53 protein-coding genes and 2 tRNA genes (1 of these 55 only partly in view) are annotated in these 56,649 nt (G+C 66.5%); 37 read left to right on the top strand and 18 right to left on the bottom strand.

The genetic code is table 11. The features are described from left to right. A protein-coding gene (locus tag ABFP37_RS19465; protein WP_078029934.1) for a prolyl oligopeptidase family protein crosses the window boundary here: on the bottom strand, positions 1-1,910 show its 5' portion. It extends 436 nt beyond the left edge of the window; only the first 1,910 of its 2,346 coding nucleotides appear in the window; it begins with the start codon at positions 1,908-1,910; its stop codon lies beyond the left edge, outside the window. Between ABFP37_RS19465 and ABFP37_RS19460 the strand changes: the two genes are divergently transcribed. Then, positions 1,813-3,954 carry an FAD/NAD(P)-binding protein gene (locus ABFP37_RS19460; protein WP_347034629.1) on the top strand — a complete coding sequence of 714 codons (2,142 nt, stop codon included), beginning with the start codon at positions 1,813-1,815 and terminating at the stop codon, positions 3,952-3,954. The two genes, ABFP37_RS19465 and ABFP37_RS19460, sit on opposite strands and share 98 nt — an antisense overlap. Before the next feature lie 80 nt (positions 3,955-4,034). Here the strand turns inward: ABFP37_RS19460 and ABFP37_RS19455 are convergent, their stop codons facing one another. From ABFP37_RS19455 to ABFP37_RS19445, 3 genes are all read right to left on the bottom strand, one after another. Continuing rightward, positions 4,035-4,841, bottom strand: a complete 807-nt coding sequence (locus ABFP37_RS19455) for a VOC family protein (protein ID WP_347034628.1) — start codon at positions 4,839-4,841, stop codon at positions 4,035-4,037. Positions 4,842-4,945: 104 nt separating this feature from the next. Continuing rightward, positions 4,946-5,077, bottom strand: a complete 132-nt coding sequence (locus ABFP37_RS19450) for a hypothetical protein (RefSeq protein ID WP_260680864.1) — start codon at positions 5,075-5,077, stop codon at positions 4,946-4,948. Between the two features lie 258 nt (positions 5,078-5,335). Beyond that, positions 5,336-5,423 (bottom strand) — tRNA-Ser (locus tag ABFP37_RS19445). 113 nt (positions 5,424-5,536) lie between these two features. Between ABFP37_RS19445 and ABFP37_RS19440 the strand changes: the two genes are divergently transcribed. The 10 genes from ABFP37_RS19440 (at position 5,537) to ABFP37_RS19395 (ending at position 15,453) form a co-directional block, all read left to right on the top strand. Beyond that, complete coding sequence (locus ABFP37_RS19440; RefSeq protein WP_347034626.1) at positions 5,537-6,520, top strand: NAD(P)H-quinone oxidoreductase; 984 nt, start codon at positions 5,537-5,539, stop codon at positions 6,518-6,520. Positions 6,521-6,673: 153 nt separating this feature from the next. Beyond that, the gene (locus tag ABFP37_RS19435) at positions 6,674-7,288 is read left to right on the top strand and encodes a PadR family transcriptional regulator (protein ID WP_078029938.1); all 615 of its coding nucleotides are present in this window, start codon (positions 6,674-6,676) and stop codon (positions 7,286-7,288) included. Next, positions 7,285-8,022, top strand: a complete 738-nt coding sequence (locus ABFP37_RS19430; protein ID WP_347034625.1) for an ABC transporter ATP-binding protein — start codon at positions 7,285-7,287, stop codon at positions 8,020-8,022. Before ABFP37_RS19435 ends, ABFP37_RS19430 begins: the two co-directional genes overlap by 4 nt. Before the next feature lie 641 nt (positions 8,023-8,663). Next, positions 8,664-10,178 (top strand): hypothetical protein, encoded by a 1,515-nt coding sequence (locus ABFP37_RS19425; protein WP_347034624.1) that lies wholly within the window; start codon positions 8,664-8,666, stop codon positions 10,176-10,178. A gap of 182 nt (positions 10,179-10,360) precedes the next feature. Then, positions 10,361-12,661 carry a carbon starvation CstA family protein gene (locus tag ABFP37_RS19420; RefSeq protein ID WP_078029940.1) on the top strand — a complete coding sequence of 767 codons (2,301 nt, stop codon included), beginning with the start codon at positions 10,361-10,363 and terminating at the stop codon, positions 12,659-12,661. Beyond that, positions 12,661-12,867, top strand: coding sequence for a YbdD/YjiX family protein (locus tag ABFP37_RS19415; RefSeq protein ID WP_078029941.1), 207 nt, complete (start codon positions 12,661-12,663; stop codon positions 12,865-12,867). The genes ABFP37_RS19420 and ABFP37_RS19415 overlap by 1 nt, the downstream gene beginning before the upstream one ends. Before the next feature lie 2 nt (positions 12,868-12,869). Then, entirely contained in the window at positions 12,870-13,334 is a 465-nt protein-coding gene (locus tag ABFP37_RS19410) for a GNAT family N-acetyltransferase (RefSeq protein ID WP_139362941.1), read from the top strand. A 38-nt stretch (positions 13,335-13,372) separates the two neighbouring features. Next, positions 13,373-14,050 carry a bacterial proteasome activator family protein gene (locus ABFP37_RS19405; RefSeq protein ID WP_347034621.1) on the top strand — a complete coding sequence of 226 codons (678 nt, stop codon included), beginning with the start codon at positions 13,373-13,375 and terminating at the stop codon, positions 14,048-14,050. Between the two features lie 28 nt (positions 14,051-14,078). Further along, positions 14,079-14,504 carry a hypothetical protein gene (locus ABFP37_RS19400; RefSeq protein WP_347034619.1) on the top strand — a complete coding sequence of 142 codons (426 nt, stop codon included), beginning with the start codon at positions 14,079-14,081 and terminating at the stop codon, positions 14,502-14,504. A 103-nt stretch (positions 14,505-14,607) separates the two neighbouring features. Then, positions 14,608-15,453 (top strand): aldo/keto reductase, encoded by an 846-nt coding sequence (locus ABFP37_RS19395; RefSeq protein ID WP_078029945.1) that lies wholly within the window; start codon positions 14,608-14,610, stop codon positions 15,451-15,453. 128 nt (positions 15,454-15,581) lie between these two features. Here the strand turns inward: ABFP37_RS19395 and ABFP37_RS19390 are convergent, their stop codons facing one another. The 3 genes from ABFP37_RS19390 to ABFP37_RS19380 all read right to left on the bottom strand — a co-directional run bounded on the left by ABFP37_RS19390 (position 15,582) and on the right by ABFP37_RS19380 (position 17,121). Next, a complete protein-coding gene (locus ABFP37_RS19390) occupies positions 15,582-15,761 on the bottom strand; it encodes a hypothetical protein (RefSeq protein ID WP_078029946.1) in 180 nt (59 codons plus the stop codon). A gap of 39 nt (positions 15,762-15,800) precedes the next feature. Then, a complete protein-coding gene (locus tag ABFP37_RS19385; protein ID WP_139362942.1) occupies positions 15,801-16,778 on the bottom strand; it encodes a hypothetical protein in 978 nt (325 codons plus the stop codon). Positions 16,779-16,860: 82 nt separating this feature from the next. Further along, positions 16,861-17,121, bottom strand: coding sequence for a hypothetical protein (locus ABFP37_RS19380; RefSeq protein ID WP_347034617.1), 261 nt, complete (start codon positions 17,119-17,121; stop codon positions 16,861-16,863). Between the two features lie 582 nt (positions 17,122-17,703). On the opposite strand from ABFP37_RS19380, the gene ABFP37_RS19375 reads away from it, so the two are divergent. The 3 genes from ABFP37_RS19375 (at position 17,704) to ABFP37_RS19365 (ending at position 19,077) form a co-directional block, all read left to right on the top strand. After that, positions 17,704-17,967: a GlsB/YeaQ/YmgE family stress response membrane protein gene (locus ABFP37_RS19375; protein ID WP_078029951.1), complete on the top strand. Its 264-nt coding sequence runs from the start codon at positions 17,704-17,706 to the stop codon at positions 17,965-17,967. 169 nt (positions 17,968-18,136) lie between these two features. Beyond that, the gene (locus tag ABFP37_RS19370; protein WP_139362943.1) at positions 18,137-18,382 is read left to right on the top strand and encodes a hypothetical protein; all 246 of its coding nucleotides are present in this window, start codon (positions 18,137-18,139) and stop codon (positions 18,380-18,382) included. Positions 18,383-18,693: 311 nt separating this feature from the next. Then, positions 18,694-19,077 (top strand): hypothetical protein, encoded by a 384-nt coding sequence (locus ABFP37_RS19365; protein WP_347034615.1) that lies wholly within the window; start codon positions 18,694-18,696, stop codon positions 19,075-19,077. A gap of 17 nt (positions 19,078-19,094) precedes the next feature. On the opposite strand, the gene ABFP37_RS19360 is transcribed toward ABFP37_RS19365, so the two are convergent. Beyond that, complete coding sequence (locus ABFP37_RS19360) at positions 19,095-19,739, bottom strand: PAS and ANTAR domain-containing protein (protein ID WP_078029954.1); 645 nt, start codon at positions 19,737-19,739, stop codon at positions 19,095-19,097. Positions 19,740-19,920: 181 nt separating this feature from the next. Between ABFP37_RS19360 and ABFP37_RS19355 the strand changes: the two genes are divergently transcribed. Further along, positions 19,921-20,475, top strand: a complete 555-nt coding sequence (locus tag ABFP37_RS19355; RefSeq protein WP_078029955.1) for a cysteine hydrolase family protein — start codon at positions 19,921-19,923, stop codon at positions 20,473-20,475. Between the two features lie 41 nt (positions 20,476-20,516). Here the strand turns inward: ABFP37_RS19355 and ftsW are convergent, their stop codons facing one another. Next, positions 20,517-21,740 carry a putative lipid II flippase FtsW gene (gene ftsW, locus ABFP37_RS19350; RefSeq protein ID WP_078029956.1) on the bottom strand — a complete coding sequence of 408 codons (1,224 nt, stop codon included), beginning with the start codon at positions 21,738-21,740 and terminating at the stop codon, positions 20,517-20,519. Between the two features lie 247 nt (positions 21,741-21,987). Between ftsW and ABFP37_RS19345 the strand changes: the two genes are divergently transcribed. The 4 genes from ABFP37_RS19345 (at position 21,988) to ABFP37_RS19330 (ending at position 24,581) form a co-directional block, all read left to right on the top strand. Next, positions 21,988-22,179 (top strand): hypothetical protein, encoded by a 192-nt coding sequence (locus ABFP37_RS19345; protein ID WP_347034613.1) that lies wholly within the window; start codon positions 21,988-21,990, stop codon positions 22,177-22,179. Beyond that, complete coding sequence (locus ABFP37_RS19340) at positions 22,137-22,355, top strand: hypothetical protein (protein WP_139362944.1); 219 nt, start codon at positions 22,137-22,139, stop codon at positions 22,353-22,355. The genes ABFP37_RS19345 and ABFP37_RS19340 overlap by 43 nt, the downstream gene beginning before the upstream one ends. A 137-nt stretch (positions 22,356-22,492) precedes the next feature. Continuing rightward, positions 22,493-23,251 carry a VOC family protein gene (locus ABFP37_RS19335; protein WP_347034611.1) on the top strand — a complete coding sequence of 253 codons (759 nt, stop codon included), beginning with the start codon at positions 22,493-22,495 and terminating at the stop codon, positions 23,249-23,251. A gap of 310 nt (positions 23,252-23,561) precedes the next feature. After that, the gene (locus tag ABFP37_RS19330) at positions 23,562-24,581 is read left to right on the top strand and encodes an EAL domain-containing protein (RefSeq protein WP_260680858.1); all 1,020 of its coding nucleotides are present in this window, start codon (positions 23,562-23,564) and stop codon (positions 24,579-24,581) included. A 498-nt stretch (positions 24,582-25,079) separates the two neighbouring features. Here ABFP37_RS19330 and ABFP37_RS19325 read toward each other — a convergent pair. Then, a tRNA-Thr gene (locus ABFP37_RS19325) sits at positions 25,080-25,152 on the bottom strand. A gap of 223 nt (positions 25,153-25,375) precedes the next feature. On the opposite strand from ABFP37_RS19325, the gene ABFP37_RS19320 reads away from it, so the two are divergent. After that, entirely contained in the window at positions 25,376-26,176 is an 801-nt protein-coding gene (locus tag ABFP37_RS19320) for an HAD family hydrolase (RefSeq protein WP_347034609.1), read from the top strand. Between the two features lie 12 nt (positions 26,177-26,188). On the opposite strand, the gene ABFP37_RS19315 is transcribed toward ABFP37_RS19320, so the two are convergent. Genes ABFP37_RS19315 through tmk form a run of 3 tightly spaced genes read right to left on the bottom strand, consistent with a single transcriptional unit; the run spans position 26,189 to position 29,618 of the window. Continuing rightward, positions 26,189-27,766, bottom strand: a complete 1,578-nt coding sequence (locus ABFP37_RS19315; protein WP_078029961.1) for an alpha/beta hydrolase — start codon at positions 27,764-27,766, stop codon at positions 26,189-26,191. A gap of 56 nt (positions 27,767-27,822) precedes the next feature. After that, entirely contained in the window at positions 27,823-28,965 is a 1,143-nt protein-coding gene (locus ABFP37_RS19310; protein ID WP_347034607.1) for a DNA polymerase III subunit delta', read from the bottom strand. Continuing rightward, positions 28,962-29,618 (bottom strand): dTMP kinase, encoded by a 657-nt coding sequence (tmk, locus tag ABFP37_RS19305; RefSeq protein ID WP_078029963.1) that lies wholly within the window; start codon positions 29,616-29,618, stop codon positions 28,962-28,964. Before tmk ends, ABFP37_RS19310 begins: the two co-directional genes overlap by 4 nt. Positions 29,619-29,704: 86 nt before the next feature. Here tmk and ABFP37_RS19300 point away from each other — a divergent pair, with 86 nt between their 5' ends. Both ABFP37_RS19300 and ABFP37_RS19295 read left to right on the top strand, forming a co-directional pair. Next, complete coding sequence (locus tag ABFP37_RS19300) at positions 29,705-30,889, top strand: aminotransferase class I/II-fold pyridoxal phosphate-dependent enzyme (RefSeq protein WP_078030003.1); 1,185 nt, start codon at positions 29,705-29,707, stop codon at positions 30,887-30,889. 9 nt (positions 30,890-30,898) lie between these two features. Then, positions 30,899-31,255 (top strand): DUF2516 family protein, encoded by a 357-nt coding sequence (locus ABFP37_RS19295; RefSeq protein WP_078029964.1) that lies wholly within the window; start codon positions 30,899-30,901, stop codon positions 31,253-31,255. 34 nt (positions 31,256-31,289) lie between these two features. Here ABFP37_RS19295 and ABFP37_RS19290 read toward each other — a convergent pair whose 3' ends face one another. Continuing rightward, positions 31,290-32,111: a class I SAM-dependent methyltransferase gene (locus ABFP37_RS19290; RefSeq protein WP_185982340.1), complete on the bottom strand. Its 822-nt coding sequence runs from the start codon at positions 32,109-32,111 to the stop codon at positions 31,290-31,292. A 122-nt stretch (positions 32,112-32,233) separates the two neighbouring features. Between ABFP37_RS19290 and ABFP37_RS19285 the strand changes: the two genes are divergently transcribed. Then, the gene (locus ABFP37_RS19285) at positions 32,234-32,980 is read left to right on the top strand and encodes a phosphoglyceromutase (protein ID WP_078029965.1); all 747 of its coding nucleotides are present in this window, start codon (positions 32,234-32,236) and stop codon (positions 32,978-32,980) included. Positions 32,981-33,105: 125 nt separating this feature from the next. Here the strand turns inward: ABFP37_RS19285 and phoU are convergent, their stop codons facing one another. Then, positions 33,106-33,768: a phosphate signaling complex protein PhoU gene (phoU, locus tag ABFP37_RS19280; RefSeq protein WP_078029966.1), complete on the bottom strand. Its 663-nt coding sequence runs from the start codon at positions 33,766-33,768 to the stop codon at positions 33,106-33,108. Positions 33,769-33,971: 203 nt separating this feature from the next. On the opposite strand from phoU, the gene ABFP37_RS19275 reads away from it, so the two are divergent. Next, complete coding sequence (locus ABFP37_RS19275) at positions 33,972-35,261, top strand: ATP-binding protein (RefSeq protein WP_347034635.1); 1,290 nt, start codon at positions 33,972-33,974, stop codon at positions 35,259-35,261. Continuing rightward, positions 35,258-35,938: a response regulator transcription factor gene (locus ABFP37_RS19270; RefSeq protein ID WP_078029968.1), complete on the top strand. Its 681-nt coding sequence runs from the start codon at positions 35,258-35,260 to the stop codon at positions 35,936-35,938. Before ABFP37_RS19275 ends, ABFP37_RS19270 begins: the two co-directional genes overlap by 4 nt. Before the next feature lie 75 nt (positions 35,939-36,013). On the opposite strand, the gene ABFP37_RS19265 is transcribed toward ABFP37_RS19270, so the two are convergent. Beyond that, entirely contained in the window at positions 36,014-36,586 is a 573-nt protein-coding gene (locus ABFP37_RS19265) for a hypothetical protein (RefSeq protein ID WP_347034604.1), read from the bottom strand. 313 nt (positions 36,587-36,899) lie between these two features. Between ABFP37_RS19265 and ABFP37_RS19260 the strand changes: the two genes are divergently transcribed. The 6 genes from ABFP37_RS19260 (at position 36,900) to rlmB (ending at position 41,826) form a co-directional block, all read left to right on the top strand. Further along, positions 36,900-37,382, top strand: coding sequence for a CarD family transcriptional regulator (locus ABFP37_RS19260; protein WP_026266570.1), 483 nt, complete (start codon positions 36,900-36,902; stop codon positions 37,380-37,382). A gap of 172 nt (positions 37,383-37,554) precedes the next feature. Then, positions 37,555-38,337, top strand: a complete 783-nt coding sequence (ispD, locus tag ABFP37_RS19255; RefSeq protein WP_347034603.1) for a 2-C-methyl-D-erythritol 4-phosphate cytidylyltransferase — start codon at positions 37,555-37,557, stop codon at positions 38,335-38,337. A gap of 4 nt (positions 38,338-38,341) precedes the next feature. Beyond that, positions 38,342-38,875, top strand: coding sequence for a 2-C-methyl-D-erythritol 2,4-cyclodiphosphate synthase (ispF, locus tag ABFP37_RS19250; protein WP_347034601.1), 534 nt, complete (start codon positions 38,342-38,344; stop codon positions 38,873-38,875). Positions 38,876-38,929: 54 nt separating this feature from the next. After that, entirely contained in the window at positions 38,930-39,256 is a 327-nt protein-coding gene (locus ABFP37_RS19245; protein ID WP_347034600.1) for a hypothetical protein, read from the top strand. 30 nt (positions 39,257-39,286) lie between these two features. Next, a complete protein-coding gene (gene cysS / locus ABFP37_RS19240) occupies positions 39,287-40,741 on the top strand; it encodes a cysteine--tRNA ligase (protein WP_347034598.1) in 1,455 nt (484 codons plus the stop codon). A 92-nt stretch (positions 40,742-40,833) separates the two neighbouring features. After that, positions 40,834-41,826 (top strand): 23S rRNA (guanosine(2251)-2'-O)-methyltransferase RlmB, encoded by a 993-nt coding sequence (rlmB, locus tag ABFP37_RS19235; RefSeq protein ID WP_347034597.1) that lies wholly within the window; start codon positions 40,834-40,836, stop codon positions 41,824-41,826. A 157-nt stretch (positions 41,827-41,983) separates the two neighbouring features. On the opposite strand, the gene ABFP37_RS19230 is transcribed toward rlmB, so the two are convergent. Further along, a complete protein-coding gene (locus ABFP37_RS19230; RefSeq protein WP_078029974.1) occupies positions 41,984-42,793 on the bottom strand; it encodes a carbon-nitrogen hydrolase family protein in 810 nt (269 codons plus the stop codon). A 122-nt stretch (positions 42,794-42,915) separates the two neighbouring features. Between ABFP37_RS19230 and glgX the strand changes: the two genes are divergently transcribed. Genes glgX through ABFP37_RS19215 form a run of 3 tightly spaced genes read left to right on the top strand, consistent with a single transcriptional unit; the run spans position 42,916 to position 45,844 of the window. Then, positions 42,916-45,030, top strand: a complete 2,115-nt coding sequence (gene glgX / locus ABFP37_RS19225; protein WP_347034595.1) for a glycogen debranching protein GlgX — start codon at positions 42,916-42,918, stop codon at positions 45,028-45,030. Between the two features lie 32 nt (positions 45,031-45,062). Continuing rightward, entirely contained in the window at positions 45,063-45,482 is a 420-nt protein-coding gene (locus tag ABFP37_RS19220) for a ribonuclease domain-containing protein (RefSeq protein WP_347034593.1), read from the top strand. A 5-nt stretch (positions 45,483-45,487) separates the two neighbouring features. Further along, on the top strand, positions 45,488-45,844 hold the full coding sequence (locus tag ABFP37_RS19215) for a barstar family protein (RefSeq protein ID WP_078029977.1): 357 nt from the start codon (positions 45,488-45,490) through the stop codon (positions 45,842-45,844). 31 nt (positions 45,845-45,875) lie between these two features. Here ABFP37_RS19215 and glgP read toward each other — a convergent pair whose 3' ends face one another. Next, positions 45,876-48,494: an alpha-glucan family phosphorylase gene (glgP, locus tag ABFP37_RS19210; protein ID WP_347034592.1), complete on the bottom strand. Its 2,619-nt coding sequence runs from the start codon at positions 48,492-48,494 to the stop codon at positions 45,876-45,878. Between the two features lie 188 nt (positions 48,495-48,682). On the opposite strand from glgP, the gene ABFP37_RS19205 reads away from it, so the two are divergent. From ABFP37_RS19205 to ABFP37_RS19195, 3 genes are read left to right on the top strand one after another with little or no spacing between them, the layout of a single operon-like run. Next, the gene (locus ABFP37_RS19205; protein ID WP_078029978.1) at positions 48,683-50,698 is read left to right on the top strand and encodes an alpha-1,4-glucan--maltose-1-phosphate maltosyltransferase; all 2,016 of its coding nucleotides are present in this window, start codon (positions 48,683-48,685) and stop codon (positions 50,696-50,698) included. Between the two features lie 6 nt (positions 50,699-50,704). After that, positions 50,705-52,501: a maltose alpha-D-glucosyltransferase gene (treS, locus tag ABFP37_RS19200; protein WP_078029979.1), complete on the top strand. Its 1,797-nt coding sequence runs from the start codon at positions 50,705-50,707 to the stop codon at positions 52,499-52,501. A 1-nt stretch (position 52,502) separates the two neighbouring features. Beyond that, positions 52,503-56,228, top strand: a complete 3,726-nt coding sequence (locus ABFP37_RS19195; RefSeq protein WP_078029980.1) for a 1,4-alpha-glucan branching enzyme — start codon at positions 52,503-52,505, stop codon at positions 56,226-56,228. Positions 56,229-56,649: the final 421 nt, after the last annotated feature.

Here is a 56,649-nt window from a genome sequence, read left to right as displayed (position 1 = left end):
TTGGAGCCGCCCACGCAGCCCAGGCGCTCCCGGGAGGTGACGCCCCGGGAAATCAGGTGCCTGGCGACGGCGGCGAAGTCCTCGAAGGCCCGGTGCCGCTTTTCCTGCAGCGCGGCCCGGTGCCACGACGGGCCGTATTCTCCGCCGCCGCGGATGTTCGCCACCACGTAGACGCCGCCGCGGCTGTGGGCCGGGTGTCCGTCCGCATCGACAGTGCCCGCGGCCCCGCCGGTGCGCCGCTCGAGCCACGCCCGTCCGATGGCGCCGCTGTAGGCCGGAGTCCGCGAGACCTCGAAGCCGCCGTAGCCGGAGAGCTGGGTGGGGTTCTGCCCGTCGAGCACCAGGCCGCGTGCGGCGACCTGGAAGTACGGCACTTTCGTGCCGTCCTCGGATACCGCGAAGTGCTGCTGCACCTCGTAGTCGTCCTCGTTGAAGAACGACGGCGATGTCTTGACGACCGCATGGCTGCTCGCCACGCCCGCGGCGGGACTTCCCCCGGCCGGACTTCCGCCCGCGGGATCTTCGGAGGCGCCGCCGGCAGGCTGGCGCGTCAGCGTGCCCCGGGTCAGCGAGCTGGGCGTCGTGAAGCCGGTGGCTACGAGCCAGAAGTCGTCGCCGGCCCCGGCCGGTCCGGCGGAGTGCCGCCCGCCGTCGGCATCCCCGCCGGCCTCATCTTCGTCGTCCACGGCAAAGGCATTGACGTCGTGCAGCGGCGGGCAGGCGTCGAGCACGGTGGAGGCCCACGCGCCGGAAACCGAACCGTCCCCGGAAACCGAACCGTCCCCGGAACCGGGCCGTGAAGGGTCCAGCACCCGGATTTCCGATGAGACGTCCCGCAGCAGGTTCAGCAGCAGGAAGTTCCGGGTCCAGCTCCAGGACTGCAGGGACGTGTGCTCGTCCGGGGTGAAGAGGACGGTCAGCCGGCGCTCGCCGGCGAGGAAACCCTCAAAGTCCGCGGCCAGGAGCGAACCGGCCGGATAGCTGGTGCCGTCCGCGGTCCACTCGGCCTGCGGGCGGAAGAGCAGCCAGTCCCGGTGCGCGCTCAGGTTGACGTCGGTGGGCACATCCACCGGCACCCAGGACCCGTCCCGCATCACCGATGTGCTCCGGTTGAAGAAGTCGATCCAATCCACCGCGAACGTCCGCTCAAACCCGGGAGTGGAGTCGTGCGCCACGATCGCCATCATGTGGTCCTCGGGGATCTCGAAGATCCGCGGCGCGTCAGCCAGCCGCTGTCCCCGGCGCAGCTTCACGCCGGTACGGGCGTAGGAGGACGCCGTCCGGGGCAGGTCTTCGGCGGTGCTGGCGACCAGCAGCGTGTCCGCATCCAGCCACGAGGCGTTGCCCTTCGCCGTCGGCAGGTCAAAGCCGCCCGCGGCGGCCTCCACGAAACTCAGGGACTCGACGTCGAATTCGCGGTGGCGGTTGGCGTCGCCGCCGTCGGGGGAGAGCGCCACGAGGGCCCGCCGGTAGGGCTGGCCGGGCTCGGGCCGGAGGAAGTTCGCTCCGTGGAAGACCCATTCCTCGCCCTCCGCGGCGGCGAGCGCGTCCACATCGAGCAGCACCTCCCATTCTGGGGCGTCGCTGCAGTAGCTTTCCCAGGTGGTCCGGCGCCAGAGCCCCTTCGGGTTCTGCGCGTCCTTCCAGAAGTTGTAGTACCAGTCGCCGCGCTTGTTCACCATGGCAATCTTGTCCGTTGAATCGAGCACCTCGAGGATCTCGCCTTCGAGGCGGGCATAGTCCGCGTCCTCCAGCAGATCCTCGGTGCGGGCATTCTGCTCACGGACCCAGGCCAGCTGCTGCTCACCGTAGATGTCCTCAAGCCAGATGTTTTCGTCGGTGGGCTCCGGTGCGGTCCCCGGGGGAACAGGGCCGGACGCGGGAGCGGAATCAGCTGCGGTGGTGGTCATCGCCCCATCCAAACAACATCCCGGCTCAGCTAGCAAGTCACATGCCGATACTCTGGATGCCGTGGTCACTACGCAAAGCATCCGAACGGCACTGATAGGCGCCGGTCCCAGAGGTGCCAGCGTGCTGGAGCGGCTGCTCGCCAACTGGGCGGCCGCCGCGCCGTCCGGGTCCGGCCAGGACACGTCGTCGGGCCCGGACGCCGCGGCGCCCGGCCTGCACATCGATGTGATCGATCCTTACCCGGCCGGCCCGGGGCACGTCTGGCAGCCCGGCCAGTCGCGGCTGTACCTGATGAACACACAGTCCTTTTACCCCACCCTCATCCCCGAGGACCCAGACCTCGCCGCCCCGGTTGCCGGCACGACGTTCGACCGCTGGCGGGCCGCCCAGCAGCAGGATCCCCTCCCTTCGCTGTCGGACGACGAGCTCGCGGAGCTCGCGGTGCTGGGGTCCCGCGATTTCCCCAGCCGCGCGCTGTACGGGCGCTACCTGCGCTCCACGTTCGAGGAGCTGCTGGCCGCACTGCCCGACCGCGTTACCGTCACCGTCCACGAAACGTCGGCCACCGCCGTGCGCCCGACGCCGGACGGAACGTTCGACGTCGTCCTGGCCGGCGGCGGGGCCCTCGCCGTGGATTCGGTGGTGCTGGCACTCGGCCATCTGGCGTCCCGCCTCAGCCCCGAGCAGCGCCAGCTGCAGGCGGCGGCCGCCCAGCTGGGCCTCCGCTACCTTCCGCCTGCCGTCCCGGCCGACGTCGACTGGTCCGTCATCCCCGCGCAGGAACCGGTGCTGGTCCGCGGGATGGGGCTGAACTTCTTCGACGTCATGGGCCAGCTTACGGAGGGCCGCGGCGGGAAGTTCGTGGACGCCGGCGACACCCTGGAGTACCTGCCCTCGGGCCAGGAACCCCTGATAATTGCGGCGTCCCGGCGGGGAACCCCGTACCGTTCCAAGGCCACCCTCGACGGCTACTATCCGGCGTCGGTCACGCTGAGGTACTGCACGGAGAGTGCACTGAAGCGGTTTGCGAAGGCCGGAATCGTCCCGGCCTTCGACCACGACATCTGGCCCCTCCTGCACCGGGACGCGCTCTGGGCCTACTACTCCACGCTGGTGCGCTCGCAGCCCGGTGCGGCGCCGGATCCGGCGAAATTCCTGGCGGAGCTGGACGAGGCCCTGCATCCGCACGCCCACAGCACGGGCAGGTGGGAAGAGACGTTCAACGCCGTCATCGCGGAGCACGTCCGTCCCGCCAGCAGGCTGGACCTGCGCAGCCTCGCGGCGCCGCTGGCGGGCCGGTCCTTCGGCTCCCGGGCGGAGCTGGACGCCGCCGTCGTCGACTATCTGCTCGACGACGCCCGCCGTTCAGCGCTGGGCGAGGACGACCCCGTCAAGATGGCCATCGGCGCGCTGCACCACGGACGTGCCGTGCTGAAATCGGTGGTGGCCGACGGCGGCATCACCGACGAGTCGTGGGTCGCCGGGCTGCGCGGCTGGTTTGAGTCGTTCGTGGAGGGCCTCGCCAGCGGACCGCCTGCCCTCCGGGCGGAGCAGCTGGCGGCCCTTGCCCGCGCCGGCGTGGTCAGCTTCGTCGGGCCGGACCCCAAGTTCGGTCTCGACCGCAGCAAAGGCGCCTTCACGGCCGCGTCGCCGTGGGTCCACGACGACGCAGCCCAGGCCCGGACCATGGTGGAGGCGCTCGCGCCGGCCAACCGGGTGGCCGTCAACGAGTCGCCGCTCCTGGAACAGCTGCTGGCGGACGGCCTGGTGCGCCCGCGGACCATGATGACCGTGGAAGGCACGCCGGTGCAGGCCTCGGGACTGGACGTCAGCCCGCATCCCTACCGCCCCGTGGCCGCCAACGGAGTAGTTGCCGATCGGCTTTTCGTGCTGGGCCTGCAGCTCTCGGCGTCACAGTGGGGGACCGCCATCGCCGCCGAGGCGCTCCAGCAGGCCGGGCCCGTTTATGCGAGCGGCCAGCGGACCCTGCGCGACGCCGACGAGATCGCCCGCGCCATCCTCGGCGGCAGACACCGGGGCTAGCCCCTGCGGGCATCTCCGGTAGTCGTTCCACGCGACGGCGTACCGGAGCCAGCCGGCGACGTTGTGCTACCTGGCGGGCTTCACGCGCCCGTGGCCTGGGCCTCAGCGCCCTGGCCGGTGTCCTGGACGATCTTGAACCTGGCGCCGGTGGGATCGGCCAGGGTGGCCAGCCGTCCGAACGGCGTATCGTCAGGTCCGTCCACGAGGGTTGCACCCATGCCAACGGCCTTTTCGATGGACGAGTTGGCGTCTTCCACGGCGAAGTAGACCTGCCAGTTGGACGGGACTTCGGCGGGGAGGTAGCCCGACGCGTCCATGATGCCGGCCTTCGCTTCCCGCCCGGCGCCCAAGGTGGTGTAGCGGAATTCCGGCGTGTCGCTCATGACGTCGGTGTTCCACCCGAAGACGTCCTCATAGAACTTCACCGCGGCGGCGTAGTCCTTGGTGTGAAGCTCGTGCCAGGCAGGTGCGCCTGGCTCGGCGACGAGCTCGTAGCCGCGCATTTCGCGGGGCTGCCAGACGCCGATAGCGGCACCGGAAGCATCCCCGAAGAAAGCCATGTGTCCCTGTTCGGGAACATCCATGGGTTCCATGTAGACCTGGCCGCCGTTGGCCGCGACAGCGGCAGCCGTGGCGGCGGCGTCGTCGGTGCGCAGGTAGGTGGACCACATGTCCGGCATGGCCTCCTGTTCTTCCTGCTTCTGCATGATTCCGGCGACCAGTTTGCCGTTCTTGTTGGCGGTGATGTAACCGCCGTATTTTTCCTGGTCCCCGGTCTGGAAGTCCCAGCCGAACAGTTCGCCATAGAACTGCCGGGCGGTCTCCGTGTTGGAGGTCATCAGGTCAATCCAGCAGGGTGCGCCGGGCGTGATGTCAGGGGTGGGCATAGTCAGCTCCTGTTGTGGGCCGCGGAGCAAGTCCGCAGGTCAAAGGGATATGGAGACAGGTTCGACACTATGCCCGGGGTCTGACGGTTTCAATGGCCAGGACGTCAGCGCTGGTCCGAATACGACGTTGCGGGTTCCTGGTCGTCGTCCGCTTCGACCCACTCAATGAAGTCCTTCAGGGACATGCACCAGTAGTAGTCCGAGTACCTAAGGCTCTGCTTGTCAGACTTGGTCATGACGGCGAACCTCCCCCAATCCCTGCGACGCGGATGCCCTTTCCGCTTGTGGCGGCAGGAGCAATGCTGATTCCAGTGAACGCCCTCGGCGGCCGTCCGCGCATGCGTGGTGCGTACTCGATTTCTGCGGAGCAGGTACTCGGTCTACCTGCTTTTGGAGTCATCGCCAGCAGCTCTACTTGCTTACGCAGAAGGGCCGGCCGGACCAACCTTTCGATTGGCCCAACCGGCCCTACTTTGTGCTCTGACTGCACTGCGCGGAAGGTAAGAGATTCGAACTCTTGGTACGGGGTTACCGCACACTGGTTTTCAAGACCAGCTCCTTCGGCCGCTCGGACAACCTTCCCTAACTAGTAGTGTTTCATAGGCAGTTGGCTGCAACAAAAACCGGAGTGTGGCGGTTGCTGCCGGTGCACACTATTTTTGGGCAGTAATCAGCTAGGAAATCGGGAGTTCTCCATGAAAGCCGTCTACATCTCGGAGCCGGGCGGGCCCGAAAAGCTGGAAGTCCGGGACGTGCCCGCCCCGGTGCCGGGCGAGGGCGAGGTCCTGATCGACGTCGTGGCCGCGGGCCTGAACCGTGCCGACGTGCAGCAGCGGAAGGGCTACTACCCGCCGCCTCCCGGCGCCTCGGAAATTCCGGGCCTGGAAGTCTCCGGCCGCATCGCCGGATTCGGTCCGGGCGTCACGAAGCCGTTTTCCATCGGAGACAAGGTGGTGGCCTTGCTCGCGGGCGGCGGCTACGCGCAGCAGGTAGCGGTCCGCTCGGAGCAGGTAGTGAGGATTCCCGACGGCGTTGACCTGGTGACCGCGGCGGCCCTCCCGGAGGTTGCGGCCACCGTGTACTCGAACCTCATCATGACCGCACAGCTGCAGCCCGGCGAGACCGTCCTGATCCACGGCGCCACCGGCGGAATCGGCACCATGGCCATCCAGTTCGCGAAGGCCATCGGTGCAACTGTCGCCGCCACGGCCGGTACCGAGGAGAAGGTCAGCACGGCCAAGGCCTTCCTCGGGGCGGACATCGCCATCAACTACGCCGAGGAGAATTTCGCCGACAGCCTCCGGGCCCAGAACGGCGGCAAGGGCGCCGACGTGATCCTGGATGTCGTTGGCGCCAAGTACCTGCAACAGAACGTCGATGCCCTTGCGGACTACGGCCGCCTCATCGTCATCGGACTGCAGGGTGGCGCCAAGGGCGAACTGGACCTGGGGCAGCTCCTCCGCAAGCGTGCGGCCGTCGTTGCCACAGCACTCAGGCCCAGGCCGGTGGAAGAGAAGGGCGTGATCATGACCGCCGTCCGCGATGCCGTCTGGCCCCTGATCGCGGCAGGACGGATCCACCCGCTCGTGGCAAAGACGTTTCCGCTGGGCCAGGTCCGGGCAGCCCATGAGTACTTCGACTCCGGTGAACACGTGGGCAAGATCCTGCTGGTCATGTAGCAGGCGATTGCCGCCGGTTCTGGCGGGCGGGTCCTTCACCATACATACCCGGTATTGCCATGTCCGGACAATGCCGCTAGGCTCGAACCATACGCGGTATGCACCGGTCTTGGGGGTCGGTGCATACCGCGGCCTTCCTAGCCAAGGAGCAACATGTCCATCCGCCACAGCCTCCTCGCCCTGCTGCAGGACCAGCCGCGCTACGGCTACCAGCTCAGGGCCGAATTCGAGGACCGCACCGGGTCCACCTGGCCGCTGAACATCGGGCAGGTCTACACCACACTGGACCGCCTCGAGCGCGACGGCCTCGTCAGCAACGACGGCGGCGACGGCGAAGGCCACGTGGTCTACAGCATTACGGCCGCCGGCAAGGCCGAGGTCCAGGGCTGGTTCGCCACGCCGGCGGAGCGGACCAATCCGCCGCGGAACGAGCTCGCCATCAAACTGGCGCTCGCCGTCACGCTGCCCGGCGTGGATGTGGCCGCCATCATTCAGGCGCAGCGCGTGGCTTCCATGCGGGCGCTGCAGGACTACACGAAGTCCCGGCGGGATACAGCTGCCAGCCAGCGCCCGGGCGACACCGCCTGGCTGCTGGTGCTGGATTCGCTGATTTTCCAGACCGAAGCGGAAGTCCGCTGGCTGGACCTGTGCGAAGCCCGTATGGTCCAGCTTTCGCAGACGGCCGGCACGCACACTGCCGTACGCAAAACGTCCAACGGGGTCACTGTGGAAGAGGCAGCCCCGCTCAACGCGGAGACGCGGCGTTGAGCGTCCACGCGCCGCGGCAGGTCCTGGAACTCGCCAGGGTGAGCAGGACCTTCGGCCGGGGTGCGACGGCGGTCGCAGCCCTGCGCGACGTTGACCTCACCGTCAGCGCGGGCGAGTTCGTTGCTGTGATGGGTCCGTCCGGGTCCGGCAAGTCATCCCTGCTGTCGCTGGCCGGCGGACTGGACCGCCCGACGTCGGGCGGTGTCTTTGTGGAATCCACGCCGCTGGCGGGGCTCGGACTCAACGAACTCGCGCGGCTGCGCCGGCGCGCAGTGGGTTACGTCTTCCAGGACTTCAACCTGATCCCCACGTTGTCGGCGGCGGAAAACGTGGCCCTGCCGCTGGAACTGGACGGCGTGCAGGCCAAGAAAGCCCACCGCCAGGCCGTGGACGCCCTGCGGCAGGTGGGCATCCCCGAACTGGCCGACCGGTTCATGGACGAGATGTCCGGCGGGCAGCAGCAGCGCGTGGCCATCGCGCGGGCCATCGTGGGGGACCGGAGGCTGATCCTCGCCGACGAACCCACCGGGGCCCTGGATTCGACCAGCGGCCACGGCGTGATGGAGGTGCTGCGGGAACGGGCAGACGCCGGGGCTGCCGTCATGCTCGTCACTCACGAGGCCCGGCACGCGGCTTGGGCGGACCGGGTGGTGTTCATCCGCGACGGCCGGATCGTGGACGAGGCGGCGGCCATGCACGATCCCGCGATACTGCTGGCACGGACCGGCTTCTGACGTGGCGATCGACCTCAAACCGGCGCCCGGCGGGCGCCGGCACAGCTTCCGCGTCGCCCTGCGGATGGCACGCAGGGACATCAGCCGGCACAGGGGCCGTTCGCTCCTGATCGTCCTGCTGATCATGGTGCCCGTCGCCGGCATGGCCGGGGCCGCAACTCTTGTGCAGAGCATGCAGGAGACACCCGCCGAGCGTGTCCAGCACCAGCTGGGGAGCACGCAGGCGAGGCTCCGGACCATGGGCGCCTACAACGCGGACATGGTCCAGAACCCCGTCGTGGAAACAGTGGCGGGGTCGCGGAACTACGCCCGCGACCCGGACTTCGTGCCACGGGACCCCAAGGACGCCATCCCGACCGGATACAGCGTCCTCACGGAGTCGCAGCTGACGCTCAGGGTCTCGGTGGGCGCTGCCGAAGTCCCGCTCCTGGGTTCTGTGCGGTTTCCCGGGTTCCATCCGGACGCGCCGCTGATCGCCGCGGCCATGGGCATGGGACTCCTCGCCTGCCTTCTTGCTGCTGCCGTGCCTGCCGGCCAGGTCGCCAGGCAGGCTGTGCTGGGCGCGCTGAAGTCCCGGCAGGGCGTCGTCGGCAGCCCAGCGCTGGCCGGCCAGAATCGGCGTCCTCCTGCTGATCATTGCCGTGGCTGCGCTGGCGGCGGGCACGGGCCTGGGCATGGTTGGAGACGCCCCCGATGTCCTGGCGTCCCGGACGCCGCTCGTGGCCGGGCTGCTGATAGGGGGCGCCGTCCTGACTGCGGCCGCCCTGGTGCTCCTCACGGGCGGCGTGGTGGCGGTGCTGACAGCCCGCAGCGGGTGGCTTCCGTTGCCCGCACGGATGGCCGCCAGGGACGCGGCACGCAACCGCAGCCGCACCGTCCCCGCCGTGGCCGCCATCCTTGCCGCCGCCACCTTGGCCAGCGCCGTGATGGTCCTGGCCGCCAGCCAGTTTGAGAGCGCACGGCAGACGCACCCCTGGTCGGCGCGGGAAAACCAGGCGGCCCTGCCCCTCGCTGAGACGGGACCGCTGCTGGCGGACGGGTCGGTGGCACCTGTCAGGGTCATTGATCCCGCGGCGGTCACCGGCGCGCTTGAGGGTGCGCTCGGGACGGTGGAGTGGACGCGGGTGTTGGCGTCACCGGTGGCTCAGAACTGCAATATGAGGGCCGGGGCCACGGGTTCCTCCCGTCCGGATGACGGCAACTGCCTCGAGTACAAGCTGGCCGTGCCGGCAGGCAATGAATGCCCCGCCACGCAGCAGGGACTGGTCCTGAACGCCGGCGACTCGCGCTGCCAGGGATCGATGCTTCCTCTGGGAATCAGCGGCCAGATCCCTCAGCTCATCGTCGGCGGCGCGGCAGAGCTCGAAGCCCTGCTGGGGAGAAAGCCGGGCAGGGATGCCCTGGAAGCGCTTGCGGGCGGCGGGATGGTGGTGAGCAACCCGGTCTTCGTGAAGGACGGGCAAACAGTACTGCAGGCCTATGACCTCCGGCGGCCTGTGACCGGACCGAACAATCGGGCTGACTTCGAGGTGGTCAGCGACCACAGCCTGCCGGCGGTGGTGGAAAGCCCGGAGGTGCCGGTGCCCTACTATGGCGTCATCTCAGCCGACGCCGCCTCCCGTCTGGGCATCCATGTGGAACCGGCGGCCCTGCTGATCCAGCTCTTCGGGTACCCGTCCGCAGCTGAGCTGGACAAAGCCTCGGCCGCGCTCGCCGGAATCTATGGGACCCAGCCCGCCGCCCTCCATGTTGAGGCGGGCGCGGACCGCGACAGTTCGTCCGTGCTGTGGCTGCTCGTCGGCCTGAGTGCCCTGATCACGCTGAGCGCCGCTGGGATCACCGCCGGGCTGGCCCTGGCGGATGCCCGGAGCGACCACATGACCCTCGCCGGAGTCGGGGCGCCGCCGCGGCTCCGGAAGTCCATGGCGGGAGCACAGTCGCTGATGACGGCTGGGCTGGGGACGTTGATGGGACTTATAGCGGGAGTGGTGCCTGCCGTCCTGGTCACGGCGGCAACCCGTACCCTCGCCGCCCCGGTGGTCCCATGGCTGCAGCTGCTGGCCCTGCTCGTGGCCGTGCCGCTGAGCGGAGGGGCCCTGGCGTGGCTCGTTACCCGCGCCCGCCTGCCCATGTCCCGGCGCGGCGTGGGCGCTTAGCGCCTCCTGTTTCGGCTCCCGCCGTGGCGGGCGCGCTGCACGGTTGGCCCGTTCAGCGCGCCTGCCCTACCGCTCGGCGCGCCGGCCGGCGGCACCTCGCAAATGTGCCCGGCGGTTCCTGGCGCCCTTGGTAGGGTGCGCAAGAGAGAGCCACATCACATTTTTGATCTCAAGGAGGAGACATGAGCAGCATGCCGGATGGCAGTGCTCGGACGGCGGACGAGGATCTGGAGCTAACACCGGATCCCTTGCTGCCGCCTACCGCCGTGGACGAGGCCGTCCTCGAGGCGGAAGACCGCAACTGGACGCCCGCGAAGATCGCGATCTGGGCAGCGATAGCGCTGCTGGGCGGCGTGGCCTGGTTCATGCTGGCGATCATCCGGGGGGAGACGGTCAATGCGATCTGGTTCGTGTTTGCGTCCGTCTGTACGTACCTGATCGGCTACCGCTTCTACTCGAAAGTGATCGAACGGTACATCACCAAGCCGAACGACCGCCGCGCCACCCCGGCCGAATACAAGGCCGACGGCAAGGACTATGTCCGCACGGACCGCAACGTCCTGTTCGGCCACCACTTCGCCGCCATCGCAGGCGCCGGGCCGCTGGTGGGACCCGTCATCGCAGCCCAGATGGGCTACCTGCCCGGCACCATCTGGATCATTCTCGGCGTCGTGCTGGCCGGTGCCGTCCAGGACTACCTGGTCCTGTTCTTCTCCATGCGCCGGGGCGGCCGCTCCCTGGGCCAGATGGCCCGTGAGGAACTCGGCGTAATCGGCGGCACCGCCGCCCTCATCGCCACCCTGCTCATCATGGTGATCATCGTCGCCATCCTGGCGCTCGTCGTCGTCAACGCGCTCGGCGAAAGCCCGTGGGGCGTCTTCTCCGTGGGCATGACCATCCCGATCGCCCTCTTCATGGGCGTGTATCTGCGCTTCATCCGGCCCGGCAAGATCATGGAAGTTTCCCTTATCGGCTTCGTCCTGCTCATGGCCGCCATCATCGGCGGCGGCGCCGTGGCCGGCACCGAGTGGGGCGCCGCGTTCTTCCACCTGGACAAGGTCACCATCGCCTGGGGCCTGATCGTCTACGGCTTCATCGCCGCCATCCTTCCGGTGTGGCTGCTCCTCGCTCCGCGCGACTATCTCTCCACGTTCATGAAGATCGGTGTCATCGTCATGCTGGCGCTGGCCATCATCGTGGTCCGCCCCGAAATCACCGTTCCGGCCTTCAGCGAGTTCGCCGGCCGGGACAACGGTCCGGTGTTCTCGGGAGCCCTGTTCCCGTTCCTCTTCGTCACCATTGCCTGCGGCGCCCTGTCCGGGTTCCACGCCCTGATCGCCTCCGGCACCACACCGAAACTGATCGAAAAGGAACGCCAGACGCGCCTCATCGGCTACGGCGGCATGCTGATGGAGTCATTCGTGGCCATCATGGCCCTTGTCGCCGCCATTTCGATTGACCGCGGACTGTACTTCGCCATGAATTCGCCGGCGGCTTTGACCGGCGGCACCGTGGAAACCGCGGCAGCCTGGGTCAACGGCCTGGGGCTCTCGGGCGTGAACATCACGCCGGACTTCCTGGCCCAGACGGCGGCCAACGTAGGCGAAGAAAGCATTGTCTCCCGCACCGGCGGTGCGCCCACGCTGGCCGTCGGACTTGCCCACATCATGCAGCAGTTCGTCGGCGGCACGGCCATGATGGCGTTCTGGTACCACTTCGCCATCATGTTCGAGGCCCTGTTCATCCTGACGGCAGTCGACGCCGGCACGCGGGTTGCCCGCTTTATGCTGCAGGATTCGATCGGGAACTTTGTGCCCAAGTTCAAGGAGGCGTCCTGGCGCGCGGGTGCCTGGCTCTGCACCGCCATCATGGTGGCCGCCTGGGGCGCGGTCTTGATCATGGGCGTCACCGACCCGCTGGGCGGCATCAACACCCTGTTCCCGCTCTTCGGAATCGCCAACCAGCTGCTTGCCGCCATTGCCCTTTCGGTCTGCATGGCCATTGCGGCCAAGCGCGGCTCCTTTAAATATCTTTGGGTCGTGGCGGCTCCGCTGGCCTTCGCTGCTGTCGTGACCATCACGGCCAGCTTCCACAAGATCTTCTCCCCGGTCCCGGCCGTGGGTTATTTCGCCAACAACGCGGCCTTCGCCAAGGCGCTTGCGGACGGCAAGACCTCCTTCGGATCCGCCAAGACCCAGGCCGCCATGGAGGCCGTGGTCCGGAACACCATGATCCAGGGATGGCTGTCGGTGATCTTCGTCGTGCTGAGCATCATTGTCATCATTACGGCGACGGTCGCCACCGTGCAGGCCTTCCGCAACGGGGCTGCCGGGGCTGCCCGGGGTGACCACGAGGATCCGGCCGTGCCGTCGGCGACCTTCGCGCCGGCAGGGTTTGTTCCCACGGCGGCGGAACGCGAAATCATGGCCGAGTGGAACCGTCTGCCTGCCGAACAGCGGCTGGAAAGGCCAGCGCACCACTGATGCGTGAGACGGCCGTGAAGGGGATAGCCGAAGGGTTCCGGGGGTTCGCCCGGTACCTCGGCGGCGTGATGGGGGCGGATGCCTACCGGAAATACCTGGCGCACCACGCCGCCTCGGGCCACCAGGGGCCGCCCATGACCGAACGGGAATTCTGGCGGGACCGGACCGACCGCCAGGACGCCAACCCTGAGGGCAGGTGCTGCTGACCATGCCCGTGTTGCCGTCCGGAGTCACGGTCCGCCGGATCGGACCCGGGGACGCCGCGTCCTTGAACGCCCTGGCACGGACAGACAACGTCTTCGACCAGGATCCCGCCACGGAGCCGTCGGGCGCCTTGACGCCCGACGGCGCCCGGGACTTCCTGTCAGACCCGTCGGTGCTTTTTTGGCTGGCTGAGGCGGACGGGCAGGTGGTGGGGTTCCTGCACTGCTACGTGCAGCGCCGCCGGAGTTCCGGCCCGTGGGCGGAACTGCTGCTGATGGAGATGGGGACCCATGCGGACTGGCGCCGCCGGGGGATCGGGCGGGGCATGGTGGCGGCGATGGAAGCGTGGATGAAGGAGAACGGGGTTGCGGAAGTATGGGTTCCGGCCAACACCTACGCCGCTGGCTTTTACCGCAAATGCGGTTTCGTTGCCGATGAAGGCGAAATCCTGGTCAAGGAGCTTCATTGACTGGACTCCGCATTCCGGGCCCGTGAGAGTATGAACGCATGAGCGATCCGAAAGACACTCAGCCGCGGCCGGCCGAAGACGCAGGTACTGCCCCGCACAGCGGGATCCAGGCAGGCGACGACGTCCCCGTGGAAGGCACCACCATCGACGGCGATGCCGTTCAGGGGGACGGGCACGCACCTTCTGAACCGGCCAAGCCCAAGGGCGCCAACCTGCAGGACCTGGTGGACGAGCCCGCCAAAGTGATGCGGATCGGCACCATGATCCGGCAGCTGCTGGAAGAGGTGAAGGCGGCGCCCCTCGACGACGCCGCGCGGGGCCGGCTGGCGGAGATCCACGAGCGCTCCATCAAGGAACTCGAGGACGGGCTGGCGCCCGAGCTCGTAGCAGAGCTGGAACGGATAAGCCTGCCCTTCCCGGATAACGCGACGCCGTCCGACGCCGAACTCCGGATAGCCCAGGCGCAGCTGGTCGGCTGGCTCGAGGGCCTGTTCCACGGCATCCAAACGGCCATTGCAGCCCAGCACGCAGCCCGGGAGCAGGCCATGACCCAGATGCAGCTGCGGCAGCTTCCGCCGGGGACTGTCATTGCCCCGGGTGTCGTGATCGGCGAGAACGGCGAGCCGCAGCGTGCGAAGGCCGCGCAGCCCGGAGCCGGCACCGCTCAACCGGGGCGGAAGGAAGATTCCGATCACGGCCCCGGCCAGTACCTGTAGGTCTTCTTTGGGCTTTTTCACGGCCGCCATGCAAGGGCGGAAAGACGACGCCGAACTCGGCAGGGGCCTGTGGCGCCGCGCCCACGACCGCTTTCACCGCGGACTGGACCGCTACCACCAGGTGTTGGAGGGCGTCGAGGACGAACAGCTCTACGCGGAGCTCGTCGAGGTGGCCAACCAGCTGGCGGACCTGTCCGGCCGCGTGCGCCGGGTCTGCGTCGAGGCGCAACGGCGTTCGCCAAGCGACGGGCTTGATATTCCGCATGCGCTCTCCGGCGTGCACCGCGCTTTGTCGAAGGCAGGGAATTCGCTGGCCGCCACTGCGGAGGCGGCAGCGATGCTCCGCCTCGCCGTCGGTCCCGTTCCGGTGGGTGCCGCGTCCGTGCGGCGCCGTGCCGAAACGGTCTTCGAGCAGGTGGCCGACGCCGAGCGGCTCTTGGCCGCATCCTCCTGACTCGGGGAAACCCGCGTTATTCCCGGCCTCGCCGGATTAAGCGCCTAGCTTAGCCTCGCTGCATGGGCTACGCCCGTGTGTCCATTGTTGGCAGGATGGACAGATGACTTCTTCACCAACACTGACATTCAATGACGGCAAGACCATCCCCCAGCTTGGCTACGGAGTGTGGCAGGTTGAAGACGACATCGCCGAAAAGGTGGTCTTCCAGGCCTTCCAGGCGGGCTTCCGCCACATCGACACGGCAAAAATCTACGGCAACGAGGCCGGTGTCGGCCGGGCCATTGCGAGCTCCGGGCTCTCGCCCGAGGAAATTTTCATCACCACCAAACTCTGGAACGCGGACCAGGGCTACGAGTCGACCCTCGCGGCGTTCGAGGAATCCATGGAGCGCCTCGGCCTGGAAACCCTTGACCTGTACCTGATCCACTGGCTGCAGCCGAAGCAGGACAAGTACGTGGACACGTGGAAGGCGCTCATCGAGCTGCAGAAGCGCGGCAGGGTCAAGTCCATCGGGGTCTCAAACTTCACCATCGAAGGTCTGCAGCGCATCATCGACGAGACCGGAGTGGTACCGGCCATCAACCAGGTGGAGCTGCACCCGTTCTTCAACCAGTCCGAGCTCCGGGAGTTCCATGCGTCAAAGGGCATCCTGACCCAGGCCTGGTCGCCGTTGGGCCAGGGCGGCGAGCTCCTCGAGGACGCCACCATCGCCGCCATCGCAGGCAAGCACGGTGCCACAGCGGCGCAGGTGGTCATCGCCTGGCATCTGGCGATCGGGAACGTGGTCATCCCGAAGTCCGTCACGGAGGCCCGGATTCGCGAGAACTTTGAGGCACTGAATGTCACGCTGGATACCGACGACATCGCGGCGATCAACGGCCTGGAGCGCACCGCGGCAGGCGCCGGGCGGATCGGCCCGGACCCCGCGGTCTCTGACTTCGCCTAAGGCGTCAGGACGCAGCCGCCAACTGGCGGCCCGGCAGGCTGCCATCCGCTGAGCCTGGACTGGCCCCGTCCGCTATTGTTAAGCCCCAGATCAATAGCGGACGGGGCCAGCGTCCGTTGAGCCGGCCTTTAGGCTGCCAGCCGGTCCTGCCGCGTTTCCACGGCGTCGACTACAGCCCAGCCGTCCTCGCCCGAAATGCTGCGGCTGGCAAACCGCTCAGCGTCCGCGGCGGTATCGAAGACCTCGGTCCTGGCCCGCCCGCAGTCGGCATCGAAATACGTTACGTGGAATTCCTGATTCATTTCCATGAATCCATGGTGCAACCGGGGTCTGACATTATTCGTGCTTCAGCCCGGTGTGTTGCGCAGCCGAAGCACCCGTTCCTTGGCCAGCATGGCTGACCGCTGGCTCTTTTCCGCTGCCCTGGCCGACTGCTTGGCCTCCGCGGCAGCCACGTCCCGCTCCTTCCGCGCCGCTTCCAGCGAGACCTCCAGTTTCTGAAGCCGTCGGCGGGCCTCGGCCACCGCGTCGGTCAGCCGATCGAAGGCCGCATAAGCTTCCTCCTGCGCCTCCGCGCGCAATTCCGCCTCGCCGGCAGCTCCCGCTGCAGCGCTCTCGGCCTCGGCGAGGGCTGTCAGCGCTTTGTCCAGCACCGACGGCGACGGCGGGCGGGGCGCCTGGCGCACGGCCTGCAGCCGGGGCTTCTCCGGGGCGCCAGACTGCCCGGATGGGCGCGGGGGCGCCGGAGGGCTGTCCGTCGAAGCTTGTCCGGCCGTTGTACGCATCGTCCTTGGCCTGGCTGGCCGTGTGCCGAGCGCGGCAGGAACCGCAACCGCACCGCTCAGATCAACCTGGTCCACGCCGTCGGCGGACAGAACCCGCAGCAGCATCCCGCACTGCACTGCGGCGGCCGCCGCCGGGTCCGCCGTGGCGGCGCGGAGGGTCTCTTCCACCTCCGTGGCCACAGGTCCGCTGATTTTCCGGCCGTGCCCCTCAGCAGCAAGCCTGGCGGCCGCCACAGCCTCGCCGAGCAGTTTCCGCCGCTCGCGTGCCAGCTCGCGCAGCGCGGCGGCGTCGAGCGAAGCCTGCGCGTCCTGCATCGTCTGGCCGAGGTCGCTGAGCTGCTGCATGGCCTCTGGCCGGTCGTGTGCCAGCATGTTGACTGCCCAGGCCGCGACGGAGGGTTTGGGAAGCTCGCGGATCGCTTGGGATAGCGAGCGGTCGGAGGTGGCTGCATCCTTGGCGGCGGCGGTCCGTGCGGCAACGAACTCGTCGAGCGGGAGCGCGTACAGTCGCCGTGCGACTTCCTCCAGAACCTCCACCATGCCAGCCATCTTAGGACCGCCTGCCGCGCGGCAGGAGGATCGGACACCCTGGCGGCGCATCGGCGAGGAGGCGGCCGTTGAGTTATCGCCCTGGTAAATGGGGGGTCAGTCTGCCGCCTTGGCGCATCCGATGCAACCGGTCGGCCACGTTCCGCAGTGTTCTGGCAAGACTCCTGTACAGCCCGACGGCCAGCGCGTTCAAGAAGAGAATCACCACCTCAACCGCGCCTGCCACCAGCAGGAGGAACGCAAAAATGATGAGAGCCGGCAGGAGCATGAGGAAAACGGCAATAATTACCCCGACATAGGCGAGGGCATAGCCGACGATCGTCGCCTGATCCACTGGAATCCGATCAACAGCCAGGTGACTGGCTTGTGGTGCTGCTTTTTCCCTCGGCAGCGTTGGGTGACGCGGTCTCCGTCAGCTTCGACAACCGGAGACCACCTCGCGGAACGTGCATTCCGCGCACTCATGGTGCTCCACAAGCGCGACTCTGCGCTGTGGCGTTCTCTATAAGCTCTTCACCCGAAGGGTTACCACGGCGGGTTCCGGCGTCCCGTCCCGGTCCATTCGGCGCTGATCCGCTGTCACCGACCCCCTGGTCTTACGCTTGGTCCTGCATGGCTCTTACCGGCTTTTGACGGCTGATACCGAGTTTTATAGCACCGCCACACTGGTCTGACAAGAGAATTCCGGGGCTATTCCTTGACGGCGTCCTTGATGTTTTCGCCAGCCTGTTTTCGGGTCTGGTTTGTCCCTGCCCGCCGGGGCTTCGGGCCTCAGACTCCCCATCGCCCGGAGCTTCGCCGGCGGCAAGCCGCTGCATCCACACCAAATACTTGCCAGATACTAAGCATGCTGATTAACTCGTAATACGGCTGGCGCCATGCCAGCGGTACGTGTGTGTTGGGAAGGAAGTGCATCATGGGATTTCTCGGTTTTCTCCTGCTCGGCCTGATTGCAGGGGCCATAGCCAAAGCCATTCTTCCGGGACGGCAGGGCGGCGGGTGGCTGCTGACCCTTGTCCTGGGCGTTGTCGGGGCGATACTCGGCGGCTGGATCGGCTCCCTGATCTTCGGCGGGGGTCTTGGCGAATTCTTTGACCTCAGGACTTGGCTGCTTTCCATCCTTGGCGCCGTCATCGTGCTGCTGGTCTTCGGTGCAGTCACCCGCAGGAGCCGGGTCTGACCGGCGCCGCCGTCCAAACGGGCGGTTGAAACAGGTTTCACACGGTTCAAGGTGCCTTGTGTCTGACGGCTGGAACCTAGGACTTCCGTTGGGTTCTGGGGATCCGGGATCCGGGCCCGACAATGCTGGTACACGGCCGCCCGGACAAATGACCGAGGAGGAGGTCCTCATGACGCAGAGTCCGGACGATTCCATCCTCCGGCGACAGGTCCTCGACGTCATAGTCGATGTCCTGTCGGCCACCGCCACGGATCCGGATGCCCGCGTCAGCCTGCTGCAGCACCTGGCAGGCAACCCGGGCAGTCCGGAAATGGCGCTTCTTGCCCATCTCAGCGGCCGGTATGACGCGGATGACGCAGACTCCCCCCTGAATGAGTGGCGGCAACAGGAGGGCGACCAGGCAGCCGCCTTCTAGGTTGGAACGGGGATTCGCGCCCTTTTTGGCCGGGTTGCGCACCGGGAAGCGCGCCCTTCCGTGCTGCCTTTCCGGGCCGCAGTTTCCGAATTCGTTCCGGACTTCGCGCTGCCGTGTGCGCTGGCCCCCTTGATTAGGGCGCCCACATCACGAGGGGTGTCATGGTTCCTCCGGGATTTTCCAAGGCGCACAAACGAGAGTGATGACTTCCGGGGGTGCACGTGACCGCCCACCGAATCCTGGAGTTGAACGGTCGTGAGGCGCCCGGCACGGACGCGGCTCAGGCAGTTACACGCCAGAAAGGAGCAGCGATGGCTGGATGCCAGGTACTGCGATGCCCCAACCCCTCGGCCGCCCGGTTCGTTTCGGCCCACTCGAAGGTCACAGCGCTGGTGTGCGGGGAGCATAAGCTGGCGCTGGACGCAGGCGAACGCTGGGATTGCACGGGTCGCGACGGGAGCATTCTCATGGGACCGGACCTGGCGCCTGCCTTGGCGGACTACCTCGTCGGCGGGCGCGGCAATGGAGTTACCTTGACCATCGAGAGGATGGGCGACGACCATCCGTTCTCCGTATGGCTCTCGCATGCTGAAGCAGCCAGGCTCGGTGATCTGCTCCTTGCCCCGGACGGCCCGCCACCTTCAGGGGACCAGACAGACCCCGGGCCGGAGCGCCGGCGGAGGGACAATCGCTGACTGCAGCCGGCCCCGGTTCAGCGGCCATATGGACGCGAACCCACGAGTTCCCCCCAGCATTGCAGTGTCTGGCGGAGCTTGCCCTGACCAGCGGCATCGACAAGCTCAGCAGCGACAGCGGCGAGTTTCTTGTTGGTGTGCTGGCTCCGGGCCGCAAGGATGCTGAAGGCCTCGTTGGCCTGGACGTCCAGGCGTCCCATGATGATTCCCTTGGCCTGCTCGATGGTCGCCTTGTTGGCGTAAGCGCCGGCCACCGCCGCCGCCGCCTCACGGCTGACTTCCGCTGCCACTGTCTGGGTAAAGTCCATCACCACGCCGCGGATCGCCGTAACCGGTCCTTGGCCTTCTACGGCCTCGGCCAGGGTCAGCACGCGATGCTTGCGCCCCTGGCTGTCGATGATGCGGTGGAAGAGTGCCCCCTGCCCGCCGCTCGAATGGATTTCATCAAGCAGCTCCAGAATGGGTCCGCGGTCCTCCGGATGCTTGTGGGCCATGATCAGTTCCGGCGTGGGGACAATTTCCCCGCGGGTATAGCCGTGGATGGCGAACAGGCCGTCGGACCAGTCACAGCGGCCCGACGCCAGGTCCAGGTGGAACGTGCCCGAGGGGCATTGCTCTCCCGCGCCGAGCGGAAACGAATAGGTCTTCAGATTGTGCAGCATGGGGTGCCCGTTTCGTCGAGATACTCAAGTTTTGCGGGACCACCCTAGGGAAAGCCGGAGGCCCTGGACCTATGGCGGGGGCGGTACCCCCACCTGCGGTGCCCACCCGGAGCCACCGTCGTCGGACCGGTTTATCATGATCGAGTGACAGGGCCCGCCCCAACCAGCAGAGGAGATCGTCATGACCACGCTGCCAGATCGACCCAACACCGCCTTGATGGTCATCGACGTCCAGAGGGGCGTCGTGTCCGATGTTCACGAGCGCGACTCGGTCATCGCCAACATCGGCATGCTCGTCGACAAGGCGCGGGAGGCAGGCGCCCCGATCGTCTGGATCCAGCACTCCGACGAGCAGTTGGAGCGGGGGAACGACGCCTGGGAATATGTCCCGGAGCTGTCACGCCAGGATCCGGAACCGTTGGTGCACAAGACGTTTGCGGACTCCTTCGAAGACACCGATCTGGAGGACGTCCTGGCCAATGCCGGAGTCGGGCGCCTGGTCGTCGCTGGCGCCCAGACGGATGAATGCATCCGGTCCACGATCCACGGGGCCTTCGTTCGCGGCTACGACGTCACGCTCGTCGGCGATGCCCACACGACCGAGGATCAGACGGCGTGGGGCGCCCCGACGCCGGACAAAGTCATTGCACACACGAACCTGTACTGGAAGTACCACACGGCTCCGGGCCGCACCGCCCAGGTCACGGACGCTAAAGACGTGACGTTCACCGCCTGAGCCGCCTTGTCGCGCCGCGCTGCCCGCTGTAGCCGCCGTGGCTACAGCGGAACCAGCCTGGGCTTCTTCGGCCGGGGGCGGCGCACGGCCACCGGCTCTTTGCGGGTGACGCCGAGGATCACGCCGATCCCTGCGAGGGAGGAGACCATGGCGGAGCCGCCATAGGAGATGAACGGCAACGGCACGCCGATGACCGGAAGCAACCCGCTGACCATGGCGATGTTCACGATGGCCTGGCCGATGATCCACGTAATCACGCTCGACGAAACGATGCGGCCGAACGTGTCCTGGGTCCGGGCGATGACCTTGAAAACGGCTATGGCGAGCACTGTAAACAGCCCCAGGACCAAGAGAGTGCCGGCCAACCCGAGTTCCTCGCCGAGGATCGTGAAGATGAAGTCGTTATGGGCTTCGGGGATCCAGTTCCACTTCTGCCGGCTCTGGCCCAGGCCGACCCCGAACCAGCCTCCGGAGGCCAGCGCGTATTGGCCGTTCAGCGCCTGGTAGCCGACGCCCTGGGCGTCGTCCGCGGCGCCCATGCCGAGCCAGGAGGAAATCCGGCCGACACGGTTACCGCTGGTGGCGGCCAGGACGACGACGACCACGGCACCGATGGCCCCGGCAGCGCCGAAGACTTTCATCCGCACACCGCCGTAGAACATGGCAGCCGCGAGGATCATCATGATAATCATGGTGGTGCCCAGGTCGTGGCCGACCGCGACAAGCCCGGCGATCAGGGCCCCGCCGGGGAAGACCAACGGAACGACGGCGTGCTTCCACTGCTTGAGGAGGGGCTGCTTGCGCGTGAGGACGGCCGCAGACCAGAGGATCAGCGCGAGTTTGGCGAACTCGGACGGCTGGACGGTGAAACCGCCGAAGCTCAGCCAGTTGCGGTTGCCGTTCACGGTCATGCCCAACGGAGTGAACACCAGTCCGAGTGCCACAATCGCGGCCGCGAGCAGCGGCCAGGCAAGTTTCCGGATGTGCCGGGACCGAAGGCGCGCCAGCCCGAACATCGCCGCTACGCCGGCCACAGTCCACATACCCTGCTTCAGCGGCAGGTCGTACGGGTTCAGCCCGTTCGCAACCGACTCGACCGATGATGAGGACGCAACCTCGATCAGTCCGATGGCGGCCAGGGTCAGGACCACGGCCAGGATGACGGGCCTGGTACGGTCCCCGGATTCGTCCCCCAGCCAGCGCCCGACCCGGACGAAGACGTCCCTGCTGTCGGTTGCACGCGTCGACGGCTGCTTCGTGGTCACTTGCCTGTCACCGTTTCCTTCCTCGGGCTCCCTTGCACCGGGTTGGTCCGGGAAGGAAAAACCCACTGGGAAACCATATCGCTCGGTGGGACAGCAAGATGCGCAGGAACACTTGTCTCGGCCCAAGGAGCCGCCCGAGGTGATAAGCCGGCCCACTGATGGCACCTGCCTGTCTTCCAGACTAGGCGCCGGGACGAAGCGAGTGCCGTGCCTTGGCGGACAGGGTGTGGCGTGTCAGGATGTGCCGATGGGGCACAAGAAGGACTCAGGACTTCCTCAGGCAGGGACCTGGCTGGCCGCCCGCCAGGCTGTCTCCCGGCAGCACAGCGAGCCCCACGACATCCTGGAAACCGCGATCGAAACCAGCAGTGTTCTGTCAGTCTTCATGGAGGAGAAGTGGCCCAAACCCTTCTTCGTGGGCGTCCCGCGAAGCTGGTGACCATAGACGTCAAGGCCACATGGGAAGACGGGACCTTCACGGTCAAGTTCAAGGACCTGACCCAAATCAGCTTCGGCGGCGACTACGAAAAGGCCCTGTGGGCCACCGTCGGAGGGTTGCCCGCGGAGGCGCCCCGTGATCGGCCCCCAGGACCCCGCCAGGGAGGCCAGCCCTAGCCGAAAATCAGCGCGCAGTGCGGCTCCGTTTCGGAGCTAGGGAACGCTTCAGCCGCGCGTGAAGTAGGTTGTTTGTGACGAACAGCTTTGCCGCAGCGACGGACGAGACGTCGCACGAAGTACAGAAGGGCACCTCAATGACAACCCGAGAGACCCACTCCGTCGGCGCTCCCTGCAGGGTCGACACGTTCCAGCCGGACCCCCGGGCCGCCATGGACTTCTATGGCCCGCTCTTCGGCTGGAGCTTCGATGATCCGACCCCGATGCCGGCCGGCCTCGAGGGCGACTATTTCACTGCACGCGTCCGCGGGCGGCGGGTGGCCGGGATCGGCCAGGCGCCGCCGTTATCACTGCCGACGTGGAACACCTACGTGCGCGTCGACGACGTCGCGGAAACTCTCGCTCGTGCCGAGCAAGCGGGAGGGGCGCGCATGGCTGGACCGTTTGGTGTTGGCTCGGGTGGCGTCCTTGCGGTGGTCGCAGACGCCACCAGCGTCCCGTTCTGCCTGTGGCGCCCCGGTGAGAGCGACGGCGACGAGCTGGCCAATGAGCCGAACTCCTGGGCGATGAGCTCGCTGCACACCACAGACGTCGAACGGGCGCAGGCGTTCTACGGCTCCATCTTCGATTGGCAGCTCGAGTCGGTGCCGAATGCTCCCTTCTCAATGTGGCGACGCTCAGGCCGGGTCGTGGCCGTTGTGACGGCGACGGACGGTGTCGCCGTCCCGCCCCATTGGAGTGTCAATTTCGCCGTCCGGGACGCGGACTCCATCGCCCGGCACGCCGTCGAGCTGGGCGGCACCGTCTTGATGGCGCCGACCAACACTCCGGGATTTCGCAGCGCGGTGATCGGCGACCCCCAGGGCGGCTTCATTGCGGTCAGCGCAGCCAGCTGACCCCATCGACGCAGGTCCTGGTCGGGTGTCCGCCAGCCTTCCGGCGACACCGCCCTCAGCGGAACAATAATCCCGTGCGCGCGGAACTGGAGACAATTAGTCCCGACGCTTGTAGTCTTCAACCAGGCTCGGTCCGCGTTTCCCACAGGGATGCAGGGACCGGGTTCCGTGCCGGGCTCAGCCGGTGCGCGCACACACAAAGGAATAGCCGATGTCGGGGGACAGGTTTTCTTTTCTAGCGGAGTTCGGAGAGTCATTCAGGCCCGGTCCGGACGGACAGGCCTCGCCTCCTCCGCGAGACGAAGACGGCGTGACGCTGCGCGGGCAGGTCACACAGATTATTGCTGAAGTCCTGGCGGATTCTGATCCGCAGGGCGAATGGGCCCGGTCGCAGCTCCGCGACCTCTTGGCTTCCCATCCGGACGAACCGGAACGGGCGCTTCTGGAGCATCTGGTTGCCACCCGGGCGGCGACTGACGCCGATGAGTCTTTCGCAGAGTCCCTGCAGGACCAGCTGGCGCCGGCACAGCCGCGGTACCTGTCGGTGCTCTTTGCCCAGGAAAGCAGGGACAGGATCCGGACTGTCCTCCGCAACAGGATGCTGCTCACGGCCTTTCAGCCCATCAGGGAACTGCCGTCCGGCACCGTGACCGGGTTCGAAGCACTTACCCGGTTCGTCAGTGACGACGGTGCCAGCGCCGACGTCTGGTTCCGCGATGCCGCCGCCGTGGGGCTTGGCCCGGACCTGGAAATTGCCGCTCTGCAGTGCGCCCTCGAAGCAGCCCGTGACGTGCCGGGGCATCTGTTCGTCACGTTCAACCTCAGTTCAGCGATCTGCCGGGACACCCGCGTTCCCTGGATGCTGGAGGGTTCCGGCCTCGGCCTGGACAGGATCATCATCGACCTCGCCGGGCGTATCGGCAGTGACGAGATCCCCACACTGAACCGTTCCCTGGCACCGCTGCGCCGCGCCGGCCTGCGCGTGGCGGTCGACGGCTCCGGCCACTACGGTGTCGCCTCGGACCTGATCCGGAGGATTCACCCGGACGTCGTCAAACTTGACCGCGGTTTCCTTGAAGGACTGCAAAGTCCTCACGGGCATCCGGATGCCTCCACCATGGTCGAACTGGCGATGGAGACCGGCGCGGTCCTGGCCGCCGAAGGAATCGAGACCGAAGAAGAGCTCGCGCTCGTCAAGAGCTTCGGGATGGAAACCGGTCAGGGCTATCTTCTCGGACGCCCCTCGGCCAGTCCTCTGGACTGGTCAGCGTGGACCATTCAGGCGGAGGACATCTCCGCGCAGGGCACTTCTGCGATCACCGGACTGTGACCTGGCAACAGAGCAGGGACAGCGGCATGATGCGGCGGGTGACGCGGGGGCGTCCACCCAACGATTCGTTATGACCGGAGCCGGCCAAGGCCTGGAAATTAGCGGCGGACTCCCGCCCGGATCAGGTTTCCACCGAACCGGGCGGGACTACGTGCCCGTCCTAGCCACCCAGCCTGGCGCGGGCTTGCGATGCCGGGGGCGGTGCTACTGGGAGAGCGCCGGCCCCGGCTGTCCTGTGTTCTCGGGTTCGCGGTCACCCTTAATTGCCGGACACCCACAGTCTCCCCTCCGCATCTTGGAATAAGAGCGGCGTTCGGCGCCGGTGGTGGTCTCAGCGCCGCCCAGAATTGAGGGAACGGCGCCAAGGTTTACCTAAGGAATGTCCCGCATTCAGGCCGCCCTGCCGGCCCGCACTCGGGACGAAAACCCAAAAGGTCGGCGGCAAAGCAAGAAACCCCGCATTCCCGCTGGATCAGCGGGAGTGCGGGGTTCGTCTCGAGCTTCCTATCAGAATCGAACTGATGACCTTTTCATTACGAGTGAAACGCTCTACCGACTGAGCTAAGGAAGCACCGCACCAAACAACCGGTAAACCGGCTGGTTCATGCAAGAGTCAACTGTAATAGAGTCCCTGCGTCCGGGTCAAAATGACGGCTTCTCCAGCCCGCGATTGACGTTGGCAGGATGTTCATTCGACGGTCGGATCGGGTTCAGGCCACCACCAGACAGAGCAGCGATGCTGGCGGAAACAGAGTGGTGCAGCATGCGGGCCACGTCGGCAAAGGAGCTTGACCATGACTTTAGACAGCGCAACGGCCATGAACAGCGCAGCGGTCTTCAACGGGGGAGGGGCAGGAATGATCTTGGGCAGCGAACGGTCCGCTGGCCTGGTTGCCGTGCCTGAAGGCCAGGAGGTCCGCCTGGCCGTGCTGGCCATGGTGGGAACAACAGTGTTCGACGGCGGCCTGATGGAACGGGCGATGTCCCGCACGCTGGTGGAACAGGGGGTCCCGGAAGGTTCCGCTGAATTTGAGCGCATGCAGGGCTACGCGCGCGACCATTCCGGAATCTCCCGGATGACCGTCTTCAGCGAATTGTTCAGTGATCCGAAGACTGCCGTCAGCGCCAACAGGATGTTTGAGCTGAATTGCGACGAGCTGATAGCCGCCGGCGGAATCCGCCCTGTTCCCGGTGCCGAGGAATCCATCGGCTGGCTGCGCGATGCCGGGATCAAGGTCTGCCTGGCCACCGGCTTCGGGCGGCACACGCAGAACATGGTGCTTGAGTCGCTCGGCTGGATGGGGCTTGCCGACCTGAGCCTGTGCCCGGCCGACGCAGGCCGCGGCCGGCCCTTCCCGGACATGGTGCTGACAGCTGTCCTCGCGCTCGACATCGACGACGTCCGCAAGGTTGCCGTCGTGGGGGACACGAGCGCGGACATCCATACCGGCCTGCGTGCGGGAGCCACGGTGGCGGCAGGTGTCCTCACCGGGGCGCATACGGAGGCGACATTGCGGGGAGCCGGGGCCACCGCCGTCGTTCCTTCCGTCAAGGACTTTCCTGCGCTGCTCGAGGGCCGCGCAGCGGGCCTCTGACAACAGTCCGCGTCAGCAGACGGTGTTATCCGCCGGTTCCTTGCCGTCCACGAAGTACTTGTCCACGGCATCGCCGATGCAGCTGTTGGACCGGCCGTACGCGGTGTGGCCCTCACCCTTCCACGTCAGCAGCGAGGCGTTGCCCAGCTGCTTCCGCAGGGCGCTGGCCCATTCCACGGGGGTGGCGGGGTCACCTGTCGTGCCCACCACGACGATCGGCGCGGAGCCGGTGTACTCGACGGCGGCAGGCGTGCGGGTGCTCTTGTACGGCCAGTCCGCGCAGTTCGCGCCGCCGTAGGCAAAGAAGTAACCCAGGGTGGGGGAGACTCCGACCAGCTGCTGCTCCTCGGCGCGCATGGCCGCCGTATCGCTGCTGCTGGGGTAGTCCAGGCAGTTGATCGCGCCGAAGGCGAAGGCGGTGTTTGACGTGTATTTGCCGTTGGGAGCGCGGTCCGCGCCAAGATCGGCCAGCCGCAGCATGGGGCTCACGTCGCCCTTCATGGCTGCGTCCAGCGCCTGGGTCAGGGCCGGCCAGCTTTCATTGCCGTACATCGGAACAATGAGGCCGCTGACAAAGGTGTTGGCACCCACAACCCGGCCGTCCTTGGCGGTGCGCGGAGTCTGTTTCACGGACTCGATGAGGTCGCGGATCTGCTGGATCCCGTCCTCGACAGTGCCGCTCAGCGGGCAGCCGTTCTCCCCGAGGCAGTGTGCGACGTAGGCGTGGAGCGCCTTGTCGAACGCCTTCGCTTGGCCGCTGGTGAGTTCCTCGGCGGTGAGCGAGGGGTCCAGCGCGCCGTCGAGGACCATGCGGCCCACGTTGTTCGGGAACAGCGAAGCGTAGGTGGAACCGAGGAACGTTCCGTAGGAGAACCCCATGTAGTTCAGCTTGGAGTCGTTGAGCACGGCGCGCAGGACGTCAAGGTCCTTGGCCGAGCTGACGGTGTCGATGTGCGCCAACACCGGTCCGGTGCCCTCGGCACACTTGGCCGCCACAGCCTTGTTGTCGGCGCGGAGGATGGCCAGTCCGGCGTCGGTCTCGGGCGTGTAGATCTTGGCGCGGGCTTCGTCGCGTTCCTTGTCCGTCAGGCACGTGACAGGAGACGAGCGCTTGACGCCGCGGGGGTCGAAGCCGACGAGGTCGTAGTTGGATCGCAGCTTGTCGGAGAAGTGGCTCGCGCCGGCGTCCCGGACGAAGTCGTAGCCGGAAGCTCCCGGGCCGCCGGGGTTGACGAGCAGGCTGCCCTGCTTCTTGCCCCCCGTGCTGGACATTTTCAGGGCGGCGATTTCGATGGTCTTGCCGTCCGGCTTGGCGTAGTCGAGGGGGACCTTGATCTTGGCGCACTGGAGCTTGTCCTCGCAGGGCTCCCAGACCACTTTCTGGGAGTAAATGTCCTTCAGTCCGTCCGGGGCCGCAGCCGCGATGGACGGGTCCGCCTGGCCGGTGGAGTTGCCCTGCGACGAACTGCCCTTGGACTGGCCCAGGAAACTGCACGATGCCAGCAGCATGACCAGCGCCATGGCGCCGACGGCCCGCAGCCCGGTCGCAAGGGATCGGGATCGCGCGGACAGGGGCGGTGCAGACATCATGCGGTTCTCCTTGTGGGCAACGGCGTCAGGCGTCACGGGGCGGGGCGGGCGTGGGGCTAGATCAGGCTGGCCGCCATTGACTCTATGGTCAGCAGCGGAGCGACGTTCGTGGTGGTGATGCGCTTGCGGGCCTTGTTGATGGCGTCCATCCTTGCGAGGGTCACCTCGGGGCCCGACCTGCCTGCAAATTCCTCCAGCTCGCCTCTCAGCTCAACGTTCACCAAATCCACGGCGTTCCCGAGCTGGATGATCAGGACGTCCCGGTAGAACGACAAAAGGTCCGTCAGCGTCCGGTCCAGGGAGTCCGTCACCGAGCGTTTCGCACGCCGCTTCTGATCGTCCTCCAGCTGTTTGACCTGGCTGCGCATGGCTGGCGGCAGCGTTCCGGTCTCGGGGGCGCCCAGTGTGGCAAGCAGGGCGGCCCTCTCGGCGGCGTCACGCTCCTCATTGGAGCTGTTGGCCTCCTCGGTGGCGATCTTCACGAGTTTATCAGCCATCATCACGGCAGCCGTAATGCCCCGCAAGCCGAGCGGGAACCGGACGGTCTCCAGCCGCCGTTCACGGGCCTCGGCGTCGCGGGCCAGGCGGCGGGCGATTCCGACGTGGCTTTGCGCGGCGCGGGCCGCGCGTTCGGCCAGCGCCGGATCCACGCCGTCGCGCTTGACCAGGAGGGCCGCGACATCCGCGGCGGGCGGGAGCCGCAGCGCCACCGCCCGGCACCGCGAGCGGATGGTCACGAGGACGTCCGCCGGGGAGGGGGCGCACAGCATCCAGATGGTGCGCGGCGTGGGTTCCTCGATTGCCTTCAGCAGCACGTTGGTGGTGCGCTCGGCCATGCGGTCGGCGTCTTCCACCACGATGATCCGCCAGCGCCCCGACGATGGCCGGTTGCCGGCCGTGGAAACGAGTTCCCGTGCTTCCTCGATGGTGATGGTCACCTTTTCGGTGCGCACGAACGCGACGTCGGCATGGGTCTCGCCGAGGATGGTCAGGCACGCCGCGCACTCGCCACAGCCGCGGAGCGAGACGTCGTGCTGGTCGCAGTTCAACGCTGCGGCGAAGGCCTTGGCGGCATTCGACCGGCCCGAGCCGGGCGGCCCGGTGAACAGCCATGCGTGGGTAGGTCCCTCTCCCGTGGCAGCCTGACGCAGCTGCGCGACGACGGCGGGCTGGCCCTGGAGGTCATCCCAGACTGTCATCCCATCCTCCTGCCGGAGGAGGCCAGGAGTTTCCCGACGCGGTCCAGGATGGTGGTGGCAAGCTCATCGACGGGGAGCCGCGCTTCAAGGACAAGGTAGCTGTCCGGCCGGGCGGCGGCGAGATCCAGGAAGGCCTGCCGGATGCGGGCATGGAACTCGTCCGCTTCCGATTCCATGCGGTCCTCGGCGGCGTCCGCGGCCGTGCGGCGGCTGCGGCCGTCTGCCGGGTGGACGTCCAGCAGCACCGTGAGATCGGGCTGCAGCCCGGACGTGGCCCACTCGTTGATGCACCGCACGGCGTCCGTGCCGAGGTCCCGCCCTGCGCCCTGGTAGGCCACGGAGGAGTCGATGTAGCGGTCCGTCAGCACCACGTCACCGCGTTCCAGGGCCGGCCGGATGACCTGGCTGGCGTGGGCCGCCCGGGAGGCGGCGAAGATGAGCGCTTCCGTGTGGGCGTCGATGTGGCCGTGGCCGTGGTCCAGCACGAGGGACCGCAGCTTCTCGCCGATCGGGGTCCCGCCCGGTTCCCTGGTCCGGAGCACGGTCAGGCCCAGCGATTCGAGTGATCCGGCCAGCCGGGCGGCCTGCGTTGACTTGCCGGCGCCGTCACCGCCTTCGAAGGCGATGAAAAGTCCGGGACTGTGCGTGTTCACTGGTCCAGCCTACCGACAATCACTGACAGGAAATGGCCGCCGTAACCGCTTTTTCACCGGGCGGGCGGCCAACGTACGCTTTGACCATGAGTCTTTCCGAACAGCACGCGGCGTCCCTTTCGGCGGAAACGGTGGTTGTGGCCGCAGGCCGTCCTCCCCGTGAGCACGATGCGCCCGTCAACCCGCCGATCGTGCTGTCCTCCACCTACTTCGGCACCGGCGCCCTTGACGACGGCGACCGCGGCTACGGCCGCTACGCGAACCCCACCTGGGACCCGTTCGAGGAGGCCCTGGGCCAGCTCGAAGGCGCCTCGCTGCCTGGCCTTCTCTACGCATCCGGACTGGCGGCGGTCAGTTCCGCGCTTTCACTCGTTCCCGCCGGCGGCGTCTTAGTGATGCCGTCCCACAGCTACGCCGGTTCCCTGGTGATGGCAGCTGAACTGTCCGACAAGGGCTTGCTCGAGCTCCGCACCGTGGATATCGCGGACACGGACGCCGTCCGGGCACAGCTGGCGCCGGCGGACGGAAAGCCCGCCCACATGCTGTGGCTGGAGAGCCCCACGAACCCCATGCTCGGAATCGCCGACATCAGGGCGCTCACCCAGGCGGCCCACGACGCCGGCGCGATCGTCGTCACGGACAACACCTTTTCCACGCCGCTGGTGCAGCAGCCGCTCAAGCTGGGCTCCGACGTCGTCCTTCACTCGGTCACCAAATACCTGGCCGGCCACTCCGACGTCGTGCTGGGCGCCCTGGTGACCTCGAACGCCGAACTGCGGGCGGCCCTGCTTCACCACCGCATCATCCACGGCGGCATCGCCGGCCCGTTCGAAGCCTGGCTGGCCCTGCGCGGGCTGCGGACGCTCGCGCTGCGGATCGAGCGTTCGCAGGCCTCCGCCGCGGTGCTCGCCGACAGGCTGAGCGCGCATCCGGCCGTCGAAAGCATCCGGTATCCGGGCCTGATCTCGGACCCGGGTCACGACCGCGCCAAGTCGCAGATGACGGGCTTCGGCTCCATCCTTTGCATCCAGATTGCCCCGGCAGGAGGCCTTAGCGGCGCCGACGCCGCGGACAAGCTGGTCCGGGCCCTGCAGCTGTGGCTGCCCGCCACCTCGCTCGGCGGCGTGGAATCACTGATTGAACGACGACGCCGGCACGTTGCCGAGCCGGTCAGTGTCCCGGAGAATCTGGTCCGGTTGAGCGTCGGCATCGAGAACGTCGAGGACCTTTGGGCCGATTTGCAGCAGGCTTTGGACGCCTTGGGCGGATAGGCTGGGCGGGTGGACGGAAAAGTACTGATCATTCTGGTCGAGAACGCGGTGTACTACATCCTGGGGCTCGCGGCATTGGTCCTGGAGGTGTGGGCCTTCTTCGACTGCGTCCGCCACAGGGCCAACGCATTCGAGGCCGTGGGCAAGCGGACCAAGACGTTCTGGCTGGCATTGACCGGCGGCAGCATGGCTGTCGGCGCGCTGTCCGTGCTGGGCGGCGGGGGAGGCGGCCTGATCGGGCCCCTCGGCCTGTTTGGCCTGGCCGCTGTGGTGGCGGCCTCCGTCTACCTGGCGGACGTCCGGCCCGCAGTGAAGGACGCCGGCCGCGGCGGCAGCCGCAACACGGGCCCCTACGGCCCCTGGTAGTTCACTCGCTGGTTGGGCCCGTCGAAACCCGGAGCTACTCCGGCGCCACGGCTTCCCAGCCCACGGTGAGTTCCCCGAGGCGCCACCGCGCCGGTCCGTCGTGGACCGGCCACCCGCCGTCGAGCAGTGCCCGGCACATGGCCGTCCACCGCTGCCGGTTTCCGTAGGATGCCAACGGGGCTGATTCCAGCCACGCCCGGTCCATGGCCTGCAGCAGACCGTGCACCCGTTCGCCGGGGACGTTCCGGTGGATGAGTGCCTTGGGCAGGCGTTCGGCGATGTCGGACGGCAGGTTGAAACTCCCGAAGCGTACGGACATGCTCAGGCTGAGCGGGCGCTGGGCATCAAGCGCAATCCACGTGACCCGGCGGCCGATCTCGTCGCATGTGCCGTCGATGAGCAGCCCGCCGGGCGCCAGCCGGCCCTGCACCAGTCCCCAGATGCCGCGGACGTCCGCTTCCTCGTACTGCCGCAGCACGTTGAACGCGCGGACCAGCACGGGCTGCCCCGGCACCGGGAGTTCGAACCCTCCGGTATGGAAGCTCAGCCCGGGACGCTCGAGCGCCTTGGCCGCGCGCACGCGGTCCGGCTCGATCTCGATCCCGCAGACGTGCACATCGGCCCGGACAGCCCCGAGCCGCTCAAAGAGCTCGACGGCGGTGGCCGGGGAGGCGCCGTAGCCGAGGTCGACGACCAGGGGGTGGGCAGCTGCCCGCAGCCGCCAGGCCTGCGGTCCGGCCAGCCAGCGGTCCAGCCGGCGCATGCGGTTGGGGTTCGTGGTGCCGCGGGTCACGTTGCCTACGGGCTTTCCCCGGTTGCTCCGGCTCGCCGCCACCCGCTCTGCTTTTTGCACCACCGCCCCAGCCTACCCAACGCGGGCCCGCATTCCGGCCGTTCCACAGCCGCGCAGCAGCGGCCACAGGGTGGCACAATGTAACGCTCGGCGCCGGCGGGTCCTGCTCGGCTAGGATGAAAATCATGACTTACAAGCTGATTCTGCTGCGCCACGGCCACAGCGACTGGAACGCCAAAAACCTCTTCACCGGCTGGGTGGACGTTGACCTGAACGACCAGGGCCGCCAGGAGGCGCTCCGCGGCGGCGAGCTTCTGGTCGAGCACGACGTGCTCCCGGATATCCTCTACACCTCGGTCCTGAAGCGGGCCATCAACACGGCCAACATTGCCCTGGACAAGGCCGACCGCGGCTGGATCCCCGTCAAGCGCGACTGGCGCCTGAACGAACGCCACTACGGCGCCCTGCAGGGCAAGGACAAGGCACAGACCCTTGCCGAATTCGGCGAAGAGCAGTTCATGCTGTGGCGCCGTTCCTACGACACCCCGCCGCCGCCCCTGGACGACAACAGCGAATTTTCCCAGGCGCACGATCCCCGTTACGCGGACCTGGGCGACGCCCTCCCGCGCACCGAGTGCCTGAAGGACGTCCTTGTCCGCCTGATGCCCTACTGGGAATCGGACATCAAGGAAGACCTCAAGGCCGGCAAGACCGTCCTGGTCACCGCCCACGGCAACTCCCTGCGCGCCCTGGTCAAGCACCTGGACGGCATCAGCGACGAAGCGATCGCCGGCCTGAACATCCCCACGGGCATCCCGCTCGTGTACGACCTCGACGAGGACTTCCAGCCCATCAACCCGGGCGGAACCTACCTTGATCCCGAGGCCGCTGCGGAGGCTATCCAGGCCGTGGCCAACCAAGGCAAAAAGTAAGGCTACGCGAATGTGCGCTAGTTGAGCCGCTTTCGCAAGAGCTCAACCAGCGAGACGACGACGGCGGCTGGTCACCTGAGGTGACCACCCGCCGTCGTTCGCTGCTTTAAGAGGAGCGAAGGCCCTTAGCCGTGCTCGATGCTGTTCGGGTGCCAGGCGCCCGTCACAAGGTACGTGACCTTCTGGGCGACGGAGACGCCGTGGTCAGCGAAGCGCTCGAAATAACGGCTGGCGAGGGCCACGTCCACGGTGGTGGCCGGTGATTCCTGCCAGTCGCTGCGGGCGATCGCCTTGAACACGCTGAGGTGGAGATCATTCACCGTGGTGTTGGCCTTCATGATGTCGCGGGCAACTTCGAGGTCGCGGGTCTCGAGCAGTTCCGTGAGCTTGTTGGCAATCTGGATGTCCTGCTCGGCGAAGCTCTTGAACGTGTCCGTGAGCGGTGCCGGGATGACGGTCGACGGGAACCGGAGCCGCGCCAGCTGGGCGATGTGGCGGGCAAGGTCGCCCATGCGCTCAAGTGATGCGCTCATGCGCAGCGATCCCACGATCATGCGCAGGTCGCTGGCGACGGGGCCCTGGAGGGCAAGGATGTCGATGGCCCGCTCGTCCAGGCTGTTCTGCAGGAAGTCAATGCGTGCGTCGGCCGCGATGACATCCTGCGCCAGATCGACGTCGGCGACCTCGAAGGAATCCGTTGCCTTCACGATCGCTTCGCTGACCAGCTTTGAAATTTCGATGAGGTCTTCGCCCACCTGGGCAAGCTCCTCCTGAAAAACCTTACGCACGTAGGCGTCCTTTCCTTGGAAACTCCGCCCCGCCGCGGCGGTCAGAATTTCGTGTCACCGTTCCGGCAGTCCAACTGGCCACTATTCCAGTGTCCGGTGAACTGTTACGCACCTCTAGATGAACGTTAGCTGAATCCGCACCGTCTTGGCCCCGGATCGGCTATTCGGCCTTCACGAAAGCATAAGCTGGAGCCGTGGATCCAATGCTCATAGGTGTCATCGCCGGCCTGATCGGCCTGTCGTTCGGCGTCTTTGGCGTGCTCGCATTCAGGGTCAGCGAGCAGCAGCGGAAACTCGTGGACGTCGAATACGACGAGCCTGTGCTTCCGGCGGGATCCGCCGAGGTGCTCGCCGTCGTCGGGCAGGCGTTTGTTGTGGTGGACGCCATCGACGGCGTCGTCCGTGCCAGCCCCGCCGCCTATGCCTACGGCCTGGTGCGCGGCCATACGGTTGTACACCGCGAGCTTCTGGACATGACGGCCAACGTGCGCCGCGACGGCGTCATCCTAGAGAAGCAGCTCGAGCTCCCGCGGGGGCCGCTGGGTCAGGGAACCATCATCGTGCAGGTGCGGGCGGCCATGCTGGGTGAAGAATATATCCTGCTGCTGGCCGATGACCGGACCGAGATCACGCGTACCGAAGAGATCCGCAACGACTTCGTGGCCAACGTCTCCCATGAGTTGAAGACGCCCGTGGGGGCCATTTCGCTCCTGGCCGAGGCACTCGAATCCTCAGCGGACGACGAAGAGGCCGTCCGCCGTTTTGCCAAGCGCATGCACAAGGAGTCCGCCCGGCTGGCGGCGCTCGTGCAGGACATCATTGAGCTGTCCCGCCTGCAGGGCGCGAACGTGGCGCAGCGCGGCCACGCCGTGGACATCAACGACGTCATCTCCGAAGCCGTGGACCGCTCGCAGCTCCCGGCCGAGAGCAAGAACATCAAGATCGTCATCGGCGGCCGCGTGGAGGCCAAGGTCTACGGCGATCAGGACCTCCTCGTCACAGCCCTGCGCAACCTGATCGACAACGCCATCCGCTATTCGCCGGAGAACACGCGCGTGGGCATCGGAGTCCGCTCCAGGGAGGGCCTGATCTCGGTCTCCGTCACCGACCAGGGCGAGGGCCTTTCGCCGGAGGACCAGGAACGGGTGTTCGAACGGTTCTACCGCGTGGATGCGGCGCGGTCCCGGCACACCGGCGGAACCGGGCTGGGGCTGAGCATCGTCAAGCACGTCATTTCCAACCATGGCGGCGAAGTCACCCTGTGGTCACAGCCCGGCCAGGGCTCCACGTTCACGCTCCGGCTTCCCGAGATTGAGGGGCAGGACGAGGACTCCGCCTCCGAGGTCCGTCCACCACGGATGCGCACCGCCGCGGGTGAGGCGCGCGACGCCAAGGCGTCCGGCCGTGCCAAGCTGCCGGAGGGCAGCCAACCGCACAACGTCAAGGAACCACGCGACGCCGCCGGCGTCCACGAACGAGGAGCTAACGCTTGAGCCGGATTCTTATTGTTGAGGATGAGGAATCGTTCAGCGATCCGCTGTCCTATCTGCTGGGCAAGGAGGGGTTCGAGGTCGAGGTTGTGGATAACGGCCTGGACGCCATCACGGAATTCGACCGCAACGGGGCCGACCTCGTGCTCCTGGACCTGCAGCTGCCGGGACTGTCCGGCACGGAAGTCTGCCGGCAGCTCCGGCAGCGTTCCAGCGTCCCGGTGATCATGCTGACTGCCAAGGACTCTGAGATCGACAAGGTGGTGGGGCTCGAACTGGGTGCCGACGACTACGTCACCAAGCCCTACTCCTCCCGCGAACTCGTGGCCCGGGTCCGTGCGGTGCTCCGGCGCCAGGGCGAGCCGGAAGAACTCGTTTCCTCCACCGTCCACGCCGGGCCGGTGCGGATGGACATTGAACGCCACGTCGTGAGCGTCGACGGCGAGCAGGTGTCCCTGCCGCTGAAGGAATTCGAACTGCTGGAGATGCTCCTGCGGAATTCGGGCAGGGTGCTGACCCGGGGCCAGCTGATTGACCGCGTGTGGGGGTCCGATTACGTGGGCGACACCAAAACCCTGGATGTGCACGTCAAGCGGCTCCGCAGCAAGATTGAACCCGATCCGTCGCTGCCGCGGTTCCTGGTCACCGTCCGCGGACTTGGCTACAAGTTCGAACCCTAAGGCCAGACATAACAGAGAAGGAGGGGCTCCCGGCCGGGAGCCCCTCCTTCTCTGTAGTCAGCTATGCGTCAGCCGTCAGTGGCTTGCGGTGGGGGACGGCGTGCTTTCGCCCGGCGTTGCGGTCTCGCTCGGCGTCGCAGTTCCGGTGGGCGTGCTGCCGGCGGGAAGGTACTGCTGGTATTCCTTCAGGGTTCCGTCAACCACGGGAATCTTGACGGGCTTGTTGACGTTCGTCCCGTCTTCGGTGACCTGGACGTCCACGAGGGTTCCGGCCTTTCCGCCCGTCGTGCTCAGCGTTGCCGGGTCCGTCGAGTCGTTCAGCAGCGTGTAGGAGTTCTTCTTCACCGAGACTTCGGTCTGGGAACCCTCCGCACCCTTGAGCGTGAGCTTGACGTCCTTGGAGGACGAGTTGTACACGGCGCCGATCACGCGGCCGGGTTCGTTTTCACCCGACGACACGATGAGCATGTTACGCAGCTGCAGCGGGCCGACGTCGGCGCGGATGCCGTCGGAGGCGGCGTACTGGTGGGAGGTCTGCTGGGCGTTGACGTAGCCGCAGCCGCTCAGGGCCAGCAGGCCGACGCTCAGGGCGGCAGCCGCCATTGCCAACTTGCCGCGCTGGCCCCGGTTCATCGCAGTGAAACGCACGTCACGCACTCCTTGAAAAGTCTTGAAACAGTTTTCAGCCATAGCCTATCGGCAAACGGACCCAAACAAGGATTCGGCCGGTACACATACGGGCGAGGTTCGGCCGCCGCCAGGGCATCGCCGGGAGGCGCTGACTACCCGCGCGTAACGCTTGTCGGCGGGTCGCGAATACACTATTATCCGTGTTCGTCAAGGGGTTTGGCCGGCTGATTCGGCCCATTTTCCGCGGATTTACGCGGTTCCTGACCCTTATCCGTGCCAGTCATATGCCTTAATCGTGATAAACTGGTCTGCGGGAAAGGGGAAAGTCCACATGGTTTTTGAGGTCGGCGAGACAGTAGTTTACCCTCACCACGGTGCAGCAAAAATTGAAGAAATCAAGATGCGCACTGTCAAGGGCGAAGAGAAGATGTATCTCAAGCTCAAGGTGGCTCAGGGTGATCTGACCATTGAAGTTCCAGCAGAGAACGTTGACCTTGTTGGGGTACGCGACGTAGTGGGCAAAGAAGGCTTGGAGCACGTATTTGACGTGCTTCGTGCCGAGTTCACTGAGGAGCCCACCAACTGGTCGCGTCGTTACAAGGCAAATCTGGAGAAGCTTGCTTCCGGTGACGTCATCAAGGTTGCAGAGGTCGTCCGCGACCTGTGGCGCCGGGATCACGATCGGGGCCTTTCCGCAGGCGAGAAGCGAATGCTGGCCAAGGCACGGCAGATTCTGATCTCAGAATTGGCTTTGGCTGAAAAGACCGACGAAGAGAAGGCGGCAAGCGTTCTCGACGAGGTCCTGGCTTCCTAAGAATTGAACCCCGGTGGCAAAGCGCCACCGGGGTTTCTTTTTGCCCAAAATCCCCAACTTGGTAGCAGCAGGCGCCGTTTTGCGCGCTCAAAACGGCGCCTGCTGCTACCCAGTTGGGCCCGTGGACGCGAAATCGGCCGGGGCCGAGCGGCCGGGACGTAGGCTAGACCGCATGAACAATGCACCCACCCGCCCCGTCACCGCCGTGATCCTGGTGGCGGCAGGATCCGGGCAGCGGCTCGGCTACGGCTTGCCCAAAGCGGCTGTTCCGCTAGGCGGCGAACCCATCCTCCTGCATGCGCTCCGCGGAATTGTGGCCTCCGGGGTCGCGCGCCAGGTATGCGTTGCCCTGCCTGCCGGCGATGACGGGCTGCGTCAGCTGTGCGAAGACTTCCGTGTGGAGCTCGTCGATGGCGGCCCGCTCCTGACCATGGTCGACGGCGGACCCACCAGGGCGGATTCCGTCCGGTCCGCGCTGGCCGCCCTTGAGGACGGGACCGAAGCCGTGCTCGTCCACGATGCCGCCCGCGCCCTCACGCCCGAGTCCGTCTTCCACCGGGTGGCCCAGGCCCTGGCCGCCGGGGCAGCGGCCGTCATCCCGGTCATTCCCGTCGTTGACACGGTCAAGACAGTCGCCGCCACCCAGGGCCGCGACCTGGACATCGCGCCTGAACTCGTGACCGGAACGGCTCCCCGTGAAGAGCTGCGGTCGGTCCAGACACCGCAGGGCTTTAACTTTGAGACCCTGAGGCAGGCGCACCAGGCCGCACTCCGGTTCGACGAACGCCAGGCCGCCGCCGTGACCGACGACGCCATGCTGGTGGAGCTCCTGGGTGTACCGGTGCATGCCGTCCGGGGCGCCAGCCAATCCCTGAAAATCACCACGCCGCTGGACCTGATCATCGCCGAAGGCCTCCTCGAGGGACCCCTGGGCGTCCGCTGGGTCGAGGGCTGAGTCCATGAGCGCAGAGAAGCCGGCTGAGACATTGAGCCCGGCCGAAGTGAAAATGATCCTGCCCCGCACCGGAATCGGCATTGATGTCCATGCCTTCGCCCCGGAAAGTGCATCGCAGCCGCTCTGGCTGGGCGGCCTGTTCTGGGAAGGGGAGCGGGGGCTGGCCGGCCATTCCGACGGCGACCCGGTCGCCCACGCAGCCGCTGACGCCCTGTTCTCCGCCTGCGGCATCGGAGACCTCGGCACGCACTTCGGCACTGACCGCCCGGAACTTGCGGGCGCCTCGGGAGTCACCCTCCTGGCGGAAGCGGCCCGGATCGTCCGGGCCGCCGGCTTCGAAATCGGCAACATCGCTGTGCAGTTCGTGGCCAACCGGCCCAAGTTCGGTCCCCGGCGCGAAGAGTCGCAGTTCGTGCTGAGCGAAGCCGCCGGCGCCCCCGTGAGCGTCACCGCCACCACCAGCGACGGCCTCGGATTCACAGGCCGCGGCGAGGGAATTTCGGCGGTGGCCACGGCCCTCGTGTACCCGGCCCCCTGACCGGATCGCCTAGGCTGGAAGCAGCACCAGTACCGCAATATTAGGAGACCCGTCGTGAAAAAGCTGCTTCCCGCCGTCGTGATCGCAGGGCTGCTCCTCGCAGGCTGCGCCGGAAGCCCCAAGATGAGCGTGGACGAGAGCTGCAAGTTCCTCCAGGGGGACACCTTCAAACCGACCGGCAGCCAAGTCCAGCAGGCAGACCAGATCGCCAAGCACTACCAGGAGGCTGCCGACAAGGTAGCCCCGGAGCTTGCCGACCCGATCCAGAAGATGGCTGACGTCATGAAGAAGGTGGCCGGCACCTCGCTCGGAGACAAGAGCGCAGAGCAGCTCACCGAGCTCAAGAACCAGAACAACAGGATCGGCGAGGTCTGCAAGTAAGCGGTCAATGCCATCGGCTAATCTGGAGCGGTGACCCTCCGCTTTTACGACACCGCATCCGCCGAAGTCCGCGACTTCGTTCCCCTCGTACCGGGCAAGGCAAGCCTGTACTACTGCGGGGCGACGGTGCAGGGGATGCCGCACGTGGGGCACATCCGCTCCGCCATCGCCTTCGACCAGCTCACGCGCTGGCTTGAGTACCGGGGGTTCCGGGTCACGGTGGTCCGCAACGTGACCGACATCGACGACAAGATCCTCGCCAAGTCCGAGGCGTCGTTCCACCCGGATTTCGAGCAGGAGCCCGGAGCCGTTCCTGAAGAGGAATGGTGGGCGCTGGCGTACCGGTACGAGCAGGAATTCCTCAAGGCCTACGACACCCTCGGCGTCTCCCGCCCCACCTACGAGCCGCGCGCCACCGGCCACATCCCGGAGATGTTCGCCCTCATCCAGCAGCTGATCGACCGCGGCCATGCCTACCCGGCCCTCGACGGCTCGGGTGACGTCTACTTCGACGTCCGCTCATGGAACAAGTACGGGTCGCTGACGCGGCAGAAGCTCGATGACATGCAGGGGGCCACTGACGCCGACCCCCGCGGCAAGAAGGACCCGCGCGACTTCGCGCTCTGGAAGGGCCACAAGGAAGGCGAGCCGACGACGGCAAGCTGGGATTCGCCGTGGGGCGCCGGCCGCCCCGGCTGGCACCTCGAATGCTCCGCCATGGTCACCAAGTACCTCGGCACCGAATTCGACATCCACGGCGGCGGCCTGGACCTGCGCTTCCCGCACCACGAGAACGAGATGGCCCAGTCGCAGGCTGCCGGCCACGCCTTTGCCAACTTCTGGATGCACAACGGCATGGTCACATACCAGGGCGAAAAAATGTCCAAGTCCGTGGGCAACACCGTCAGCCCGGCTGAAATGCTGGAACTCGCCCCGCCCCGCGTGGTCCGCTACTACCTCGGCCAGGCCCAGTACCGCTCGGTGTTGGACTACCAGCCGACATCCCTGCAGGAAGCCACCGCCGCCGTCGACCGCATCGACGGTTTCATCGCGCGGGCGGTCCGCGCCCTGTCGGCGGACGGCTCCCTGTTGTTCGGCAGCCACGGCACGGTGCCGGACGCCTTCGCCGCCGCCATGGACGACGACCTCAACGTGCCGCAGGCCCTGGGAGTCCTGCATGACACGGTCCGCGCAGGGAACACCGCGCTCACCGGCGGTGACTTCGCGGCAGCACGGCAGGCGCTGACCAGCGTGACTGACATGCTCCGTGTGCTGGGAATCAGCGACGCCGCGCAGCCGGCCGTCGACGATCAGGCCACCGCGGCCCTCGGAACACTTGTGGAGGCCCAGCTTGCCGCCCGCGCGGACGCCCGGGCGCGGAAGGACTGGGCCGCATCGGACGCCATCAGGGACGTCTTGTCCGCCGCCGGCGTGGTGGTTGAAGACAGCGCGGACGGCGCCACCTGGAGCCTCCAGCGCGGCTAGATTCCGCGGCAGCGATCCGCCCCGGTCAACGATTTAACTTGAGTCAGTAGACTGGAGTCCAGACGTACTCAATACAACCAAGGGTGGAACTCATGGCCAACAACGGTCGCCCGGGCGCAATCCGCAAGCTCAAGAAGGGCCCCACCACCGGAACCGGTGGCCACGGCCGCAAGGCACTCGAAGGCAAGGGGCCAACCCCCAAAGCCGAGGATCGCCCGTATCACAAGGCATACAAGAACAAGCAGTTCTCTGAGCGCTCAGAGGCCAAGCGCTCCGGAGGTAGCCGCAACGCCGGCGCACGTTCGGGCCCTAAGGGACGCGCCACCGAGGAAGTGGTCACCGGCCGCAACTCCGTCGTGGAGGCGCTCCGGGCCGGGATCCCCGCGAAGGCACTGCACGTGGCCATCCGCATCGAGATGGACGACCGCGTCAAGGAATCACTCAAGCTGGCCGCCGAACGCGGCATCCCGCTGCTGGAGACCGGCAAACCGGAACTCGACCGGATGACCGACGACGCCGTGCACCAGGGCCTCGTGCTGCAGATCCCGCCGTACGAATACCAGGACGCCTACGACCTGGCCGAGCAGACCGTCGAACGGTGGAAGAAGGGGCACGTCTCGAACGCGCCCATCTTCGTTGCCCTCGACGGCATCACGGACCCCCGCAACCTCGGCGCCATCATCCGCTCCGTCTCGGCCTTCAGCGGCCACGGCGTGATCGTCCCGGAACGCCGTTCCGTGGGTGTCACGGCCTCCGCCTGGAAGACCAGCGCCGGTGCCGCCGTCCGCGTGCCCGTCGCCCGCGCGTCCAACCTGAACAACGCCCTGAAGCAGTTCAAGTCCATGGGCATCTTCGTCCTCGGACTCGACGGCGACGGCGACGTCTCGCTGCCGGACCTCACCCTGGCCACCGAGCCCGTCTGCATTGTCGTGGGCTCCGAAGGCAAGGGTCTCAGCCGCCTCGTCCGGGAGAACTGCGACCAGATCGTCTCCATCCCGATCGACTCCGCCATGGAATCGCTCAACGCCTCCATGGCCGTCGGCATCTCCCTCTACGAGGTGTCCCGCCAGCGCGCCGTCAAGTAGTTCCCCGCCGGTCGAGTCCCCGCTGGTCGAGCCTGTCGAGACCGGCTCGGGCCGGCATGCGAATTTGGCAACTCTTGTCAGAAAATGCGAAACGCTTCCGCACTTAACGTGCGGGAGCGTTTCCCGTTAACGGTGACAGCGGCACTCGGAGCAGAGCCTAGAACTGCCGGCGGTTGGCCAGGACCGGGAGCCTGGTTTGGGCGTCCTTGACCACGGCGGGATCCAGGTCGGCGAACAGCAGGCCGGGGGCGCCGTCGAGCTCTTCGAGGACTTCGCCGAAAGGCGATACGACGGCGGTGTGTCCCACTCCGGTCGGGGCAGCGCCCCGCGGTTCAACACCCTGGGTAGCCGGATCGCCCTGTCCACAGGCAAGCACGTAGGTGGTGGTGTCCACGGCGCGTGCGCGGGCCAGGAGCTGCCACTGCTCCACTTTGCCGGGCCCCGCACCCCACGAGGCGCAGACGATGTTCGCCACGGCTCCCCGGTCGGCGTTGGCCGTGAAAAGTGCAGGGAAACGGATGTCGTAACAGGTGGCCAGGCCAAAGGTGACGCCGCCGGCGTCGAACGTTACAGGTCCTGTCCCGGCGTCCACGGTGTCCGATTCGAGGAAGCCGAAGGCATCAAAGAGGTGAACCTTGTCGTAGCTGGCTTCCACGCCGGGACCGGTGACCAGCAGGGTATTGCGGACCTTCGCCTGCCCTCCGGAAGAGGACGCTCCCGGAGTGAACATTCCGGCCACGGTCACGATGCCAAGACCGGCGGCAATGGAGCGGACCCGGTTGGCCCACGGGCCATCCAGCGGTTCTGCGATGTCGATCAGCGAATTTCCGAAGGCGCGCATGGAGGCCTCAGGGAACACGACCAGCTCGGCGCCGCCGTCCTTGGCGCGGCGGGCGTACTCCTCGACCAGCTCGAGGTTGGCGGCCAGGTCCCGGCCGGTGATGATCTGGGCAAGTGCAACCCTCACGAGTGCCTCCATGTCGGTGCGTACTACCAGTATGCCGCTGCCCGGACGCCGTCCGCCCGTGTGCAACATCCCGGAATAGATCAGCTTATTTGTCAGTGCCAGCTAAGCTTTAACCGATGGTAATGCCCCTCTTAGACACAGCCTCGACCGTGGACGCCTCCCAGGCCTTCCCCCTCGGCGTCAGTTCGCCGCGCCCCAGGCCTGCAGGGGACGGCTCGCACGGCACGCGCGCCAACGTGGCTGTCTATGCGCCTGGCGTCCTCACCCTGGAGGTCGCGTACCAGGCGCCGGGAGGCAGCTGGCGGCTCCAGCCGCTGCCGAACGTCACGAATGGCGTCCATCACGGCATTGTTGAAGGTTTCCCGGTCGGCTCGCGCTACGGCTTCCGCGCGGCTCCCGACGCCCAAGTCCTGCCGCTTTCCGTTCCCACCCTGAATTTTGACGACGACCACGGCGACGACCGGCAGCCGCTGCTGCTCGATCCCTACGGCCGCGCCGTGGACCAGCGCAACGGTTTCCTGACGAACGTCAGGATGGCCAGCGACTTCGACTGGGGCGCCGACGACCGCCCCCACACGCCGTGGCGCAACACCATCATTTACGAGGCCCATGTCCGCGGGCAGAGCAAGCTGCACCCGGACATCCCTGAGACCCTGCGCGGAACCTACGCTGGCATGGCCCATCCGGCCATGATCGAGCACCTGACCGGCCTCGGCATCACGGCCGTACAGCTGCTGCCGGTGCATTTCCACCTGGACGAGCCGCACCTTCAGAACCTCGGCCTGACCAACTACTGGGGCTACAACACGGCGGCATTCTTCGCCCCGCACCCCGCCTACGCCACGCAGGCTGCGCAGGACTCCGGGCCGCAGGCCGTGCAGGACGAGTTCAAGGGCATGGTCAAGCTGCTCCACGCTGCGGGCATCGAAGTCATCCTGGACGTCGTCTACAACCACACCGCAGAGGGCGGGCCCGACGGCCACACCTTCGGCTTCCGCGGACTGGGCGAGCAGAAGTATTACCGCACCGACGGCCACGGCAAGTACATCGACACCACAGGCTGCGGGAACACGCTCAATTTCGGCGAGCCCCGCGTGGTCCAGCTGGTGCTGGATTCGCTCCGCTACTGGGTCGATGAATTCCACGTCGACGGCTTCCGTTTCGACCTGGCCGTCACGCTGTGCCGCAATGCCGCCAACGAGTTCGATCCGAACCATCCGTTCCTGGTGGCCGTCGCGGCGGACCCGGTTTTGTCCCGGGTCAAGCTGATCGCCGAGCCCTGGGATGTGGGGTACGGCGGCTGGCAGACCGGACGCTTCCCGGGCGGCTGGGTGGACTGGAACGACCACTACCGGGACGCCCTGCGCTCGTTCTGGCTCGCGGACCGTGCGGCCATCGACGCCGGCGGCCAAGGCGGTTCCGTGGCCCGGCTGGCCGACGCCATGTCCGGCTCGGCGAGCCTCTTTGAGCCGTCAGGACGTTCCCGGCTGGCGTCGCTGAACTTCATCACCGCCCACGACGGCTTCACCATGACCGATCTCGTGTCCTACGACCGCAAGCACAATGAGGCCAACGGTGAGCAGAACCGGGACGGCCACGGCGATAACCGCAGCTACAACCACGGTTTTGAAGGGCGGACCGAGGACGAAAGCATCCTGGCCCGGCGCGCCCAGACCCGGCGCAACCTGATGGCCTCGCTCATGATCTCCCTCGGTGTTCCCATGATCACGGCCGGCGACGAACTTGGCCGCACCCAGCAGGGCAACAACAACGCCTACTGCCAGGACAACCCCCTCGCCTGGCTCGACTGGACCAGCACGCCGGAGTCGCACGCCATGCTCCGCAGCGCCAAGCGCGTCATCCGCCTCCGCAAGGAATTCCTGGCCGGCCAGCCCCACGATTATCCGGTCCGCGACGCCCAGTCCTACCTTTACTGGTATGACGAGGACGGCCAGCCGATGTCCATGGAACGGTGGAACGATCCCCGGCACAGGGTGGTGCAGTTGCTGCTGGGTTCCGACGACGGCCAGGTGGCAGGACTCGTTGTGGTCAACGGCGGCCGCGAGGATGCCAATGTCACCCTTCCCCAGGTCACCAACGACGACGGCACCGGCAAGCGGATCTTCGAACTGCGCCTCACCACGTCCGAGCTCCACGACCGCCGCCAAGGCAGCCTGGTTGCCTCCGGTGAGCGGGACAGCGTTCTGGCGAACACCATCAGCATCTACCGCACCTAGGCCACGTGTACCCCACCAACAAGCGGAGGACAATGGCCGTAGGGTCTCTGCTGATAGGGCTCGCCTTGGCGGCCCTCGTGGCGTGCGGGCCCGTTGCGTCGCCCACCGCGCAGGCGCCCGCGGCCACTTCTCCGTCCGCAAGCGTGACGGCTATTCCCAACCCTTCCGGGCTGGCCACCATCCGGGAGTCCCAGCTGCCGGCCGAAGGCCGACGCACCCTTGTCCTGATCCGGCAGGGCGGCCCCTTTCCGTACAGCCGCGACGGCGTGACGTTCAGCAATTTCGAGCGCGTCCTGCCGCGCAAGTCGGGCGGGTACTACAAGGAATACACGGTCCCCACCCCCGGCGAGTCAGACAGGGGCGCCCGCAGGATCGTGGCGGGCAAGGACGGCGAGAAGTACTACACCCCGGACCACTACGCGTCATTCAAATTCATAGCAGAAGGCAAATAGTACCCATGAAGATCTATTCCGGGGACACCTGGACCGTTGACGAGCTGCGCGACCAGATTGCGGACGCAGGCCGCCGCAGCCTGGTGATCCCGGCCGCGGAGTCCAAGAAAGCAGTGCTGGCCACCTTCGGCGAGGCACTGAACTTCCCGGACCACTACGGCGTGAACCTCGACGCCCTCAACGACTCGCTGCACGACTTCGCCGACGCCATCTCCGACAACGGCCAGGAACCCCTGACCCTCATCTGGCAGGTGCCCGCCGCCTTCCGCAGCGGACGCTCCTTCGGCGTCGTCTGCGAGATCCTGCAGGACGCCGAAAGCTACGCCGGCCACGACCTGTCAGTCATCGCCGTCTTCCTCTAAGCGGCCACGTCAGGAAGCGCGAGGAGGCTGACTAGGCGTTGACAATCAGCCCCAGTTCGGCCTTGGATGCCAGCGCCTCGTGCTTGGGCAGCACACGGACGGTGTATCCGAAGGACCCGGAGCGGTCGATGACGATGGACCCGGTGAAGAGGTGGCGGCCGCTGCCGAGTTCCTCCTTCGGCTCCAGTTCCACAAAGGTCACGTTGGCGAGTTCGTCGTTTTCCTCCGCCTGGCCGTAGGCCACCTCCACGGACACATCGTTGGGCGACAGGTTGTGCAGCCCCACGTAGGCGTTGACCTGGAGCGAGTCACCGATCTGCGGCTCCTCGGACACTCCCATGGAGTCCACGTGCTCCACGTGGAGGTGCGGCCATGCCGCACGGACCTTGGAGACCCAGGCTGCGAGTGCCTTGGCCTGGGCGTAGGAACCGGCCACCGCGTGCCGGCCCGAGATTGCGGCGGGCCTGTACAGGATGTTGACGTAGTCCTGCAGCATCCGTTCCGCCGAGACGGCAGGGCCCAGGTGGGCCAGCGTGTGCTTGATCATCGACACCCAATGCGTGGGAATCTTCTCCTGGCCGGAGTCGGAGGGCCCGGCAGCGCCGGCCGATTCGGAGACGGTGTTGCCGTAGAAGCGCGGCGCCACCTGCGTCTCGAGCAGCTCATAAAGCGCGGCTGCCTCGATGTCGTCCCGTTCCTCGGCGGAAGCGCCGTTGTTGGCGGTCGGGATCGCCCAGCCGTTCTCGCCGTCGTACATCTCATCCCACCAGCCGTCGAGCACGGACAGGTTGAGGGACCCGTTGATGGCCGCCTTCATACCGGACGTGCCGCAGGCTTCCAGCGGACGCAGCGGGTTGTTGAGCCAGACGTCGCAGCCCGGGAACAGTGTCCTGGCCATGGCGATGTCGTAGTTCGGCAGGAACACGATGCGGTGGCGGACCTTCGGGTCATCCGTGAAGCGGACCAGGTCCTGGATCATCTTCTTGCCGGCGTCGTCCGCCGGGTGCGACTTCCCCGCGATGACCAGCTGGATGGGGTGCTCCTTGTGCAGCAGGAGGGCCTTCAGCCTCTCCGGCTCGCGCAGCATGAGGGTCAGCCGCTTGTACGTGGGCACGCGCCGGGCGAAGCCGATGGTGAGGACATCCGGGTCCAGCACCGAGTCGGTCCAGCCCAGCTCGGCGTCGGCGGCGCCGCGCTTCTTCCAGGCCGCACGCAGCCGGCGCCGGACATCCTCGACGAGCGAGACCCGCATCTCGCGCCGGAGCGCCCAGACCTCGGCGTCGCTGACGTTGTAGGCGAGGTCCCAGCGGCCCATGACTTCGGCTTCAACGCCGAATCGTTCACGGGCGAGTTTGGAAATCCTGGAGTCCACCCAGGTGGGAACGTGCACGCCGTTGGTCACGGAGGTAATGGGCACCTCGGAGTGGTCGAATCCCGGCCAGAGCGCGGAGAACATGCCCCGCGACACCTCACCGTGGAGCTTGGCCACGCCGTTGGCCCGCTGCGCAAGCCGGAGTCCCATGACGGCCATGTTGAAGAGGAAGGGGTTTCCGTCAGCAAAGTCTTCCCGGCCGAGGTCCAGGATCCGCGACATGGGAACGTCCGGAGCAAGGCCTGCTTCGAAGAAATGCTGTATCTGCGCCGTTTCGAAGCGGTCGATTCCGGCCGGAACGGGAGTGTGCGTGGTGAACACGGTGGACGCGCGTCCCGCGGCGAGGGCCTCGTCGAACGTGAGGGCCTCTTCCCCGGCCATCAGCTCCTGGATCCGCTCGATGCCCAGGAACCCGGCGTGGCCCTCATTGGTGTGGAAGACCTCCGGCGCGGTGGTCCCGGTCAGCCGCTGGTAGACCCGCAGCGCCTTCACGCCGCCCATGCCCAGCAGGAGTTCCTGCTGCAGCCGGTGGTCGCCTCCGCCGCCGTAGAGGCGGTCGGTGATGCCGCGGGCGGCGTCGTCGTTGCCCGGAACGTTGGAGTCGAGCAACAGAAGGGGGACACGGCCGACGTCGGCACGCCAGATGTGTGCCAACAGGCGCCGTTCGTTGGGCAGCGGCAGGGCAATCTGGATGGGCTTGCCGTTGCCGTCCGCGGAGGGCTCGCGCAGCAGCGTCAGCGGCAGGCCGTCCGGGTCAATCACCGGATAGGTTTCCTGCTGCCAGGCGTCGCGGGACAGGGACTGCTTGAAGTAACCGGCCTGATAAAGGAGTCCCACGCCGATCAGCGGCACGCCCAGGTCGGAGGCCGCCTTCAGGTGGTCACCGGCGAGGATGCCGAGGCCGCCCGAGTACTGGGGCAGGACTTCGGTGATGCCGAATTCGGGGGAGAAGTACGCAATGGAGGCAGGGGCGTCATTGCCCAGGCTCTGGTACCAGCGGGGCTCCTGGAGGTACCGGTCGAGGTCCTCGGCCGCCGCCTGCACACGGGCCACCACATTCGGGTCAGTGGCCAGCCGGTGCATTTCCTCGCGGCCCACAAGTCCCAGGAAGCTCACCGGATCGTTGCCGCTTTCAGCCCACACTTTGGGGTTGAGACCCTCGAAGAGTTCCCTCGTGGGCCGGTGCCACGACCAGCGAAGGTTTGTGGCCAGACGGGCAAGCGGCCGGATCGGTTCGGGAAGAACGGTACGGACGGTAAATCTGCGGATTGCCTTCACCTGCGCCACACTAACCGACAAGATGAACGGCAGGAACCGCATTCGATTACTTTCCGGTAAATGACGAGTCACTTCACAAATTAAGATCGCACGCTTAGCAATTCGCCCGGATTCTCGCTAACGTCGAGCCTGTGACGACAAACACGCGAACCAGCGCCCCATCAAAGCAAACGCCGAAAGTTTCGATCATGGATGGCCTCCGGTTTGGCCGTTTCCCCATCACGGACGTTCAGCCTGTTGTCGAAGGGGGGAAGTTCCCGGCGAAGGCCCTCCCGGGCGAGGGAATCGTGGTTAGCGCCCGGTCCTTCCGCGAAGGCCATGACCAGCTTGGCGTGAGCGCGGTCCTCCTGGATCCGAAAGGCAAGGAACGCCAGCGGGTGCGCCTGCAGCCCCCGGCCGGGGATCGCGGCAAAGGCACGGACCTCTGGGAGGGCATGCTGACGCCGTCGTCAACCGGCAACTGGTCCTTCGTCATCGAATCCTGGCACGACCGCTACGGCACGTGGCACCACAATGCCGAGGTCAAGGTCGAAGCGGGCATCGACGTCGAACTGATGCTGGACGAAGGGGCCGCGTTGCTGTCCCAGGCCGCCGAAGATACTTCGCGCAACTCCGACGACAGGCGAACGCTCCGCACCGCCGCCTCCGTGCTGTCCGACACGGCCCTGTCCGCCGAGGAGCGCCTGGCTGCGGGTTTCGGCGAGGACGTGGCCGCCGTCGTCGGCCGCGAGCCCATCCGCGATCTGGTCACTGTCTCCGAAGCTTTTCCGCTCCTGGTTGAGCGGGATCTCGCGGGCCGCGGTGCCTGGTATGAGTTCTTCCCCCGGTCGGAAGGCGCCGTGCGGGACCACTCGACGGGGGAGTGGACGTCCGGGAACTTCCGGACCGCGGCCAACAGGCTGGATGCCGTCGCCGGCATGGGCTTCGACGTCATCTACATGCCGCCCATTCACCCGATCGGCGTGCAGCACCGCAAGGGCCCGAACAACACCCTGATCGCCGGTCCCCAGGATCCTGGTTCGCCCTGGGCCATCGGTTCAAAAGACGGCGGTCACGACGCCATCCACCCGGAGCTCGGAACCTTTGACGACTTCGATGCCTTTGTGGCGCGCGCCAACGAACTCGGCCTGGAAGTGGCGCTGGACCTTGCACTGCAGGCGGCGCCGGACCACCCCTGGGTGCAGTCGAATCCCGAATGGTTCACCACCCGGGTCGACGGCAGCATCGCCTACGCGGAGAACCCGCCGAAGAAGTACCAGGACATCTACCCCCTCAACTTCGACAACGATCCCGAGGGCCTGTCCAAGGAAATCCTGCGCATCGTCCAGCTCTGGGTCAGCCACGGCGTGAAGATCTTCCGCGTGGACAACCCGCACACCAAGCCCGTGTGGTTCTGGGAATGGCTCATTGCGAAGGTCAACAAGAAGAACCCGGAAGTCGTGTTCCTGGCCGAGGCGTTCACGCGGCCCGCCATGATGCATGCGCTGGGCAGGGCCGGTTTCCAGCAGTCCTACACGTACTTCACCTGGCGCAACACCAAGAAGGAGCTCGAGGAGTACTTCCAGGAGGTCAGCCATGTGTCGCCGGCCTACTTCCGGCCGAACTTCTTCGTTAACACCCCGGACATCCTGACCGAGTACCTGCAGTACGGCGGGCCAGCTGCGTTCAAGATCCGGGCTGCCCTCGCTGCCACCGCCAGCCCGCTGTGGGGCGTGTACGCCGGCTACGAGCTGTACGAGCATGTGGCCAGGCCAGGGGCGGAGGAGTACATCGACAACGAGAAGTTCGAGTACAAGGCCCGCGACTGGGACGCGGCCAACGCGTCCGGCAGGACACTCGCGCCCTACTTGACCCGGCTCAACGAAATCCGGAAGGCGCACCCTGCGCTGGGTGACCTGCAGAACCTGACGCTGCACCACAGCACCGACGAAGCCACCATCGTGTACTCCAAGCACAAGACGCTTCCGGACGGCACCAAGGACACCGTCATCGTGGTGATCAACGTGGACCCGCACAGCACGCGGGAAAGCACGGTGTCCTTGGATCTCGCGGCCCTGCACCTGGACCCCGACGACCTCTCCGCGAACGGCGGATTCCGCGTCGATGACCTGATCTCGGGCGAGACGTGGGAGTGGGGCGAATACAACTACGTAAGACTCGATGCCCACGTTGAACCTGCACACATTCTGAACATCCGGAGGTAGCCTCAAGTGAGTTTCAGCCCGCAGAACCCGAGTCATCACTTCACACCCAAGAGCTCGTTCGAGCTCAATGCACCCGGATTGCAGCACGATCCCCTGTGGTACCGGAAGGCGGTGTTCTATGAAGTGCTGGTCCGGGGTTTTGCGGACGCCAACGGCGACGGCTCAGGCGACTTCCATGGCCTGATCGAGAAACTCGACTACCTGCAGTGGCTTGGGGTGGACTGCCTCTGGCTTCCGCCGTTCTTCCAGTCGCCGCTGCGCGACGGCGGTTACGACATCTCGGACTACAACTCCGTACTGGACGAGTTCGGCACCATCAGCGATTTCAAGCGGCTTGTTGCCGAGGCGCACGCCCGCGGCGTCCGGGTCATCATTGACCTGCCGCTGAACCACACCTCGGACCAGCACCCATGGTTCCAGGAGTCGCGGAAGGACCCGGACGGTCCGTTCGGGGACTTCTACGTGTGGAGCGACACCGACGAGAAGTACCAGGACGCCCGCATCATCTTCGTGGACACGGAGGAGTCCAACTGGACCTTCGACCCCATCCGGCGCCAGTTTTTCTGGCACCGTTTTTTCAGCCACCAGCCGGACCTGAATTTCGAGAACCCGAAGGTCATCGACGCTCTGTTCGACGTCGTGCGGTTCTGGCTGGACCAGGGGATCGACGGCTTCCGCGCAGACGCCATCCCGTACCTGTTTGAGGAAGAGGGCACCAACTGCGAAAACCTGCCCGCCACCCATGACTTCCTGCGCAAGCTGCGGAAAATGGTGGATGACAGCTACCCGGGCAGGGTGATCATCGCCGAGGCCAACCAGCCGCCCAACGAGGTGGTGGAGTACTTCGGCACCGAGGAAGAGCCCGAATGCCACATGGCCTTCCACTTTCCCATCATGCCGCGGCTGTACTACGCGCTGCGTGATCAGAAGGCCGCCCCGATCATCGAGACCATGCACGACACGCCCGAGATTCCGGAGGGCGCCCAGTGGGGCACGTTCCTGCGGAACCACGACGAACTGACGCTCGAAATGGTCACCGCGGATGAACGCGCGGCCATGCTCGGCTGGTACGCCCCGGACCCCCGCATGCGGGCCAACATCGGCATCAGGCGCAGGCTCGCGCCGCTGCTGGATAACTCCCGGGCGGAAATCGAGCTCATCAATGCCCTGCTGCTGTCCCTGCCGGGCAGCCCGTTTCTGTACTACGGGGACGAAATCGGCATGGGCGACAACATCTGGCTCGAAGACCGCGACGCCGTCCGCACCCCCATGCAGTGGAACCCGGACCGCAATGCGGGATTCTCCAATGCCGACCCCGGCAAGCTGTACCTGCCGGTCATCCAGTCGCTGGTCTACAACTACAGCATGGCCAATGTGGAGGCTGAAGCGGCACACTCCGGATCCCTGTTGCGCTGGACCCGCCAGATCCTGAGCGTCCGGCGCAACCACGCGGCGTTCGGCCTCGGCGGGTTCAAGCACGTCGAAGCCGACCACGACGTCGTCCTGGCCTACCTGCGCGAATTGCCGGAGGGCAACTCAGCCGGCGAGCCGGCCGAGTCCATCCTCTGCGCCTTCAACCTCTCGCAGCATCCGGTGGCGACAACGCTGAAGGTCCCGCAATTTGCCGGCCGCGGGCTCCGGGACGTTTTTGGCGGCCAGCCCTTTCCGGGCATTGGTGAGGACGGGAACCTGACACTGACCCTGGGCAGCCACGACTTCTTCTGGCTCCGGATCCGCTCGGCGTCCTCCAACCCGTCGTCCCCGTTCACCCAGGCGATGCCGATCCTGTCCATTGAGGGCTGACATGAGCCAATCCACCCTGACACCCACACTCGAAGAACTCCTCCGCAGCTGGCTGCCGCGCCAGCGCTGGTTCCCGGTTAAGTCTGCCGACTTTTCGCTGGATCCGGTGGGCGGACTCATCCTCACCGATGCCGCGGGCCAGGTGGGCCTTGAGGTGTTCCTCGCCGCCGTGGTTTCTGACACGGCCGACGGCGGCCGCCGCACCGATGTGGTGCAAGTGCCGCTGAGCTACCGCAGCGACCCCCTGCCCGGCGCGGAAGGCGCGCTGATCGGCGAAAGCGACCACCCCGAATTGGGTCACCGCTGGATCTACGACGCCGTTCACGACCGCGCGTTCATTGCGGCGTGGCTGGAACTCATGCGAACGGAAGGAGCCGCCGCCGCGGGCACGGCCAGCGGCCACCTGTCGGGCGCCGGCCAGCCCCTGCCGCGCGCTTCCGGGACGGTCAAGGTCCTCTCCGGTGAACAGTCGAACAGCTCGGTGATAGTGGACGACGGCGTCTCCGCGGCCATCGTGAAGTTCTTCCGCGTGCTTTCCCCGGGCCGGAATCCCGAAGTGGAAGTCGGGGCCGCACTTTCTGCCGCCCGGACGTCCGAGGTGCCGGCCACCCTGGGCTGGGTCACCGGCGAATGGGATGCCCCGGCGGGCCGTGCCGACGGTGAACTGGCAGTTGCCCATGAGTTCCTGGCCGGCGGCCGGGACGCCTGGCGGCTCGCCGTCGAAGCAGCCGGCGCGGGAGTTGACTTCACCGCCGAGGCCCACGCCCTGGGCCACGCAACAGCCATGGTCCACCGCCGGCTCGCGGAAACGCTTGGCGTATCTGCCGAGGCCGTCCCCGGCGGTGTCATCGCCCCCGGAGTAGCGCAGCGCATCCGCGAGGCATGGACGGAGGCGCGGGCCGCCGTCGGGCCTCATGAAGAGGGGCTGGAAAGCCTGCTCGCCACCCTCGACGGTGTCCCGGCCGGTGCCCTGCAGCGCATTCACGGCGACCTCCATCTGGGCCAGATCCTTCAGGTTCCCGGCAGCGGCGGAGCGGAGGACCGCTGGGCAATCCTCGATTTCGAGGGTGAGCCCCTGCGGCCCATCTCCGAACGCAACTTTCCCGACGTGCCGCTGCGGGACGTGGTGGGCATGCTGCGCTCCTTCGACTACGCGGCCGGTGCCGCCGAGCGGGAGCGAACCGATGCCCGCGTGCCGGAATCCTGGGTCGACGACTGCGCCGAGGCCTTCCTCGCGGGATATTCCGAGGTCACGCCTGGCACGATCGACCGGAACTCGCCGCTCTTTGTGGCATTGTGGCTGGACAAGGCGTTGTACGAAGTCGTTTATGAATTGCGGAACAGGCCCGGCTGGCTGGCCATTCCGGTCAATGCGTCCAGACGACTCCTCAGCAGTAAAGGCCCCGGCGAACCGGCCGGCGCCGCAGCGGAAGGTAAGAAGATGACAGGCTCTGCACATACCGACAGCCACCACGCGCCGTTACCCGTGGATGCGCAAACGCTCTCGCAGGTGGCGGCCGGCGAACACCATGCGCCACACTCGGTGCTCGGCGCCCACCTCGATGACTACGGCCACGTAACCATCCGCACCGTAAAGCACCTGGCCGAAGCGGTTAACGTGGTTACCGCCGCGGGCGCCCTGCCCATGGCCCATGAGGCCGACGGCGTGTGGGTTGCCGTCGTCGAGCCCCTCCAGGCCGGCCACGTGCCGGACTACCGCCTTGAGGTGACGTACGAGGGCGCGGGACCGGTGACCGTGGACGATCCGTACCGCTACCTGCCCACGGTCGGCGAAGTGGACCTGCACCTGATCGGTGAAGGCCGCCACGAGAAGCTCTGGGAGGTGCTGGGCGCGCATGTGCAGCACTACAAGTCCTCACTGGGCGACGTCGACGGCGTGTCCTTCGCCGTGTGGGCCCCCAATGCCGAAGCTGTCCGGGTCAAGGGCGACTTCAACGCTTGGGACGGCCGCGAAAATTCCCTGCGGTCCCTCGGTTCCTCCGGGGTGTGGGAACTGTTCGTCCCCGGCGTTTTAGCAGGGGCGTGCTACAAATTCGAAATCAAGGCCAAGGGCGGCTACTGGGTGGAGAAGGCCGACCCCCTGGCCTTCGGCACCGAGGTACCGCCGCTGACCGCGTCCCGAGTGGTCGAGTCCCACTACCGGTTCGAGGACGAGGACTGGATGCAGGCGCGCGCCGCCCGGGACCCCCACAACTCGCCCATGAGCGTTTACGAGGTGCACCTCGGATCCTGGCGCCTCGGCCTGAGCTACCGCGAGCTGGCCAAGGAGCTCGTGGAGTATGTGAAATGGCTGGGCTTCAGCCACGTTGAGTTCATGCCGGTGGCCGAGCACCCCTTCGGCGGCTCCTGGGGCTACCAGGTCACGTCCTACTTTGCTCCGACCTCCCGCTTCGGCCACCCGGACGAGTTCCGCTACCTGGTGGACGCCCTCCATCAGGCCGGCATCGGCGTCATCCTGGACTGGGTGCCAGCGCACTTCCCGAAGGACAACTGGGCCCTGGCGCAGTTTGACGGGCAGCCCCTGTACGAGCACGCCGATCCCAACCTGGGGGAGCACCCGGACTGGGGCACGCTGATCTTCGATTTCGGGCGCACCGAGGTCCGCAACTTCCTGGTCGCCAATGCGCTCTACTGGCTGGACGAGTTCCACATCGACGGCCTGCGCGTGGATGCCGTCGCGTCCATGCTGTACCTGGACTACTCCCGCGAGGAAGGCCAGTGGCAGCCGAACAGGTTCGGGGGGCGGGAAAACCTCGAAGCCATTTCCTTCCTGCAGGAAACCAACGCCACGGTGTACAAGACTCATCCCGGAGCGGTCATGATCGCGGAGGAGTCAACTGCATTCCCCGGCGTGACGGCACCGACCAGCCACGGCGGCCTCGGCTTCGGACTCAAATGGAACATGGGCTGGATGCACGATTCGCTCAAGTATTCCTCCGAGGATCCCGTCAACCGGAAGTGGCACCACGGCACCGTCACTTTCTCGATGGTCTATGCGTTCACCGAGAACTTCCTCCTGCCCATCAGCCACGACGAGGTTGTCCACGGCAAGGGGTCCATGCTCCGCAAGATGCCCGGCGACCGCTGGCAGCAATTGGCCAACCTCCGCGCCTTCCTCGGTTACCAGTGGGCGCATCCGGGCAAGCAGCTCATCTTCATGGGCACGGAATTCGGGCAGGAAGCGGAATGGTCCGAACAGCACGGTCTCGATTGGTGGCTGGCGGACATCCCCGCGCACCGCGGGCTTCAGCTGCTGACGAAGGACCTGAACGAACTGTACAAGTCCACTCCCGCGCTTTATGCGCGGGACAACGAGCCCGGCGGATTCCAGTGGATCAACGGAGCCGACGCGGACCGCAACGTCCTGACCTTCGTGCGCTGGGACACCGAGGGAAACCCGCTGGTCTGCGCAGTCAACTTCTCGGGCGGCCCGCACAAGGACTACGCATTGGGAGTACCCTCCACCGGTGCATGGACCGAAGTGCTTAACACCGACGCCGCCGCATACGGGGGATCGGGAGTCCTCAACGGCGGCACCTTGACGGCGGAGGACGAGGGCATCGACGGTCAGCCCGCAACCCTGACGGTCACTTTGCCGCCGCTGGGTGTTGCCTACTTCAAGCCGGCCGGTCCTGGTACAACTGCAGTCGGCTCAGCCGCTGCCGCGGACGGTGCCACCGCACTGCCGGGCGGACCGCTGACGTAAGCACCATGATGCGGGCAGCCAGCGGTGTCTAAGACGCCGCCGAAGGACCCCGCAAACAGGGCGACGAGAAGGCCCGGAATCCCCGTGATTCCGGGCCTTTTCGGCCCCTTCTGTGGCCGGGTTGGCCCCAGCGCAAAGTAGTGGTAAAGTTTATTTCCGCGCCGCTCCCCGGAGTTGGTCGGTACAGCAGCTAAGATGCCCAAGGCATCGACGAGCCGCAGACGCCGATTTGACACGGAGGAAGCGAGCGGCTAAGTTTGAAAAGTTGCTCCGGAGCGATCCACGGCTGTTTGGTTGTGGTGGTGCCGGGTGTGTCTGTTGTTTGAGAACTCAATAGTGTGCCAAGTTTGTTGATACCGGTTTATTTTATATGAATTGGTTGAATTTGCCAGGTTGCGCCACCCCGTGGTGTGGTCTGGTT

It is taken from the genome of Burkholderia sp. RS01, from assembly GCF_039748055.1.
Classification (GTDB): Bacteria; Actinomycetota; Actinomycetes; order Actinomycetales; family Micrococcaceae; genus Arthrobacter.
Note: the sequence above shows the minus strand (reverse complement) of the source record. Positions and strands in the feature narration are given on the sequence as shown.

Coding starts and splice junctions, on each gene's coding strand:
- ABFP37_RS19460 (WP_347034629.1), top strand. CDS start 1,813: ATGTCCTCAAGCCAGATGTTTTCGTCGGTGGGCTCCGGTGCGGTCCCC.
- ABFP37_RS19455 (WP_347034628.1), bottom strand. CDS start 4,841: ATGCCCACCCCTGACATCACGCCCGGCGCACCCTGCTGGATTGACCTG.
- ABFP37_RS19450 (WP_260680864.1), bottom strand. CDS start 5,077: ATGACCAAGTCTGACAAGCAGAGCCTTAGGTACTCGGACTACTACTGG.
- ABFP37_RS19440 (WP_347034626.1), top strand. CDS start 5,537: ATGAAAGCCGTCTACATCTCGGAGCCGGGCGGGCCCGAAAAGCTGGAA.
- ABFP37_RS19435 (WP_078029938.1), top strand. CDS start 6,674: ATGTCCATCCGCCACAGCCTCCTCGCCCTGCTGCAGGACCAGCCGCGC.
- ABFP37_RS19420 (WP_078029940.1), top strand. CDS start 10,361: ATGAGCAGCATGCCGGATGGCAGTGCTCGGACGGCGGACGAGGATCTG.
- ABFP37_RS19415 (WP_078029941.1), top strand. CDS start 12,661: ATGCGTGAGACGGCCGTGAAGGGGATAGCCGAAGGGTTCCGGGGGTTC.
- ABFP37_RS19410 (WP_139362941.1), top strand. CDS start 12,870: ATGCCCGTGTTGCCGTCCGGAGTCACGGTCCGCCGGATCGGACCCGGG.
- ABFP37_RS19405 (WP_347034621.1), top strand. CDS start 13,373: ATGAGCGATCCGAAAGACACTCAGCCGCGGCCGGCCGAAGACGCAGGT.
- ABFP37_RS19400 (WP_347034619.1), top strand. CDS start 14,079: ATGCAAGGGCGGAAAGACGACGCCGAACTCGGCAGGGGCCTGTGGCGC.
- ABFP37_RS19395 (WP_078029945.1), top strand. CDS start 14,608: ATGACTTCTTCACCAACACTGACATTCAATGACGGCAAGACCATCCCC.
- ABFP37_RS19390 (WP_078029946.1), bottom strand. CDS start 15,761: ATGGAAATGAATCAGGAATTCCACGTAACGTATTTCGATGCCGACTGC.
- ABFP37_RS19385 (WP_139362942.1), bottom strand. CDS start 16,778: ATGGTGGAGGTTCTGGAGGAAGTCGCACGGCGACTGTACGCGCTCCCG.
- ABFP37_RS19375 (WP_078029951.1), top strand. CDS start 17,704: ATGGGATTTCTCGGTTTTCTCCTGCTCGGCCTGATTGCAGGGGCCATA.
- ABFP37_RS19370 (WP_139362943.1), top strand. CDS start 18,137: ATGACGCAGAGTCCGGACGATTCCATCCTCCGGCGACAGGTCCTCGAC.
- ABFP37_RS19365 (WP_347034615.1), top strand. CDS start 18,694: ATGGCTGGATGCCAGGTACTGCGATGCCCCAACCCCTCGGCCGCCCGG.
- ABFP37_RS19360 (WP_078029954.1), bottom strand. CDS start 19,739: ATGCTGCACAATCTGAAGACCTATTCGTTTCCGCTCGGCGCGGGAGAG.
- ABFP37_RS19355 (WP_078029955.1), top strand. CDS start 19,921: ATGACCACGCTGCCAGATCGACCCAACACCGCCTTGATGGTCATCGAC.
- ABFP37_RS19345 (WP_347034613.1), top strand. CDS start 21,988: ATGGGGCACAAGAAGGACTCAGGACTTCCTCAGGCAGGGACCTGGCTG.
- ABFP37_RS19335 (WP_347034611.1), top strand. CDS start 22,493: ATGACAACCCGAGAGACCCACTCCGTCGGCGCTCCCTGCAGGGTCGAC.
- ABFP37_RS19320 (WP_347034609.1), top strand. CDS start 25,376: ATGACTTTAGACAGCGCAACGGCCATGAACAGCGCAGCGGTCTTCAAC.
- ABFP37_RS19315 (WP_078029961.1), bottom strand. CDS start 27,766: ATGATGTCTGCACCGCCCCTGTCCGCGCGATCCCGATCCCTTGCGACC.
- ABFP37_RS19310 (WP_347034607.1), bottom strand. CDS start 28,965: ATGACAGTCTGGGATGACCTCCAGGGCCAGCCCGCCGTCGTCGCGCAG.
- ABFP37_RS19300 (WP_078030003.1), top strand. CDS start 29,705: ATGAGTCTTTCCGAACAGCACGCGGCGTCCCTTTCGGCGGAAACGGTG.
- ABFP37_RS19285 (WP_078029965.1), top strand. CDS start 32,234: ATGACTTACAAGCTGATTCTGCTGCGCCACGGCCACAGCGACTGGAAC.
- ABFP37_RS19275 (WP_347034635.1), top strand. CDS start 33,972: ATGCTCATAGGTGTCATCGCCGGCCTGATCGGCCTGTCGTTCGGCGTC.
- ABFP37_RS19260 (WP_026266570.1), top strand. CDS start 36,900: ATGGTTTTTGAGGTCGGCGAGACAGTAGTTTACCCTCACCACGGTGCA.
- ispD (WP_347034603.1), top strand. CDS start 37,555: ATGAACAATGCACCCACCCGCCCCGTCACCGCCGTGATCCTGGTGGCG.
- ispF (WP_347034601.1), top strand. CDS start 38,342: ATGAGCGCAGAGAAGCCGGCTGAGACATTGAGCCCGGCCGAAGTGAAA.
- rlmB (WP_347034597.1), top strand. CDS start 40,834: ATGGCCAACAACGGTCGCCCGGGCGCAATCCGCAAGCTCAAGAAGGGC.
- glgX (WP_347034595.1), top strand. CDS start 42,916: ATGCCCCTCTTAGACACAGCCTCGACCGTGGACGCCTCCCAGGCCTTC.
- ABFP37_RS19220 (WP_347034593.1), top strand. CDS start 45,063: ATGGCCGTAGGGTCTCTGCTGATAGGGCTCGCCTTGGCGGCCCTCGTG.
- ABFP37_RS19215 (WP_078029977.1), top strand. CDS start 45,488: ATGAAGATCTATTCCGGGGACACCTGGACCGTTGACGAGCTGCGCGAC.
- ABFP37_RS19205 (WP_078029978.1), top strand. CDS start 48,683: ATGGATGGCCTCCGGTTTGGCCGTTTCCCCATCACGGACGTTCAGCCT.
- ABFP37_RS19195 (WP_078029980.1), top strand. CDS start 52,503: ATGAGCCAATCCACCCTGACACCCACACTCGAAGAACTCCTCCGCAGC.